Origin of the sequence: Gloeothece verrucosa PCC 7822 (genome assembly GCF_000147335.1) — a bacterium.
Classification (GTDB): Bacteria; Cyanobacteriota; Cyanobacteriia; order Cyanobacteriales; family Microcystaceae; genus Gloeothece; species Gloeothece verrucosa.
In genome coordinates, this window is sequence record NC_014533.1 from 1 (window position 1) to 57671 (window position 57671).

Consider the following 57671-nt stretch of genomic DNA (forward strand, 5'->3'; position numbering starts at 1 on the left):
AAAAATGTTGACTCAGGTTGTAGCAGTTGGCGACAGAGGAGTGCAAAAAAGGAGTTAGGGGTCGCTCAATAATAATTATTAAAAGGAACTCAAAAAAGCTAATATAAATAAGGGTGATAAACAAATACAAGTTAAGATTAATTATTCAAAAAAAATAAAGATGTTGACCAACCTAAGTTAACTAAATAGACAAAGTAATAATAAAAAATAAATCAAAAATATTAAAAAATTAAATAGTGTATTTAAGAGGGAGGATAAAAAATGAATAACTGGGTAACGGAAGAACTAAAAACGGCAGATTTGGGAGATAAAAGATTAAATAAAAGGCTGAGTGTCATTGTAGAAGGCTTGGCTTCAAAACCTGACAAGACCATACCCCAAACTTTTTTTCTTTTAGGTTTTTTCTTTGCCCCATTTTATGACATTTAAAGTGATATTTTCAAGCTGTAATTTACGTCATTTATTTTGAGACAATTTTGGGGGGCTTTTTTTCCTGTACTACTTTGGCTTGTGATCCTTATCTGACATTCATTGTAGCCTTTTTACAACGCGACAAATAATTTGAGACTCGCGTCATTTAATTTGAGATTCGACACCTGGAAACTCTCGGTGAACCCTTTTATGAACGTCGGCTACTGGTTGATATTAATACTGAACAAACTTGGGAAAAAAAAGGACGTAGTCGCAGTAAAAATGCACAATTTAATGACTCAACCGAATTACGTCGAGCTTTTGAAGATGCTTTAATTAAACATGGAGTACGGGCTGTCATTTTAGATGAAGCACAACATTTGATGAAAGTTGGTAATGGTCAGAGTGCCAGCAAATTATTAGACCAATTAGACTGGATAAAATCCATAACTAATGTCACTGGTGTCCTTCATGTTCTTATTGGAACTTATGAACTGTTAAGTTTTCAAAATCTAAATGGTCAAGCCGCACGACGTGGACTCGACTTACATTTTAAACGCTATCAATTTTCGGTTGAACAAGATCGTCGAAATTTTCAAGCCGCTTTATTGGCTCTGCTTAAACAAGTTCCTCTTAATACTGATATCGAGTCATTGATGCAGCAATGGTTTTATTTTTATGAACGCTCGATTGGGTGCGTTGGCGTTTTAAAGGACTGGCTTATTCGGGCAAGTGGAGCGTGTCTTCGTCGAGGTGAAGATACTTTGACGATAGAACGAATACAGGAGTATGCTTTTAACCTCGCGAGCGTGCGAACGTATGGCTATAGATGCAGTTGAAGGAGAGCAACAATTAATTTACTCCGCCAGTCGCCAAGACCATTTATCTCGATTATTAAACATGGAAGGGATTCTTACAAACTCTACTCAAGAAAAAGAATCTTCAGATGATAGTAGCACTTTTACAAGTCCTTCACTCCTCTCGACAAAAGCAACTTCAATAGATGACACAATAACTCCGACCTCCAATACTCATTCTCCTAGGCGAAAACGTACTTCAACCGCTTCTAAGACTTCCGATGCCTCTACTGTTAAAAAAGGAAGAAAAAAAACGACTTCAGTCAAAAACGATGAAATTGTCTCTCTACCCCATAATAATGAAACTTTATCAGAAGAGAGCGTAAAAGTAGAAGAAGCTGATTCCATTGATGCTACATCAACACAGAAAAAGACAAAGCGAAGAGTAGGAGCGCGTAAACCCAAACGCGACCAAGTTGGGTCCGAACCCGAAAAAGCCTGAACCTGTTTGACTTATCTGTACAAGTTTTAACAAGCAGGATGAGCGCGTAGCGGTCGGAAGGAGTGAGCGTGTAGACCATTTCGGTCTCTTAGCTTTAAATAAACATCAGCCACCGAATCCGAAAATCCTGCCACGGGGGGTCTGGGGGGAAACCCCCCAGGACTTAAAGCGTAGTGAAAAGAGACAGCGAAGCGAGCGCTTATTCATAAATTTATCAAATGGCTTTCTCTTATAGTAGTCCTTTTTTTCAAGCATATTTTGTCGTTCGCGCCAAAATATGGTTTAAGTCTCAGTTATGGTCAGTAATCTCGGACGATTAAATATTCCTGTACAGTATGGCCATCTTCGACTTGAAGCGATGTATGGTCCATCTATAATTTCTCATTTTAAAAATAATCACTTGGTTGGGGTTATAACTTTGGGCGATCAACTGTTTTTTAATTTTGTTTACTCTAAATTAGAAATTAAAAAGGCACAAGCTGAACAGGTACAAAAAGAGGCGATGAAACTTTTGTTAGCAACGAATAAAGTTAAAACTTTAGCTAAGTACCTAGAAATAAATAAAGCCTAGCTCCGCACCAGTCCTTGTACATGATGCTAAGAAATGTAAAAGCATTGAAAGCCTTTCCTGTTACCTGTTCCCTGTTCACTTTGATAAAGACTTTTCAAAGAATGTTAATGTAATACCTAAAAATTTTTTTTCAGAGTTAAAAAGAGGTACGCTCTCAACATCAAAATGTCTTGTGCTGCTCGAAGTGCGCCACTCAATATTTTTCAACGTCGCTCGACGACGCTTGTGGTAGAGGCTTTTCCCCGAAGCGTGAGAGTCGAGTAACTTTCCTGGTTCAAGTTCAAGAAAAGAACGATTCAGATCGTCGAGCGTTAATCCAAATAAAATATTCGCCCTCTCATTAGCAGCAATTAAGTAACCCTTGAAATCTACGCATAACTGGGCAACCGGGCTGGTTTCAAATATCGTTTTCCAGAAGGATTGGTCGGTTGTGAACCGAGCTAGAGTTGGTTTTTTAGAAGATTTGGGGTTGAGAGATAAAACATGCTCTACTTCTAGATTTAACCCTTTAGCATAAATTCGTAGCTTTAAATTGATAGGTGTAAAAATTTCTCTGTGCTGAGTTAGTATATCTGTTTGACCTAATAAGAGGAAGCCCGTGTTTTTTAGCGCAAAGTGAAAGCGAACTAAGATAGAACTTTGAGTTTCTGAGTAGAAATACATAAGCACATTGCGGCAAACCAATAGATCAATTTTTGAGATAGGAGCATTTTTAGCTAGGTCATGCTTACCAAAGATAATTTTATGACGAAGGGTTCGGTCAAAGACGTAATTTCCTTCAATGGGTTTAAAGTATTTTTCAATCAGATTCGCAGAGAGGCCTATCATTTGTTGCTCACTGTAAATGCCCTCTCGTGCCTGTGTTAGTGCGACTTCATCTATATCAGTTGCATAAACCTGTACTCGTTTTAGGCACTCATCGGTACCTAATACTTCTGCCAGTAAAATCGTAAGGCTGTAAATTTCCTGCCCGGCTGCACAACCTGCGCTCCAGACGCGAATAGGTTCATCTGTGTGCTTACTTTTCAGGATTTTTGGAATGATGGCTTTGGCGAGATAATCCCAAGCTTCGGGATCGCGGAAAAAACTGGTGAAGTTAATTAGAACATCATCTAAAAGAGCAGAGTATTCTTGGGGATGCTGTTGCAAATACTGTAAATAATTTTGATAGTTATCAATATTGATACTTTGCATCCGGTACTGAAATCGCCGTATTAAAGTCGAGCGTTTATAAGCGGTCAAGTCACAACCTCGGCTGTCTTTAAGGTAGTTTAATAACGCTTCAAATTCCAAATTGACTTCGGGCGGATTCATCTTTATAATTAATCATGGAGTTTAATTATTTTTGATTGATAGGTAACTCTATCACAAAAGTTGCTCCTTTTCCTATTCCTTGACTTTGAACATAAATAGAACCTTGATGAAGTTGAATTAAATGACGGGAGATCGCCAAACCCAGTCCCAATCCTTTCACGCCATTTGTACCCTCTCCTTGACGAAAGCGCTCAAAAACATAGGGAAGGAACTCAGCAGCAATGCCTATGCCAGTATCAATAACAGAAATTTTAGCATAACCCCCGTCGGCAAAATTGTCATCCCGCATCACTGAGAGTTCAACGCTCACCCGCCCTGATGGGGGGGTAAATTTAATAGCATTGGTTAATAAATTGCCCATGACTTGCACTAGGCGCTCTGGATCGCCCTTTACGACTACAGAACTAGCGTCTCCATCCTCATTAGTTTTGTGCCAGATGAGATCAATTCCCTTGGTGCTGGCCAAAGGAGCGACTGTGGAGATCGCAATATCAATAAGTGATCCTATTTCAACAGGCTCAAGACTCAAAAGCAGTTTATCTGCATTAATTCGGGAAATATCGAGCAAGTCTTGAATTAGTTTCGCTTGTAGTGCGGCATTGCGTTCGATCGTCTCTAATGCTTTTGTCAACATGGGTTGACTTGGGGGTGTGCCGCGTAACAACCGAGTCCAACCAAGAATAGCAACTAGGGGAGTATTTAATTCATGAGAAACCGTTGATAACAACTCGTCTTTTCTACGGCTGATCATTCTTTCATGATCGAGTGCTTCCCCTCGAAGTTTGGCCATCTGAAGATGAGCATTGACACGAGATACTAATTCCTGAGCGGAAAAAGGTTTTATTAAGTAGTCATCGGCTCCGGCTTCTAATCCTTTGATAATCGATTCCTCGCCGGCACGAGCAGAAAGCAGTATAAAGGGCACTTCTTTTGTGCGCGGGTCAGAACGCAAGGCTTGAAGTAACTCTACTCCATCGAGTCTTGGCATCATCACGTCACTTAGGATAAGATCGGGGACTTGTTCAATAGCTACTGCTAGAGCCGTTTTCCCATCTGCGACTGCCTCTACTTGAAAGTGTTCACTTAAGATACGAGTCAAATACTTTCGCATATCAGCATTGTCATCGACTAAAAGCACAAGGAAAGAAGAGGGTGTAAGTGAAACTTCTTGACTACATTCAAGATCTTGTTCCTCATTCGTATCTTTGGGTAGCCATCGCTCGGCTTCTAGCCTATAGGCAACACTATCTATTGTAGTAGATGCTAAGGGGCGAACGGGTTGGTCATCGCTTTCATCTAAAAGGCGATCACTGGGTAAGTGTTCTGTTCCGAACGGTAGAGAGATTGTAAAACAAGTCCCCTCTCCAAGAGTGCTATTCACTTCAATGCTGCCGCTATGCAGTCGAACCAGTTCATACACAAGAGCAAGGCCGATTCCCGATCCTTCATGAGTTCGCGCTTGAATGCCTCGAACTTGATAGAACCGCTCAAACAGATGGGGCAGGTGTTCGGGAGCAATACCAGTCCCTGTATCCTGGATTTGGAGGATAGCGCAATTATCATTATTGTTAGCTAAACTAACCCGTATTTCGCCTTTAAAGGTGAACTTAAAAGCATTAGAAAGCAGGTTGAGAACAATTTTTTCCCACATCTGTCGGTCGACAAAGACGGGTTCTGGTAGGGGAGGGCAATCAACAATCAACTGTAAGTCTGCCCGTTCGATAGCAGAGCGAAATACACTCGTGAGTTCTGTTGTGAACATTGCTAAATCAGTAGGTTCATAAACCGCTTCTATTCGCCCGGCTTCAATGCGGGAGAAATCGAGCAGGGTGTTAACCAGTTTCAATAAGCGGAGGTTGTTGCGGTGAACGAGTTCTAGCCGTTCTCCCTGAACAGGATCGAGGGGATGAGTGGGATCGCTTAAGATATCTTGCAGAGGAGCCAGTGATAGTGTTAAGGGTGTACGGAATTCGTGGCTAACGTTGCTGAAGAAGAGGGTTTTGACGCGATCAAGTTCTGCCAGAGTCTCGGCACGTTGGCGTTCTTGTTCACGGGCGGCTTGCTCTTGAATGAGTTGCAGTCGTTCGGCTTCAGCTTGTTTGTGTTCGTTGATGTTCTGGAAAACGATCGTCACTTTTCGATCTTGCGGATTGCCGTAGGGAAACACATCTACTTCAAACCAAGTCTTGAGATAGTCCTGCCACATTTCAAAGTGAACCAGTGCGTTAGTGACAAGAGCTTGGTGGTAGTGTTCAAACCAACCTGACTCAACAGACGGGATGAGTTCTCTCAAGGTTTTGCCTTGGACTTGGGTCAATCCGGTTTGGGTTTCAAATGAGGGACTGACTTCTAGGAAGCGACAATCGAGTGGTTTATCGTCATCGTCATACAGCACTTCGAGCAGCGCAAAACCATCGTTGATCGACTCAAACAGCGATCGATATTTTTCTTCGGATTCCCGCAGAGCCGCTTCGGTGCGGGCGCGTTCCAATGCAGACCACGTCCGTTCAGCAATTTCTTCCATTAAGTTTACTTCGTTGCCTGTCCAAGAACGTCTCACAGTGTCCTGAACATAAAACGATGCGACCCAATTACCTTGCTTTATCAGTTGAACGGAGATGCTGGAGCGAATATTTCCGGCTGATTCAAGGTCCGCTTCCTTTCCCTTACTCCGAGCGTCTTCAAAGGCATCTTCAACGACAACTGTTTGTCCCGAGCGGTACTGTCTGATCAAGTCATCGCCAAAGCTGACAAGCGGCCATGCCCCCTGTAAATTTTGCATAATACCGTTGGTGCAATCGCGTGCAACAACAAGATGATCGTAAGGCGGTGACACTTCGCTATAACCACAGCGTGCAACCTTATAATAGTGTCTAACAGTCTCGCTAACCGTAGCCATGATTTCAACCGGATCGGTTAACGGCCTGATAGCATCGCTGAGTTGCAACAGAAACGCCTGTCGCTCCTTACTCTCGCGTAAGGTTTCTTCGGCACGCTTGCGATCGCTAATGTCAATGACAAATTCGACGCATTCGGCATTGCGCCCGCTACCCTTGAGTCGCGTCGGTGAAAATAGCCCCCACCAGCGAGAACCATCTTTGCGAATATGCTGCTTCTCGTAAGGTGCAGTTTTTCCCAGGGTTGCCAGTTCCTCAGCCGCAGCACTCGTCACGTCCCAAAATTCAGGAGGGGTCAAATCTTTCCAGTGTGCGATATGGCGAGCTTCATCCCGGTTGTAACCGCTCATTCTTAAGAAGGTATCGTTTGCATCGGTGATCTGCCCATCGAGCATGAAAAACAGAACCCCGACGGTTTCGATAGAAAGTGCTTTTTGTAGTCGCTCTTGGCTCTCGCGTAACGCGGCTTCGGAGCGCTTCTCATCCGTGACATCGCTAAAAAGTGCCGCGAGTTGGTTTTTGTTATTGCTTGTAGGAAAGACAAAGACATCGAACCAACGATCGAGGTCTTCGTGGAAGTCGATGAACCGCTTCGGCTGTCCGGTGCGTGCAACCTCCGCGTAGTCCTTCAGCCACATATCCTCCGCTTCTGGGAAGAGTTCCTGCATTGTTTGCCCTGGTTGCGGTCTGCGCCCACTCTGCCGCTCAAAGCCTAAATTAGTCTCGATGTAGCGGAAATCGATCGCCTCGCCTGCATCGTTGTAGAGCATTTCAAAGATACAGAAACCTTCGTCGATCGAGTTGAACAGCGAGCGATATTTGGCTTCCGATTCCCGCAGGGCTTGTTCGGCGTAAGCACGTTCGAGACGGGGAAATGTGCGGTTTGTCACCTCGCGGATTAACTCAATTTCATCTTCACGCCAATTGCGGGCAACAGAATCATTCACCGTGAATAAATATTTCCATTCGCCCTCCCGATGAAAGGGAACAGTGACATAGGCATGAATCTTGAGGGCGGCATAGCGATCGCTATCTGTGCGAGGATCAGTCTGTGTATCGCGGATGATAATGGTTTCTCCAGACCGTGCCGCCTGTCGAAATTCTTCGGTGATAAACTCGGAGAGCCGATAAACACCTGTTACGTCTGGTGTATCGGAGGTATGCCAGGTGTATTCGATGCTCGCTTGATTTTGTCTTTCGTTAATTTCTGCGAAGAGACAATTAGAAATGTTGAGGTAAGCGCCTACTTTTGCCCCGACTGCACGCATAATCTCATCGGCGGACGAAAGACGGGAAAAGTCTTGGGCAATTTCGGCTAAGAAAGCAGCATTCGCTTCGCGGCGTTTGTGATCGCTGATATCTGTGAACAGAACGGCCACGCGGCGGCTGCCGTCTGGGCCCAAACGGAAAACATACAGGTCAAAAACGCGATTTAAGGTGGCTTCGCTTTCTTCAAACCGAATCGGTTCACCGGTTTCGGCGACACGCCCATAAACCTGTGCCCATTTGGGATTCGGTGTTCCCAGAAGTTCTGTGGCTTTGCGTCCGACCGGATACTCCATACCGGTCTGCTTCACAAAAGCGGGATTGACTTCCAAAAACAGAAAGTCATTCCACTGGCCATTGTCGTCTGCCAGAACTTCGACAACTGCATAGGCCTCATCCATTGACACAAAGAGCGCTCGATACTTTTCTTCGTTCTCCCGCAGGGTGGCTTCTGTCCGCTTGCGTTCGGTAATGTCGTAAGAAACCGCAAGCGCCCCATAGATTTCCCCATTTTCAGCCCTAATCGGTGTTCCCCGTGATATGTAGGTGCGATCATGGGAAGAATGCTCATACTCAAAGGGTTTACCTGCGAGTGCTTGACGGTACATCGGCTCGTAACTTGCCACTAATTCGGACGACAGCACTTCGAAGATTGTATGTCCGACGAAATCTTCTGGTTTAAATCCGGCAGTCTCCAATGCTTCTCCTTCTGCCAGCATATAGCGCAGATTTTGATCGACCACAAACGCCGCCCCTCCCGGAAGATTCGAAATTAAAGCACGTGATCGCGCTTCTGCCTCCAACGCCGCATTAGCCACCAGCAATTCTCTCTTTTGACGCTGCTGCAATAGCAAAGCAGTAGCTGTAAAGTCTGCTAGACTCGTCATAACCCGCACATCTTCTAAATCAAAGTGTCGTGGCTCATCCTGCGATATGATCCAGATCGTGCCGAAGACGTGGCGATCAGCAACCAAAGGCAACACTAACCTTTCTACAATGGGTATGTTTGCTTCTTGAAAGTAGGTAAAATAGCGTTCTGGGTGGGAAAATAAAACAGGAGAACCCTGTTCAAGACAAACGCCACAAGAGCTATAATTGCGGGGGGTACTGCCCCCAACATGATGTGCTAAGGTTCCGGCTAAAACAGTCCAGCGAAAAATCTCTTCTCCTTCAGATGTGGTTTCCAGCAAGCTTAGTCCGGCTGTCCCCGCCTTACATAACGAAAGAGCAAGATCCACCAAGGTTTGCATCAAATATTCTGAATCCCTCGCCATCTGTTGGGCCAGGAGTTGCATCCCCTCCGCCTGAGCCTGCCAATTGGGGGCACGGGGCGATCTCATCTGAAGCTCCCTTGTAATTATAATATCGTCTAGGGTGACGGTTTGAGCTTGAGGTCGTTGCATAGTGCTTATTCCTTCTCAACTGGGGCATCAGAGTTCAGTTGAGTAGAGTTGATTAAGGGTAATCTGACAGTAAATGTTGCCCCTCGCCCTTCTCCCCCACTTGCTACCTCGATTGTCCCTTGATGTAATTCTACTAGATAACGGGCGATCGCTAGTCCAATGCCCACCCCTCCGGGTGAATGACGGCTAGGTACTTCAGCTTGACTGAAACGCTCAAAAACATGGACAAGAAAATTTGAACTAATGCCGATACCGGTATCAGTAACACGGAGTCGGGCCTCAAAAGCCAAGTCGTCTAACTCAATGTAGACTTTTCCTTTATTAGGAGTGAATTTGATAGCATTGGATAGCAAATGACTCATAATTTGTTTGAGCCGTTCGGGATCTCCTGTAAGTATAACCTGTTTACCTGGATCAGGTAATCTCTCTATGAGTAGAATTTGCTTTGCTTGAGCCGTTTGACGCAGTGTAGTAATAACATCTTGTGTTAGAGGAACCAGATCGACCGGTTGAAGTTGTAGTCGAAGCTTTCCCGAGAGAATGCTAGAAACATCCAGCAAATCTTTGACTAATTTGGCTTCAATCGTGGCATTGCGCTCAATAGAAGCCAGTGCTTGAGCCGTCTTTTTCCCGTCGAAAGATTGACTTTGTAATAAACGTGCCCAACTGAGAATCGCTGCAAGAGGAGCTTGTAATTCATGAGTTACAGTCTGGAGGAATTCATTTTTAAAACGATTAGCCGATTGCTCCTGGCGCAAACGTGACATTTGTAGTTGGGTCTGGACCCGCGCTATTAGTTCGTAGGTACTGAAAGGTTTAATTAAATAATCATCGGCTCCTGCTTCTAATCCTTCAATGGTTGCTTCTTTTCCTGCCCTTGCAGACAGTAGAATAATGGGAATACTTTTAGTGATCGGATCAGCCCGAAGTGTATTGAGCAGACCAAATCCGTCTAGCTCTGGCATCATCACATCTGTCAGCACTAAGTCGGGCAGTTGTTGAGCAATCATTTCTAGAGCGATTGCTCCATTGGCGGCGGTTTCAACTTGCCAGCGTTCGCTCAACAACCGGCTCACGTAATGGCGCATATCTGCGTTGTCATCCACTAGCAATATTCGGCTTTTTGACGGTGAGGGAATGTGAGAGTAACTGGGTGCTAAAATAATCTTTTTATCTTGCTGATTTTTTGACGATTCGATAAATTCCGTCTCTTGGGTAAGCCATTGTAAGGCTTCCTCCACGTAGGGAGACACGCTCATGGCGGTTGAGGTTCGAATAGGAGTTGCCCCAATCCGTTCAGGAGGAAGATGGGCAGAGCCGCTCGGAATAAACACTTTAAAACAACTCCCTTCTCCAAGGGTACTACTGACCCCGACTATTCCGCTATGCAGTTTTATTAATTGTAAAACTAGGGATAAACCAATTCCCGATCCTTCATAAGTACGTCCTTTTGCTCCTTTTACTCGGTGAAACCGCTCAAACAAATGGGGAATTTCTGCGCGGGGAATGCCAATGCCTGTGTCTTGTACAGATAGTTCAATATATGGGAAAATGGGCAATGAAGAAGGAGTAAAGACAAAATTTTCCCTTTTATCTTTTAACTTTTCTTGTTCGCTTGCTACTAATCGCAAACTTACTTTGATCTCACCACTAAAAGTAAACTTGAAAGCGTTTGAGAGCAAATTAAGGACAATCTTTTCCCACATTTCTCGATCAACATAGACAGGTTCAGCGAGCAGAGGACAATCGACCACCAAACGCAGAGCAGCCTTTTCAATGCAAGAGCGAAACACACTAGCTAGTTCAGCCGTAAAGGTGGCTAGGTCAGTTGGCTCATAAACTGCCTGAACCCGCTCGCTTTCAATACGCGAAAAATCGAGCAGAGTGTTAACCAATTTCAGCAGGCGTAACCCGTTACGATGTATGATTTTAATGCGCTCATATTGAAGAGGTGCAAGGGGATTACTGGCATCGCTTAACGCATCTTCAGCAGGCCCGAGCATTAGGGTAAGCGGTGTGCGAAATTCATGGCTGACATTGCTGAAAAAAGCCGTTTTGGCTCGGTCTAACTCGACTAATGCCTCAGCCCGTTTGCGTTCATCCTCATAAGCTAAAGTATTAGCGATTGCCGTCGTCACTTGAGCGGCTACCAAGTCAAAAAAGCCTCGATAATCATCATCAAGCGGTTTATAGGGGCTAATGCCAGCAATAAGAACGCCTAGGGTTTCGTGTCCGGGTCGGGTTAGAGGCAGGGCGATCGCGCTGTTGGGGGATTCATCCCACGCGCCCCCGGGAAGCGAACCAAAGCGATCAATTAATTGATGAATGACTCGGTTTTCTCCAGTGGCTAAAATCGAGTTGAGTGACCAGCAGTCGGATGCTTCATCGGCAAGCTCAATCACACTAGGGCTAACAAGAGTTCCGACTTCTAAATTAGTTGTACTGACAAGTTTAACCTGTTGATGACCGCTATCAAGCAAATAAAACAAGGCGAAGGGAATGTCTTTAAGGTTATTAGCTAATACATTAGCAGAAATTTGGCAGGCTTCATTTACCGTTTTCGCGTGTGCCGTCTCTGCACCTAAATCCCGAAGCGTCCTCAGACGGCGTTCATCCAAAACTCGCAGAGTATCTTCCGTACAGGCACAAAAAATCCCTCCCACGCCATCTTCATATCTCCCAATAGGACTGTAAGAGAAGGTAAAGTAGGCTTCTTCCCGATAGCCATTACGCTCCATAATCTCCAATAATTCTTCGTTCCAAGAGGGATTTCCGTTATTAAGCACCTCATAAGCCAATGGTCCTAACGAGTGCCAAATCTCTGACCAAATATCATTTGCCGATCTACCTAAAGCTTTTGGATGCCGCTTACCCAATATTGGAATATAAGCATCATTATATAAATTGATCAGGTTTTTCCCCCACCAGATAAACATTGGGTAGCGGGAGCCTAAAATAATTCGAATGCCTGTTTTTAAGCTCTGTGGCCAGGTTTCGATAAGACCGAGCTGGCTTTGTGACCAATCATACGCTCTCATCAAAGCTCCCATCTCGCCCCCTCCTGCAAAAAGGCTTTCAAGCAAGGGATTTAGGCTCTCAGATGGGATTATCATACAAAGCTTTCCTCAACAAATGCAATTTTTTCATGTTAATTTAAGCAATTTATGCTATTGACTATAAGTGCGTCGGGCTAATTGAGTTACCATATCAATCAAATCCCTTGGTTGAGCCAGCTTGTGCAAATGGGCTTCAAATCCAGCACTAATAACTTTTTCCCGAGTTTCGTCTAAATAAGCGGTAATGGCGACTGCTGGAATATGTCCTCCGATTTGAGACTCAAGCTCGCGTATTTGGCGAATCAAGCTATAGCCATCTTTATCGGGCATACGAATGTCACTCACCAATACATCGGCCTGAAATTGCTCTAATTCTTTTAGTGCGGCTGCCGCACTTGCTACTGCTCTGACACGAATTCCCGCAGATTCTAAAACGGCACTGATGAATTCCCGAGCATCCGCTTCATCATCAACAACTAGCACCTGCAATCCGTTTAGAGATTGAGACAGAGTAAGTTTAGACACTTTTTCTTTTGTAGAAATTGCTTTCGGGTAGGGGGGTTGAGCGATTAGAAACTCTGCTTGTTGAATTTGAATTAAGTTATGTACCCCTATTCGTAGAGTTTCAATCGAACCTGAGTCATTACGGAGGCTTAGCACTTGCAACAGGGCACTAAATGGTTCTTGGTGTCGTGGACATAATATCGTTTGCCAATGTTGTATTTCCCTTTTTTGAGAAAGCTCATCCAACTTGGTATAAAAAGCTGAGCGTTCACTATGATCTACATACACAACTAAAGGTTTACCGACTAAATAGTGTTGTGGTACGTTTAGCCATTTAGCTATCATCTGGTTGGCTTCTGTGATTAACCCTTTAGCATCGGTCACTAAATAGCCTAAAGGTGAAGTGTGAAATAAGTCGTAGTAATGTTGGTAAGCTGTGACAATTCGTTGATTTTGCTCTATAAGCTTTTGCTCCAGGCAAGAGGCTATTTCCAACTTCGTCTGCATCTCTTCTATATACAGTTGTAAACCGTCAAGTGCGACTACGCTTTCTGAAAAAGCAATCAATTCTTGTTTTTCTTCCTCGGCGGCAATTAGCTGTCGCAACGTTTCGATATATTGTCTCAACTTTTCGTCACTCATAAATACAGTCGAATAATGTGGGTAATGCGCTTTTAATCTTGGATATAAGACGAATATTATTTTATTAAATTTTTTGAGATTTACATACATATATCCTAACGTCCAAGCCAGGCAAACGAATCATAAAAGTTTGACGGGGTGACAAGAAACTTGTAATTAAGGTAGGGTGTGGGGTGTAGGGTGTGGGGTGTGGGGTGTAGGGTGTAGGGAAAAATGAATTAATAAGTACCTGGACATAAATAAAGCACTTTATGTTAAGAAATGTAAAAACATTGAAAGCCTTTCCTGTTCCCTGTTCCCTGTTCCCTGTTCCCTAATCACACAGTTAACTTTAATTGTGTCCAGGTACTTACAAGTAGAAGTACAGCACGAAAATGGCTTTTAAGCAGTATAAATACTTGCAATTTGGGCGACAACAAAAATTCTTGAGGCACAATTCCGTAAATTATTGGATGAGCTTTGTAGCCAATAATTACAAACATCACCAATATTTTAACAGTAGATAATTGTATGGTAACTTCAATCAATCGTTCTCGCTCTGAATTTCATGACTTAGTCATTACTCGCATGGATGCACCAGGTAATCCTAATTATGCCATCCCAAAACGAGTGATGTTAATACGCCCAAATCCATTAGACGAAAGTAATGATCTCCTATTCATCGATCAAGTGCCAGTACCGCGCGATGCTTGGACTTACGATGCCCATGACAAAACTTTACGTTGGCAAGGATTATTTGGTGGAGGTCAGTTACATCTTTATGCTAGTGGTCGTGGTGCTGTCGGGGTTATTGGTGGTGCAGACAGGGCTATATCGGTAAGGGCTGGCGCACGGGCACAATTCATTTGCTCTGTTGCTTTAAATTCTGGCGCTACTTATGAAAGCCAAAATAATGCAATTGTCGGTTTTACTTGGGATACATCTTCTCCGGCGTGGAAGTCAGCAACTTGGGTTCAAGACAGATTATTGTTAACTTATACAGTAACTCAAGGCAGTTCAATCGAACCACCAACTTTTACATGGGAATTTGAAGATAAACAGACAGAATCTATCCCTTGGGAACCTAGTTTAGGCTCTTTTGAAGCCAGTCTTAGTTTAGGTCAACAGCAGGGGCTAATGGTATGGAATTTGGTATTTAAGTCCAATGTGCCTCCAGATCAAGATATCGGTTTATCTAGCCCTGAACCAGATACTGTTTATCCCTATTGGATGCAGGCAAGAGAAGACGCGGCGGCTTCTACCATCAACGGTGTATTACAAATTGATGATCTTGCCCCCAAAGGCACGCTAGTCGGGATGCAAGGTAAACGGGTTGCTTCAATGGTAGCTGGTTATTACCACGTATCACCTGATAAAGCACCCTTTGCTGTCTTTGACGGACGTTTGCATCTCAATGGTAAGCCTGTGGCCGATTCCTATATGTTAGGCAATACCCTATATTGGAGAGGGCTTGATCGCAAACATCAAAAACGATTAGGATTACCCGCAGAAGGTAAGCTTCTATTCAGTAAAAACGGATCTCTTGCTAATGACCCCCATAACACATTGACTGTGCGGCGCTTATCAGCTAATTCGACTCATAACCAAATTGCTAAACACTGCGATCTTCACCCAAAAATTCATGACATCCTCCTCTCACAGGTAGCCTCTTTAGCCGATACCTCGCCGAATATATACGGTTTGCTGGCTATGACCCCGTTTGCACAAAATACTCAGGGAGAATGGGGTGATGTTGTTCAATCTGCTGTGAGACAGAACTTAAGTGAAATAATGAATTCTTATATCTCAGAAGATATTTGGAAACTGTTATTTCCTAATGTGAACCAACCTATTTTAAGCGGAGAATTAGCAGAAATTGCCAACTCGCCGGTATCAGGTATAGGAGATCCCACAGCCTGGTATAAAACTTTGGGGACTGCCGTAATGACTCAAGGATTGGCTAATGGTTCGGATTCAAACACCAAAAATCTCAACGGTCCGCGTGCCGCCGCTTGGTTAAAACAAGAAGTAGCCAATTCTAAAGTGTACCAAGTTCATGGGCAAAAGTTATTTCAGTACCAATGGGGTCAACGCTTCCCACAGACGGCTGATTATATCTCAGATCAAATTACCAACGCCGCTACCTATGAAGCAACTATCGACAGTCAAATCAAAAGTTCTATTAATGATATTAATACCAATGTGGTAGCAGATGGGTCATCTCCGGACCTCAAACAAAACTTAATTAAAGAAGTACAAGCCGTTGGTGAGTATGCGAAAACCAATAAACTTTTTTGGGCTTTTGCTTACTATACTTATAATACCGCCCCTGCCATTCTTGCCAATATTGCGATTCAGATCGGCATCAATACCGGATCGAGTGATGGAACTACACTAACGCGACTATTTCAGCAAAATATTACGGTACTGACTGCTTTAGATCCGTCGGGATATTTTGCTCAACAGTACAATAAAACGATCAATATCTTTTTGGCTACTAATATTTTGCCTAGTATGTACGGATTTACAGGAGATGCAGAAAGCTTTGAGCTAATTAAAGAATACCTACAAACTTTTGTTCAACAAAATATTGCCAACGAAGATCAACAAATTGCCGATGCCGCCACTCAAATTAAAAATATTTTAGATGAAAAAGATGCAGATGAAATTCTTAAAGCGTCGATCGAAACCTTGCGTACATTTGCCGAAGCCATTCAAGATACTTTAGCACTTCCCTACATAGCTAACCGATGGGTCAATTGGTTTTCAAGTACCTTTCCTAGGTTCTCAAAAATCGCTAACATCTTTGGCAGTGTATTCATTGGCGGAATTACCGGTTTAGCTATTTTTAATCTTTTCTCGACCTATAAAAGTTGGGACAAACTCACTGCCGGAGAAAAAGCAGAAGTCATCCTTGATACGGTGCAATTGGGTCTACAGATATTAGCCGCAGTTGTTAAACGCGGAGTCAGGCTTTACGCCATTTTTCAAGTAGATGGGATGTCTTTTTGGCAACGCAGTGCAGCAGTTAATCGTATTTTGGTTGAGGGAGAAGCCAGCCGGCTTGATGAAGGTTTAGTGAATATATCTAACAGAACTGCTCGTTGGCTGGGAGATACGGCTGGTTCAATAGAAATGCGAGACGAAATAACATTGCTGCTTAATATAGGCGACAATGATCTAGAAGAAGTATCCTGGACAATCAGAATATTTGGTCGCAACCTAGATGAGTTTATTGCCACCCGTGTCGGTCCGATTTTAATTCTTGCTGGTATCGGTTTGAGCATCTACTTTATTACTACTGGAGAGACGGGGGTAGCCCTTGGGGCAGATATTGTTAATATTGTTGGTGGTGTGCTAACTTTATTTGCTCTAGTCGGCACTTGGGCTGTTGAAGGAGGATTAATTGTCGCCGATGGCGTTTTGGCAGGAATAATTGCTTTTGCCGGACCTTTAGCTATTATCGCTGCATTAGTAGGGGTTGCTTTGGTGCTGTACGAACTATTCCAAAAACCACCCGATCCCGTTAAAGAATTTGTTGATCAATATGCTAAACCTGCGGGATTTTATGTCGACTCTAAAGCCAGTAGTATTGACTATGTGATTCCCTATGCCGCCAAAGAGCAAAATAACCTGTTGATGCTCGGATTCACTTTATCGCCTGACATCTTCATTGATGGGATAATATTTATCCCTTCTGGCAAAATTATGATCGCTAATGCTGATGGTTCTTTATCTCTAGGTTCTGCTACTTCCTTGCCGGATACTGTTTGGCAATCTCAAACTGATGGCTTAGGGATGAGTCAGATTTTTACTCTGATTGAAAAAGACAAAACCGAAGGCCCCATAGGCGTTTTACTCAGCCTGATGAGCGACTATACTGTTTCCTTCCAACCGAGAATGAGTTCTAGTCAAACCAAATCGCAAGCCGCAAGTGGCAAACCTACGATACTGACGCAAACTTGGTTGAGTCATCCTCAAACTCATGCAGTGACAACTAACGATGATACAGATCTAGTTTCCTTAGATTTAAAATTTCAGCCTGTAATGCCCGATCAAAACGGCAATTACCATCCATCACAAGCTGGCGGTTGGTTAATCACAACCACTTCAGGAGTGGGTTATAGTGCAAATCAGGGTAGTCTATTTAACTTAAAAATGTCTGGTCTAGCTCCGAATTTTATGACCATGAGCGATATAAGTTTTATCCTCAATAGTACCCCATCCCAACAGCAAAAATTTGGACCACGCTTTGGTATTAATCCCAGTACGCCGTTTACCTATTCTTTAACAGGAGGCTTGCCCAGTTTCTTAAGTTTTAGTAAAGAAACAGGCACTTTTAGCCCTAATGGCCAAACTGCTAATCAAGCAATTAAATCGAATAATTCTTTGACAATTAGTAACGCTCTAGGTAATGAATCTGTTAATTTCACCATTACTGTAGCTTGACCTTCTTCTAAGTCCCTGAACATAAATAAAGCTTTCTGTATTAAGAAATGTTTTACTCTCCTAACTCTTACCCATTGCCCTTTTCCCGCAACCCCATTGCCCAATCTCACAGTTAACTTTAATTTTGTCCACCTACTTAGCAAGTTTAATTCGGCATAAAGCAATAAATTTCTATGCCGATTTTTCCCCTTATTAATCAGAAAATAACCATGACAACTTATTCCGAATATCAAGAAAAATTTGCTCAAATCCTGAAAAACTCTGTTTTAAGATCACTCCAAACATTTACTTGTTCTAGCAGTGTTAACCTAAATCCTCTGATCAACGCATTAATCGATTCCTTACCCTATTATGGGGATCATGACTGGAATACTGCCCATAAAACTGCTTTAGCTAACCTACTGGCAATTAATTTGCCTAACAATAGCATTGCTCCCCACCCCGATGAGCAAGGCCCTTTTTACGCCTATTATCGTTCAACTTATTATTACAATGGGTCTTATTCAGGTTATAGAGATGCTTTCTTTCATGGTATTAGTCAATCTGGTAGCGGAGAAAAAGTCGCTGCCCTGGTTGAACAAGTAAACCGTAGCTTAAACGGAGCATGGTGGGGTAATTATGCTGTAGCTGTTTTGACTGATGCTATTAAACAAAAAGTTTCTGTCAGTTTAGATACGAGCAAACTCTCACAAGATTTAACAAACTATAACAACAGCTTTAAATCAGCACTGTCGGCCAGTTTTTTGGCTGTTTTTGAAACTGGATACCCACCCACAAGCATCGCTTTTCGTGCTATAGAAGCTACAGGAGAAATGAAACAAGCGAGTTTAGTGCTATATAGCGCTATTGCTGACGGACAATTTACGGCCAATATTAACCAAGGGATTTCTACAGGAGGCGATAGTACCAATGCGGCTACCTGGTTTTTGTTTAATTTGTGGATAGCCTTAAAAGCGTTGGGATATGATAATGTCGATGCGGCAATCACTCAGTATAAAAATCATGGACTTAAAGTGCCGATTGAAGTCGATTCCCGTAGTTGGTGGACTGGGGGCTATATTAGTTGGTATAGTCCGTTATCAGGTGCTGATTTGATTGCGGAGGCTTCTGCTACAATTACGGCGGCAATGCCAGAAGAAGAACTAACCGTTTTTAGCGGCAGCCCTTACCCGGCGACGACGAACGTAAACACCCCTAATGGTTATAGTTATAGTTTTTCTAATTGGGGTTCTTTGAATCGATATCTACCCCATAGCAGTAGCTGTTTCGGTAAAGGAACTTTAGTGTTAATGGCCGATGGTAGTGCCAAACCCATAGAGTCTATTCAAATTGGCGACAAAGTGTTATCTAATTTAGGCCCTCGTCAAGTAGTCTTAATTGAAAAACCATTACGAGCTAATAGAACACTTTACAGTATCAATAATTTGAATTTATTTGCCTCGTCGGCTCATCCTTTCCGAGGTGCAGATCAATGTGGACCTATGCGTTATGCAATTGATCCTTGGGCTTTGATTGATGGTATTCCAACTATGACGGCTAAAGGTGTTGGTAAATTAGAAAAAAATATCCAACTTTTGGGGATTAGAAATAACCAGCCGACAGCCATTGAAGTTGAACAAATCAACTCACATCCAACAACTGATGAAAACGAAATAGTTTATGATTTGTTATTAGAAAATTGGGAAAAAGGCTATGCTACTTATTATGTAGGGGGTTTAGAAACTTATTTTGCTGTGGATGCAGAAACAGCAGATCCTTTGCACGATTTGGGTGTGACTATGGCAATTGTGACTGCAATGGAAATGCTCAGGCCAGCCTGTTGGGAACATATCAGTGAGCCGCACCTAGAAATTCCTCGAATTTTATCGGCTGTAAATATTTCCGATTTACCTCAATTAATTCGTAAAGCATTTCGTCCCTTTTTTGGCGGTAAAAAAAAGCAACGTCTATCAATACCCAAACAGGACTTTTATATGCGTAATAGTGAGTGGGATGCTCATACGTCATTATTAGAATATTATCTGGTTCGAGAATATGGGCGTTGGATACGCTCAGAGTTAGCAACAGGATGGCGCACCGATAACGCTTTGCCGTCCATGACAAATCATCTAGCAATTGGCTTATTTGATCTCGAATTGATCGGTGATCCAATTATGGCAAATTCTGAGGTTTTAATTGAGCTAGAAGTAAATGGTGTACAGTTTATGGGTAGCAATATGCCCCATATAATTACGTTACCTCTTCAGACAAAACCAGTCTGGAATATAAGGTTCGATAGAATAGTAAATATGGGTCGAGTATTAACGACTTCACCATCGCCAATGTTAATAGGAAGAATAAAGCTAAACCAAAAAACTTTTAGTCATTTTCGCTCTGCTATCCCTAAAAATCTACAGTCTACTACAAGAGCCGATCATTTTATCTTTAATCAAGATGGCAATATTATTGGCAGAATTTGCCTTGATTATCGTCAATTATCAGCCAAAGATTTACATAACCAAACAGTTGCGGCAGAGCAATGGACACAAAAGCATATTATGTTAATGGCAATTAGCTTAGGGCGACAGCTTGGCTATAAAATATTAGCTCAAATTGAAGCTCATTCCGTAAAGTAAGTAGGGTTTGCTGAAAAAGGATCTCAAAAATTTAGGCTCAATAGATCACTTTCATCAAGGCTGTAAATTAATAGGACTTACGCACGGTAACCAAATTATAAGGGTTTCAGGTTCCTCGCGATTCTGTGTTTTCGCTCAGGACATAGAATCGTTGTTTTTAAGTCCCTGGACATAAATAAAGTTCATTATGTTAAGAAATGTAAAAGCATTGAAAGCCTTTCCTGTTCCCAGATCCGGTGTTCCCTTACCAAACAGTTAACTTTAATTTTGTCCAGGTACTTACTTTCTACTAAATGAAAATGAATCCTGGTAACGGGATTGAAACACAGGATGCGGCAATGGCGGCAAAACCGATTACTGACTTTCTACTAAATGAATCCAGCGACTTTTTGGTGAATATGATGATGTGAATAATAATCCTAGGTTGAAGGGTTTGGCGGTTTTGTATCATCGGTTTGCGACTGAGAAAAAAAATTGCTGAAATACCTATTGTTTCGTTGTGTCGGTCGACATTAAGCCCGGTAAGGGTTTGAGGTTTGTTGGTGGGGTGTTTTTGCTCGATCTGTGGTACAATTTAAGATGAGGTTCGCAAACCGCATCTAGACGCTAGATGATATAAAGGTTCTGTGGGCAGCCCCCTACCTATTGGGTTAAATAGGAATAGTTGGAAACAAGGATTTGGTATCGATTTCTCATGTCCTCAATAGGCCCTACCTATTGGGTTAAATAGGAATAGTTGGAAACTCAATTATTTACTTACATTCACTTGTATCTATATTATGACTGAACCCTACCTATTGGGTTAAATAGGAATAGTTGGAAACTATATTTTCAGCACCTGGCAATACCTTTAAGTTAGCAGCCCTACCTATTGGGTTAAATAGGAATAGTTGGAAACAAATCTACTCTAATTTCTGTGGGGATTGGAGTCACTATCCCTACCTATTGGGTTAAATAGGAATAGTTGGAAACCGATCACCTCGCTGTTCGGGGACTCCGCCAAAGACCTCCCCTACCTATTGGGTTAAATAGGAATAGTTGGAAACAGGTTCGAGAAGCCCTTCTCCTCCATCCAGAGGGCGTAGCCTACCTATTGGGTTAAATAGGAATAGTTGGAAACAGGAACTCGGTCGCCCCCAGCTCGTCCCTGATCTCGAACCACCCCTACCTATTGGGTTAAATAGGAATAGTTGGAAACCCGATGGCGGCATCGTGATGCGGGAGGTCGGCGGGTCGAACCCTACCTATTGGGTTAAATAGGAATAGTTGGAAACGCTTAATTATAAGCTTTCGAGTCAGGTTAACTTGATATAGACCCCTACCTATTGGGTTAAATAGGAATAGTTGGAAACGCAGTTTGAACTCCAGTCACCCCAACTACCTGGAATACCCTACCTATTGGGTTAAATAGGAATAGTTGGAAACGTTGCGCACGGTGACCGGGACCAGCTCGGCGGCCCGTTGCCCCCCTACCTATTGGGTTAAATAGGAATAGTTGGAAACGAGTACCTCTGTTACTATGGCAATTCTTCCTTTTCTCCCTACCTATTGGGTTAAATAGGAATAGTTGGAAACAAGCATTTTTTCCCTCTACCACCTTAAGAACACCACTTGTGTACCCTACCTATTGGGTTAAATAGGAATAGTTGGAAACTATGTCACCCATGCCAATTCACCCTATTATTACTTGTGCCCTACCTATTGGGTTAAATAGGAATAGTTGGAAACAGGTTCTCCTAGGAATTCATTCTTTTTAAAATTATTTACCCTACCTATTGGGTTAAATAGGAATAGTTGGAAACCTTTCTGCCTTGCCAGAGTAAAAGTGTGTACTCTTTTTCTCCCTACCTATTGGGTTAAATAGAAATAGTTGGAAACTTTCTGTAATCCTTTCCCCGCCGCCTGTCCAACATCCCCTACCTATTGGGTTAAATAGGAATAGTTGGAAACCGCCGCCGACGTGAACGAACGCGCGATCTTCACGGAGCCCTACCTATTGGGTTAAATAGGAATAGTTGGAAACCGATCTTTACATTCGCGGTTGAATGACGGCAGAAAAACTCACCCTACCTATTGGGTTAAATAGGAATAGTTGGAAACTGGAGGAAATAGACAGCGATGGAAGGCGGTATAAAATTCCCTACCTATTGGGTTAAATAGGAATAGTTGGAAACATTGAATCGCTAGAACGCCCTTCCTGTCTCCATTCTCCCCTACCTATTGGGTTAAATAGGAATAGTTGGAAACGTCCTTAAACGACTTAAGGACTTTAGCCAGTTCTTACCCCTACCTATTGGGTTAAATAGGAATAGTTGGAAACTTTCGTTTTACTTATTCATACGATATTTGCAACAATATCCCCCTACCTATTGGGTTAAATAGGAATAGTTGGAAACAATAATTAAAACATTTTGATGCTCGTTACAAAGAGCTAACCCTACCTATTGGGTTAAATAGGAATAGTTGGAAACAACTCCTTCGCGCGCTTTGCCGTGCCGCCCGTCGCCGCGTTCCCTACCTATTGGGTTAAATAGGAATAGTTGGAAACGCATTCTTAACAAATGCTCTAATTTTCTGCAATCTGATCCCTACCTATTGGGTTAAATAGGAATAGTTGGAAACAAGTAATCATCTGGCTTTTGATTATGGAATCTCCGCCCTACCTATTGGGTTAAATAGGAATAGTTGGAAACCGGGGTTTACAAAAAGGTTGGCATTTACCTTGATCCGCCCCCTACCTATTGGGTTAAATAGGAATAGTTGGAAACGGCGCGAGCGACCGAGGACATCGGCCAGCAGATCCGGGCCCCTACCTATTGGGTTAAATAGGAATAGTTGGAAACTATTTGTATTTTTGTATTACTGTTGTATTACCTAAATTGTATTACTTAAACGGAGGGGAAAAAAATGTTTCACAACGTCCCATCGTCAAAACTTTAGCTAAAGTCTGGATTTATTTGACGAAATGTTAAGCAAAAAAACAATTTTGGAAGAAAAACTTAATTTAAGTCTCTTTCTTCCCAAAGCGCGGTAAATTTAGTAATTATTCTCTAAAAATACTGATGGCTAATCTCTTAACCCTAGTACCTGGACATAAATAAAGTTCATTATGTTAAGAAATGTAAAAGTCTTAAAAGCCTTTCCTGTTCTTTGTTCCCTGATAACACAGTTAACTTTACTTATGTCCGACTACTTAAACTGATAATTATTATTATAATGATATCCCTTATTATGGTAAAAAGAGAAATAGTTATAGAAGCAAAAAAATCTCCTATCTATGTCCATTATTTTTTGTCAATTTCCATCATTATCACTATTGCAATTTTGTTGTCCAAAAAATAGATTAAAAAACTTAATCAAAATAAATGAAATAAACCAGAATTTTTAACTTATTTATGAGTCAAACTATGTACACTATTGTAACCTTTGCGCCCATACAACCTTTTATAGAAAACTCTCGAAAACTTCGGGACTTATATGGAAGTTCTTACATACTTTCCTTATTATCCTGGGCAATTTGTCAAGAAGCAGAAAAAAACAATTGTAGCGTTATTTCTCCCGCGACTATCAACATCATCCAGGGAATGCCAAATCAAATTATAATTAAGGGAGATTTTCCCGAAAAAAAAGCCGAAACAGTCTTTAACAAAACCTGGGAATCTGTAGTCGAAAGTTGCCGGCAATGGATAGAAGAAAATGTTTATCAACCTGGATGGTATTTGTATTGGGAACGAGATTGGAAAAATTGGATTAATCACTGTTGGGAGTTTTTTGGGTGCAGGGAAAACCCGGAGAAAGTATTACTCAAGTGCGTCAACAAATCAATCAGGTAAAATGTAAAAGGAATTGGACAGGAATTAATTGGCATGGGGAAAGTTCTACCCTATCAGGAATTGATGCTATCGCCTATCCTTACTTAGGTTCTAAACCCTATTCAAATACCTATCAACAAGAAAAAGATGTCATCGATGACTTTTATCAGCGACTTAGAAATAAATTAGGGGAATCATTTATAAATGCTACTCGAGATTTAATAATTCCCAACGAGCAAAAAGCCGAACGTGCCAAAGAATATGGAGAATCCTTTATTGATGTACGGGAAGAGTTAAGTATTCCCGAACTGGTTAAGCGGCTAATTACTCATAAAGTCATTGTAACCAACTTACACAATCGTCTACAACAGCAAAATATTTTAAGCTCAGAAGAAAATATCACTCAAATAGCCGAAAATCTTAACCCAGAATCATTCAAAGATTTAAACCGACGTAAAAAAAAGAAAAAATCTGAAAAAAAAGAAGATCAAGAATTATATTGGACAGGATGGTTTTTAGGAGATGGAGATAATGCCGGTAAATATTTACAAAGCTTAGGTGATTTAGAGTTAAAAATTGAAGAACAAAAAAGTAACGAATTTAGTTTACAAATGCGGGAATGGGGCAAACAATTAAAAGAAAATGAAAATAGCTATTTACCAGAGGGATATTACTTAAAAAATAAATATATTGCCGGTGGTCGAATAATTTATGCAGGAGGAGATGATTTTCTAGGAATTCTTTATTATCCTAATCGTCAAATTTCTGCTAACCGATGCTTTAAATGGTTATCTAATTTTAAATCCCAAATTTGGACTCAAAACGACCCCAAGATTATTACTCCTAGTGTCGGTTATGTTTGGGTAGCGCCTAGAGTTCCCCAAAGAGACGTTTTACAACATTGTCGAGAAGCCGAAAAATCCGCAAAACAAGGAGGACGAGATCGCATAGCATTTAGGATAGTATTTAACAGTGGCAATTATCTAGAATGGATATGTCCTTGGTGGTTATTAGATCTCAAAGAGCAAGAAAAAATGCCACTAAAATTTGTTAATAATGGCAAAAACTTAATAGAGAATTATCAAGATAGGAAACAACAGAAAAACTGGGTACATTTTTATCAAGATGTAGCTACATTACAAGCGCGTCATGGCTTTTATGTCAATCCTAAAACAGAAACTATTGAAATTAATATTGCTTTAGGACTAATTGAGATTTACTTTGGCAGTGAATACAAAGACATTATAGCTGATTCTTCATTTTGGTGGAATCAAACTAATCAGGACGGCTTACAAATTTTCTCAGGCATCTTGGGCAACGGAGATCTAAAAAAATATCAAAAAAATGACCAAGAAACTAAGGAATCAAAAATAAGTAACGCCGTTAACCAATGGGTAATCAATTTAGCAAAAGTTGGGTTTTATTTAACAGATGAAACAGACAAATTTTAACCATAAACACTTGACAAATGATGAAAAATATGTTTAGTTATTTAATAATGATAGAACCGTTAGGCTTTCTTTATGGAAGTTCAGGAAGATTTTTATCACCAGAAAACTTAGTCGGGAGATCGGGAACTAACTTTCCTCCAAGTGCGGCTACATTTTCAGGATTATTTGCGGCGGAATATGGCAATGATGCTATACAAAACTTATTAGTAGCTGGACCTTTTTGGGGTAACACAGAAAAGGTTGGAAGTGAACAAAATTTTTATGTTCCTACTCCTCTAACTTATTTAGTCAGCGATGGAAAAATAGGACCTAAATTAACTTGGGATAGTAAAAAAGAAGGTTGGTTTTACGACGGAAAAGCACCTAACGATAAATTTGATCAAGGAACATGGATAGCAATCACCGACTGGCAAAATCCCACTAATGTGATCAATCCTTATAACGATAACAAAAAAGCCTGGAAATTCTGCCCCCATCTTCATCCTAAACTAGAAAAAGATCAGCGAATAGTGATACAACAATCAGACGAAGATGAACAAAGAGAAGGGAGTTTATTTTTGGAAAACGCAGTACAGTTAAATCCTGATAACTGTTTAGTTTACTTAGCTAATAGAGAACTCGAATCTGGCTGGTATCGTTTTGGAGGAGAAGGACATATTGTTGAGGTAAAATGTTTTGAATTAAATGAAAAAATTAAAGAATTATTTCAACAAAAAATAGAAACAAAATTTGCTATTATTACCCCGGCTGTTTGGGGTTCAAATAGACTTTCATACCGAGAACCCATTTATTTACAAAAAGGGGATAAAGAAAAATATAAAAAATCTGACCCTGACAGCGCTAACCAAACAGTCTGGGAGTTAGAAACCCTTTATACTAGCCGCCCTATACCTTTTCGCTATCGTCTAGGAGATCATGAACATCAACAAAAAGACGGCCCTAAATGCTTATCAAGAGGACGTTATGCTGTACCTGCGGGAACAGTTTATGTATTAAAAAAAGCCCTAAATAAAACTTGGTATGAATGGGATGAGGAATGGTTTCCTAAAGAGGGGCCATCTTTCAAGCGCTGGGGATGTGGGTTAGCATTACCAATTTAAGGGAAAGTACCTTAAATGGGTATAATTGAGGAAATTTTCCTCAAACTAAAAGTAAAAACGTCAATCATTAACTTTAGAAGCAATGACTAACGTTTTTGAGATAGTGCTTACATTTATACCCATTGAAGACAAAAAAGTCTCTAAGGTATATGAACTACATTACATGGGTATTGTCTCCAACTATTCCGATTTGACCTAATCGGTAAGGGATTAAAGCTTTTTCAAGCTGTCTTATCCTAGTATACAAAGTTACAGAACGAACTGTGACAATATCATACAAGTATTGTAGTTCATGGTTATTATGTGCTATAATTATTAAAATCCAAAAGAAAAAGTTTAGAGGAAAAAATAATGATAAATTATTTGAGGCATATTTTAAATGATAGGGTAGCATTACATTTTTGTAAAATTACTACTCAAATTAAGCTAATTGCAAGAGATTCACACTATCTTCAAATAGCTAACGTACCCAAATGGGATTTTTCCTATTTGAAGTCTCTTAGGTAGATAAAGTACATCACATGATGTAAACCTATAGTTGGGATTTAGTCATGAGTGTAAAAGAACTTCTGAATCTGAAAAAACCGCAAGATTATCCATCAAAAGAAGCTTACAAGCAAGATGTTTTAAAAGCGGTTGAATTACTTATTCGTCTGGGAATCAATGAATCTGGGTCAGCCGACTTAAAAAGTTCGATAGAATCTGTAACTCAAAAATTACAAGAAGACGAGGAACAAATTCATGGCAAAAAGCGCAGCAAACAAGAAATTCTTGAAGACTTAAAGCAAGTTAACAGTGAAATAACTGAACTCGATCTAGAAATTGCTGACCTTGAACGTCAAATAGCCATTAAAAAAGCAAAAAAGGCAATCGAATAAGCATTAGCCAAGGTCAAAATTTCAATTGACTTTGGCTAACTAATTTTTACTCTCTTATTCAGTCTCCGCAATAATCATCAAGCCTCAGCCTTAAAAACTTAATAATAATTAATGCACCAAGTAGCACAGGTATGTTAGAAGCGAATGCTATCTCTACAACTAATTCACCAATATCAGAAATAGTTCCTGTGATTCGCTGATTGTACAAGCGACAAAATCGTTCCTTAAAGCTTGGAGTTTGAACTGTAGTATCTGCAAGTTCAGCTAGTTCATCCAATTGCTCTGGGGTATCATAGCTAATACGCTCATAGTCTAGTTGTCGTCTCAGTTCTTCTAATTCACGGCGACGACGAATAGCTTCTTCTCTTCTAATTACCAGTGCTTCTAAGTTTTGTAATTCATCAGGTTGTGATTCATCAGGTTGTGATTCATCAGGTTGTAATTGATCAGGTTGTAATTCATCACGCATAGTTAGATGTCTCTATCTATTGGATTAAACCGAAATAGGACGAAACTTAATTTGACTAAATGTTATCCTTTATAATATCATAATAGCAGGCTCTTACTCAACTATGCTTACTTATCCGTAGAATATTGTAACTTTACTTTTACTCAGATAAAGGAAAAGACTATTTCCAACAACCAATTAAAATGAACTTGAAAAATCTAAAATCAATCAATAGTTTGGAGACAGATTAGTGTATCACAAAGCTTACGGAATTATCGAAACCCTAGCGCCGCTTCATGTAGGTGCAACAGCCGGAGAAGAAAGCGGCAATTTAAACCTAATTTTCCGCGATCAATTTACCCAAACGGGGATTATACCAGGAAGTTCAATAAGAGGGCGCTTTCGGTCAGAAACTTATTTAGAACAAGGAGAAGAAGCCGCTAACGACTGGTATGGGAACGAATCAGAAACTACCGAATCAAAAGTAAAATTTGAATACGCATCTATAGTTTGGCTGCCCGTATTTTGTCCCGGTCAACCCGTCGTCTGGGTGAGTTGTCCCCGTTTACTCAAGCGCTATCAAAGAATCACAGGAGTTAACGCAACCATCCCGGAACTTTACACCGGTTCGCAAACTCTACAAGCTTTAACCGTTGAAGGGAAATCAATGCTATTTTTTAACTTTGGCTTTCTTAGCGTTGAAAAAACCGAAGATTTTACCCCTTGGTTTCCGGACGGAGAACAATTAGCGGCTGTCGTCGTAGGGGATGATGAAATAGCCATGATACATGACATGGCCTTGTATCGTCAGAGTCGAGTTCGCTTAGAAAAAGACCAAAAAAAAGTCGATACAGGCGGATTTTTCAATACAGAAGCTTTACCCGAAGGAACAATTTTAATCTTTGCCATTGCCTTCAAAAACCAAGAAGATGCCGAAAAATGGCAACCTTTCAACGCAAAAAACAGCAATGAAATGTATTTAGGTGGCTTAGAATCTATTGGTTTTGGTCACTGTAAAATTAGTTTAAATCTATAAAAGGAGTCTAAAATAAAATGGCTTGGGAACCTTACAACATCGATCGAAAAGCCCATGATTTAGTTTTAAACTATCGTGACAAAGGCAATGTTATTAAAGAATCTCACAAAATGCGGGTCACCGTAGCTTATGGATTAGAAAGATTTTGGGGAGAACAGTTTCGCTTGCGGAAAATTGATGAAAATAAAGCCGCATACTGGCAAGCCACATGGCAAACATTAGCGGAAATTATGCAACAAGCCGGGGTAAATCTTCCTAACGATAAACTCTCTCCTGAAGACACCACCGCTATCAAAACAATGACCGAAAAACTGTGGAACTTTAACCCCCAACAGCGCAAAGTAGTCTTAGCAATATTGACCAATTTATGTGACAGTTTAGTCTGGTGGACACAACGTTATAAATAAGCCAAAAAAACTATGGTTAACATCAATCAAATTCCTCTCATGTTTCGCGCCCAAATTGAAGGCAGATGCCAAATACAGCGCCTAATTCCTAAACAAGAAACCCAAGAAGCTTATCATTGGGTAGACCAATGGGTTGAAGGAGTAGAAGAAGAAATCCCCGATTTTTCATCGAACATACAGACCAAAGAATACCAAATGACCTGGCGCTTTGTCAGTAACGGTGGACAAGATGAAGGGGTTATTCGTCCGGTCATTGGTGCAAAGGGTTTTCCTTTTTATCCCGGTTCGAGTATGAAAGGGGCATTTTTAAGGGCTTGTACAGAAGAAGAAGCCTTAAAATATTGTGGAGGAAAAAAAGGCAATGAAATTAATCCGGGAATATTACGTTTTCATGGAGGATACCCAAACTCGTTAGAATGGATTGAAGAAGAATTAGTAGATATTGTTCATCCACAGCAAGATTGGCAGGTAAAAACTAATGCTAATCATAGTGCTTTTATACAAATTTCTCTGCATCAACCGACCTTAGTTTTTGGCATTTCTAGCACCCGAACATTAGAGGTACAAGAGTGGGAAAAAATTTGGAAAATTTGGGAAGCGGCATTAGGAAAAGGCATAGGTTGCCGAGTCAGTGCCGGCTATGGCCAACCGAAAAACCATACAGCTAATAGTTTATTGAGTATTCATTTACAAGGAAAAGGATTAGCTTCTCAATCAATAAAAAAAGGTAACAATGAAGTTAAAGGAGAATTTCGGGCTAACCTATTTAAAGCCGCCTTACGGGGTCATACCTTGCGATTATTGGGTGGGGTAACAGATGAAAAAACGGCCGAAAGATTAACTCAGGAATTATGGGGAGGAATTGGGGGAACATCAGGCGCAACCATTGGTCAACTGGGAATTTCTTTTGAAGTTAAGCAACTTTCCCTTGACAAGTTTACTTATACGCCGAGTCGCTATCCGGTTTCTTTCCCAACTTATAAAGTCAAAGGGAGATTAGACTTATTGTGTTTGCAAAATTTATCCGAGAAAAAACAGGAAAACTTAACCCGATTTGTGACCGACTTAATACAATTTAGTTTATTATTAGGAGGATTTGGTAAATCTTGGCGTAGAGTGGACCATGAACTTTTTTTCCCCGAGTATTTAAAAAATGGAAATAAACCGATGATTGGCTGTCATTGGCAATTTATTGAACAGTCTCGCAAGCTGTATATTCCTGTTAATCAGTTAGAAGATATTAAAAGATTTTTAGAGGGAATATATCAATCGATGCAAGGTTGGGTCAAGTATAAAAAAGCCAATTTAAACTTATTGGGATGCAATTGGCGAGAAGCATTTCACCCTAATCGCGTTCAAGTTTGGGGTAGAATAGCTAATAGCCAAGACGATTCTGAAGCCATTTATTGGTTTCATCAAGCTTATAGAAGTAATCAAACCATTAAACAAACAGAATTAACCGGAAAATTAAATAAAATAGGACGAATTTGGCATCGAATGTATCCCCGTTCTATTCTTGTTGAACGAGGCAGAAAATATACATCTGAATATGTAGAATTATTAACAATTTTTCCTGATGATTCTCAAAATACCCGAGATTTTATCCTTTTTTTACAGGAATCATCCTCTTTTGAAAAGCTTTGGGGAAATTAAATTTATTTACTCTTTGAAAACTTACTCTATAAATAAAGGGGTTATTTGGGGGGAAATGAATGGTTGTCAATAAAAATTTAAAGTCCCAAACAGAACAAAAAAAGCATTAAGTGTAAGCTACTTATATCTCACTCAGGTTACGATAAGTTACGTTTAAAAACTGTACCAAATAAAGCGGCTGTAAGTAGGTGGACAAAATTAAAGTTAACTGTGAGATTGGGCAATCGGGTTGCGGGGAAAGGGCAATTGGTAAGAGTTAGGAGAGTTTTACATTTCTTAATACAGAAAGCTTTATTTATGTCCAGGTACTTATATAAAGTGGCTATTGTCAGTAAATAAAAATATAGCGTTTTTCAGTCTAGTGAGGTACAAAGTTCTTGGTTTTAGGGAACAGGGAACACCGGATCTGGGAACAGGGAACAATGAATTAAATTAAAGGTGTACCTCATTAATGTGAGAAAGGCTATAAATAGCTAAATGATAGCTAAGTTGCTTAACTCACCGGTGTAACCTGTAATCTCAATAATTGCATCAGTGCTGGCACTAAAGCCGGCTGTACTATCATTAAGAGCCAGGAAAGTGCGCGTAGTGCTTCCTTCGACAAAAGTAAAAATAGCGGCTCCGTTTTTAACGAAGTTAGTGGAATTAAATACCGATGCGATGGCGACTTCACTTAATTGGGTGACTTCTCCTAACTTCATCACTGATACGGCTCCTACAGCACTAGAACCATCAATAAAGTCTACACCAATCTTAAGATCGCCGATACGGTCAAAATTAGCTAATAAGGAATCAGTTAAAGGATTAATCACGAATGTATTAACGCCGCCGCCGCCTGTGAACGAATCAGAACCCGCGCCACCGGTTAGCCGATCATCACCGTTTCCCCCCTCGAAAACATCATTACCTGCACCACCGACTAAAGTATTATTACCTTCCCCTCCGTAGAGGGTGTCGTCACCATTACCGCCATTAACACTATCATTACCGCCTCCTGCCGATAAAATATTAGCTCCTGTGTTACCAGTCAAAGTATTATTACTACTGTTGCCGGTTCCTGTGAGATTACTACTACCCGTGAGGGTAAGATTTTCTAAATTATCCCCAAGGGTAAAGCTAACCGAAGCGTTAACGCTATCAGTTCCTTCGGCCAGATTTTCAGTAATGACATCATTGATATGATCGACGGTGTAAACATCATTTCCGCTTCCGCCAACAAGAGTATCGCTACCCGCTTTCCCATCAAGGCTATCATTGCCTTCATTTCCCTTTAAAGTATTATTACCACTATTGCCGGTGAGAGTATTATCAAGACTATTTCCTATACCTTCAAGGTTGCCGGTACCGGTTAAAGTTAATTTTTCGAGATTAGCACTTAAGGTATAACTAACCGAAGCGTTAACACTGTCAGTCCCTTCGGCCGAGTTTTCGGTAATGACATCATCGATACTATCAACGATGTAAACATCATTCTCTAAGCCGCCGATTAACGTATCATTGCCCCCCTTCCCATCAAGGCTATCATTACCTTCATAACCTATTAGAGTGTTATTACCACTATTGCCCGTGAGAGTATTATTAAGATTATTACCTACCCCGTTAATGTTGCCGGTACCGGTTAAAGTTAATTTTTCGAGATTAGCACTTAAGGTATAGCTAACCGAAGCGTTAACGCTGTCAATCCCTTCATCGGTGTTTTCAATAATGACATCATGGATGCTATCAACGACGTAAACATCATTCCCAACACCACCGATTAAGGTATCGTCTCCCCCTTTTCCATCGAGAGTATCGTTTCCTTGAGAATCCGTCAGAATATTATTACCATTATTGCCAGTCAAGCTGTTATTAAGATTGTTACCCGTTGCGTTAAGGTTGCTTATGCCAAGTAAGGTTAAATTTTCAAGATTTTCTCCTAAAATATAGCTAAGGTAAGTTTTAACGGTATCGGTGCCGGCGTTAGGATTTTCAACAATCAAATCGCCGCTACTATCGACGGTATAAGTATCATTACCATCGCCACCAATCATCGTATCATTTCCCAATTGGCCGTCAAGATTGTCGGCCCCGGGCCCGCCGATAAGTTCGTTATTGTTATTGTCTCCATCATCATTGTTAATGGTAGCGATAACCGCCGCCGTTGTACCTTTAATATAGGCTGTGTTATCTAAAAGAGTAATGCTAACCGTTTCATGGGATTCAACAGTAGTATCACCTGTGGGATTAAGAGTTAGGGATGCTTGATTATTATTAGCCGCAAAGGTAATACTTCCTGTCGTAGCTGAAAAACTCGCCGCACCGGAGGAAGTATAATCATTGTTAAAGGTAGCACTACCTCCCACACCAAAGTTAACGCTTAAAGCGCCTTCGGTTGAACCTGTACGGGTAAAGGTATAAATTAAGTTAGTAGTTCCGTCTTCATTGACTGAGGTAGGACTAACGGCAAGGGTAATAGTGGGAAGAACATCATCATTAATAATTGTTCCTGTTACTGCGCTTGTTGTTCCTACAGTATAATTAGCTGAACTACTGAGGGTTAAAGCAACGGTTTCATTGGTTTCAATGGTTGTATCAGAGGTGGGATCTATGGTTAGCGTAGCTGTAGATGAATTGGCGGCAAAAGTGACTGTTCCGCTAGTAGAGGTAAAACTCGCCGCACCGGAGGAAGTATAATCACTGTTAAAGGTAGCACTACCTCCCACACCAAAGTTAACGCTTAAAGCATTAGCGGTTGAACCTGTACGAGTAAAGGTATAAATTAAAGTAGTAGTTCCGTCTTCATTGACTGAGGTAGGATTAACAGTAAGGGTAATGTTAGGAAGACTAACATCATCATTAATAATTGTTCCTGTTACTGCGCTTGTTGTTCCTACAGTATAATTGGCTGAACTACTGAGAGTTAAGGCAACGGTTTCATTGGTTTCAATGGTTGTATCAGAGGTGGGATCTATGGTTACCGTAGCTGTGGATGAATTGGCGGCAAAAGTGACTGTTCCGCTAGTAGAGGTAAAACTCGCCGCACCGGAGGAAGTATAATCACTGTTAAAGGTAGCACTACCTCCCACACCAAAGTTAACTGTTAAAGCATTGGCGGTTGAACCTGTACGAGTAAAGGTATAAATTAAATTAGTCGTTCCGTCTTCATTGACTGAGGTAGGATTAACAGTAAGGGTAATGTTAGGAAGACTAACATCATCATTGAGAATGGTTCCTGTTACTGCGCTTGTTGTTCCTACAGTATAATTGGCTGAACTACTGAGAGTTAAGGCAACGGTTTCATTGGTTTCAATGGTTGTATCAGAGGTGGGATCTATGGTTACCGTAGCTGTGGATGAATTGGCGGCAAAAGTGACTGTTCCGCTAGTAGAGGTAAAACTCGCCGCACCGGAGGAAGTATAATCACTGTTCCAGGTAGCAGTACCTCCCACACCAAAGTTAACTGTTAAAGCATTGGCGGTTGAACCTGTACGAGTAAAGGTATAAATTAAATTAGTAGTTCCGTCTTCATTGACTGAGGTAGGATTAACAGCAAGGGTTATGCTAGGAAGGGCATTATCATCATTATTAATTGTCCCTATTACTGCTGTGGTTGTCCCAATTAGATAGTTAACTGAACTACTTAGAGTTAAAGCAACTGTTTCGTTAGTTTCAATCGCTTGATCTGGAATTGGGTCTATAATGACTGTAGCCGTAGATGCACCAGGAGCAAACGTAACTGTTCCTAAACCAACCCCAAAACTTGCCGCACCAGAGGAAGTATAATCACTATTAAAGACTGCAATTCCTCCAACTGTATAATTAACCGTAAGGGAATTAGTCATTAAACCTGTGCGGCTGAAAGTATAGACTAGGTTAGTTGTCCCGTCTTCTGTTACAGAGGAAGGATTAACAGCAAGAGTAATAACAGGAAGAGAATCATTGGTCTCGACAACAGTAAAGGAATCTTTGGCCAAGGTTGTTCCATTCAAGCGGAGATCTATTTGCCACTCCCCAAGATCTGGCACATTAGGTAAGTTTATTCCCGCCATTCTCCATCCGAAAGAGTATTTTGTTGCATCCCAATGTATTTGTGAATATAAATTCCCGTTTGGTCGGTAGAAGTAAAAATCGAGATTGTCGCCGGTGTCGGTGCCAAAAAGATTTGACCAAAAGTAGGCTTTTTGCCCTGCACCCTCATTTTGAAAGAAAACTTTGTGATCTATTGGACGATTATAAAATTCCGCTTGAGTGGGAACATAATTTGTAATACCTTGAGCCAGAGAGCCAAAAACGTCATCAGCATAAGGTACTGAAGTAGCCCACCAACGTTCAGGATTTAAATATGTTTCTACAGGCTGGCCATTTTCATAGACGACAAAGTGAAGATGAGGTCCGGTTGAATAACCCGAACTGCCAACCTGCCCCATCGGCTGACCTGCCACTACTGTATCGCCGACCTTTACAGTAATAGAGTCTTTCTTAAGGTGTCCATAGGCAGTTCTGATATTATTACCATGATCAATGACAATGCTATTAGATTTATCCAATGGCCCTGTATTATCTCCAAAATAGCGATCATACTCCCCATCATGTACAAAAATCACTGTGCCGGCTGCTGCTGCATTAACGGAAATGCCTTTATCCATACCTGCAAAGCTACCAGCTATTCCGTAATCTATTCCATTATGTCCATCACCCGTATATTTTCCGCCACGATAATCGATAATTCCTGAACTTGAATCGAGGTCAACGTAATTGACAATCGTCCAATCAACATAGGGAATTCCACCGATGGGGGAAACCAATAATCCTCCTGTTTTAGATGAATCATTATCATTATTAATAATCCCAATTCCTTGACTATCACTAATAGTTGCGTTAGTAGGATTAGTTAAGTTAATAAAAAAGGTTTCATTTTCTTCAGTAAGTTTATCCCCATAAACGTATGCAGTTATAGTTTGACTAGATACCCCTGGATTAAAAGTTAAGGTTCCAGGTTTAGCAACATAATCTAAGCCGGCAAGTGCTGTCCCATCGGCCATATTATAATCAACTGTAACTAAAGAGGTGCTAGGACTTGATAAACTAACGGTAAATATGGCTTTAGTAATGCCATTATTTCCTTCTACAACGGTGACATCGTTAATAGATAAGCTTGGCTTAGGTAAGGTGTTTAGGAGAAGATTAATAGGATTACCTTGATAATAATTTTTAACGGTAATTGTTCCATTTTGAGCTAATTTTAGAAGTAAATCGTTTCCGTTTTTGGTTTGAGTCACGTCAGAGCTATAATAAGCTGATAAATCTAAGGTGTCATTACTATCAGTATTCCAGTAGATATCATTTCCGGTTTGACGAGTGGGACTATAACCTTTAAATGTATTGGCGGCACTATTGGCAAAAATTTCATCATTGCTGCTAGAGTTAATGACATTTTCGATTAAAACATTGTAAGCAATAACTGTCCCATAATTTGAGGTATAATAGGTGACTCCATTAACCGTATAAGTGCCAGCATTATAGTCGCTTTGAGGAGTTAATATTCCCCCTGGAGTTAAGTCTAAATGATAGCCTGAAGTATTAGGAGTTAAGTTAGAAAAATCAAATGTATCTAAGCCGCCGCTATCCCAAAGTAGTTGTTTAAGTTGATAGGGACTTTCTAAAAAGGTTTGTCCATTAACTGAGAATTTATCAGTTCTAGCCGAAAATTGATAGGTAGTGTTGGTTTCGTTGTATTGTTTAGCTCCATAGAGATATTGTAGCGCTTTGAGATCATAGCTCATGAAAGTTCCAGGGGCTACGCCTCCTCCATAACCACCCATAAGTGTATGATCATAATGAAGTTCTTCAGGAGGTATAAGAACATCTTTTGCATTAGGATGATTTATTCCTAAAGCGTGTCCAAGTTCATGAATTAAAGCAGCATAGCCATGATAACCAGCAGATTCTTGGAATCCATTACCATCTCCTAAGCGATCAAAAGTCTGGTTAAGATAAATATCACTTGCCACAGTGTATAATTCATCTTCAGTAGGGCCAAAAGCACTAGCATAACCGCTACTAGAAGGCACTATGCGTATTCGCCCATAATTATTGGGGCTTTCTGTAACTTCTACAAAATCAATATTAATGACATTCTCTAGCCAATTAAAAATTTTTCGGTAATTATTTTTTACTCCTTCACTAACTTCTTCAACTCCTGTTTGACCACCAGAATAATCTCCATTAAATACACTATGAGAGTAAAAGCTATAGGTTAATTTCCTATTGCCCCAAGAAAAATTCCATTTCTCTTTCTCCCCTCTTAAAATCCCATCAATTTGATAGTCACCAGAGGGTGTTGTAGCTGCTACCGTAACTTCAGACGTTGTGGTGGAATTTGGAGTTAGAGTAAAAGTATTATTAGACGAATTAATTGTATTAGAGCTAAAAATTATGGCATCATTTGAATTAACGTTAATTTGATTAATGCCGCTAGTAGTGGCAACAGATTGATTGGTTGTTACTGAATTATTACCAACAACAGTTTTGAGTTGAGAAGAATTAATAACCGAACTAACATCGATAATTTGTAATCCTGACCAAGCATCAGCCACATAAGCATTTGAACCTACCACTGATACTGATTGAGCCGTATAAGGCGTATCATAAGTAGCCTTAAGAGTGGGTGCAGTTTTATTAGAAATATCAATAACTTGTAACCCTGACCAATCATCAGCAATAAAGGCTAAATTTCCCACTACTTGTATGCCGTTTGCATAACCTGGAGTATCATAACTTCCAACTAATACCGGAGAAGCTGGATTAGTAACATCAATAATTTGTAAGCCAAAAATTTGGTCTACAACATAAGCGTAGTTACCGACAACTTGCAGTCCTTTAGCATAACTCGGAGCGTTATAAGTTCCTTTCAAAACGGGAGAAGTCGGATTAGTGATATCAACAATGTGTAACCCTAACCCATCATTAACCAGGTAAGCCAAATTATTAACTACTGTTACAGCTTTAGTGTTAGAAACCGTGTAAGTTCCTACTTTAACCGGAGCAGTTTTATTGCTAATATCAAGAATTTCTAGCCCTGACGAATGAGAACCAACATAAGCGATCTGACCGACTACGGTGATTGCCAAAGCTGCCCCGGGAGTTTTATAAGTTCCTTTGAGAGTGGGAGCAGCAGGATTAGTGATATCAATAATTTGTAAGCCTGAATCCCAATCGGCAACATAAGCATAATTATCTGAGATCGCGATTTCGTTAGCTAAATGAGGAGTATCATAAGTTCCTTTGAGAGTGGGAGAAGCCGGATTAGTGATATCAAGAATTTGTAATCCAGAAGTATGATCAGCAATATAAGCCAAATTGCCCACCACTTTGACATCCCAAGCATGACCCGGAGTATCATAACTTCCTTTAAGGGAAAGGTCGGATAAATTAGTTAAATTAATCGTAAATTGTTCTTCATAAGATAACCCTCCTTGTCTAGTAGTTCTAACTCGAATGCTGTAACTTGTTTTGCTCTCATAATCTAAGATTTTATTCGTTTTAAGTTGATTTCCATCAAGAGTAAAGCTGGCATTGTCAGTATCTCCGACACCTGGAACTAAGCTATAACCAAAGGTATAATTAAGGTCAGTATCAGTGGTATTAAATGTGCCGATAATCGTACCAGGCGCTTGATTTTCTGGGATGCTATTATTGCTGAGAGTTATATCTGTTGGGGTTTGATTACTCCATTCATTGGGGTTAAGTTCTAATATTTGTAAACCCGATTGATTATCAGTAACGTAAATCTGATTATTGATGACACTTACCCCAATAGCCTCCCCAGGTGTATCATAAATTGCCTTAAGAACGGGAGTAGAAGGATTAGAAATATCAAAAATTTGTATTCCGGTTAATCCATCGGCAAGATAAAGATATTTACCTTCTATTGCTATGTCATAAATCGTGCCAGGAGTATAATAAGTTCCTTTAACAACAGGAGAAAAAGGGTTGGTGATATCAAGAATTTGTAAACCCGCTTGCCAATGAGAAACATAAGCGTAATTATCAACAGTTACTATGCTTCTCACATTGTTAGAGGTACTAACGGTTTTCTTTAAGATGGGAGAGATAGGATTAGTAATATCGAAGATTTGTAGCCCTGCATACCAATCAGCCACATAAGCCACGTTCCCTACGATGTTTACTCCAACACTAAAACCGGAAGTGTTATAACTTCCCACCAAAAAGGGAGAATTAGGATTAGAAATATCGATGATTTGCAATCCCGAATCATGGGCAGCAACATAAGCCAAATTTCCAACAACTTTGACATCCCAAGCATGACCAGAAGTTTTATAATTTCCTAACTGAATGGGAGAAAGAGGATTACTAATATCCATAATTTGTAATCCCGATGAACCATCGGCTACATAAACCAAATTCCCAACGACTGCTAATCCTCTTGACTCTCCAGAAGTATCAAGGTTTGCTTTAAGAATAGGATTGTTAGGGTTACTGATATCGATAACTTGTAAGCCGCATTGCCAATCACTAACATAAGCATAATTCCCCTTGATTTTTAGTTTCCAAGCCGCCCCAGGAGTATTATAAGTTCCCTTAAAAGTAATTCCACCAATATCATCAATTTTGATAGTCAGTTGTTTTTCATAAGATAGCCCTTTACTGTCGGTACTTTTAACCCGAATGCTATAACTATTTTTCTGTTCATAATCAAAGATGCTATTTGTTTTAAGTTGATTCCCTTGAATAGTAAATAGGGCATTATCTTCGGCTCCTGTGCCTGTAACAAGGCTATAGGTAAAGACATTATCCCCATCAGGATTAAATGAACCAACTACCGTTCCTATCGGCTGATTTTCAGCTATAGCATTATTACTTAAAATAATATCTGTTGGCCCAGAGGTTATAAATTCTTTTACATCAAAAATTTGTAATCCTTGACCATCATTAGCAATATAAACTAAATTTCCTACTACTTTTATAGAGTTAGAAGAGTTAGGAGTTTTGTAATTTGCTTCTAATATTGGGGCTGTTGGGTTAAAAATATTAATAATTTGTAATCCCAATTTTCCATCCGCTAAAAAAGCATAGTCTCCTACGACTGCTATTTCTTGAGTATCTCCCGATGTATCGTAACTTCCCACAAGGGTTGGGGCAGTTTTATTAGAAATATCAATAATTTGTAGTCCTGCTGTTTCATCAGCAATATAAGCCAAGTTACCGACAATTTCTAAATCAAAAGCACTACCAGGAGTATTATAAGTTCCTACTAGACGGGGAGTGGTTTTATTAGAAATATCAATAATTGCTAATCCTGCATTTTCATCAGCAACATAAGCATAATTTCCTACAATTTTTACTTCTCGCGCACTGCCAAACGTATCAATAGTTCCCTTGAGAAATGGTGCATTAGGGTTGCTGATATCGATAATTTGTAATCCGGCTCCCGAATCAGCCACATAAACATAATTATCAACGACGGTTAGCCCATGAGCAAAACCTGAAGTATCATAACTTCCCGATAGAGTTGGTGCGAGAGGATTAGAAATATCAATAATTTGAAGACCTAAAGAACCATCGGCTACATAAGCGTAGTTTCCAATTCCTGTTACTCTTCTGGCGCTACCAGGAGTATTAAAAGTCGATATAACAGAAGGGGCAGAGGGGTTAGAAATATCAATAATTTGTAATCCCACATCCCAGGCGGCTACATAGGCCAAATTCCCTACGGCTTTTACAGATAAATCTAAACCTGGAGTATTGTAAGTGGCTCGATGAATAATCTCTTTTTGATTAGTTACATTAATGGTAAATTGTTCTGTATAAGATAACCCTTTTCCTGTACTTGTTCTTATACGAATGCTGCAACTCTTTTGGTTTTCGTAATCGAAGATTTTATTAGTTAACAGTTGATTTCCTTGGATAGTAAATAAATTATTATCATTATCTCCTTCTCCATTCACTAAACTATAACTAAAGGTTTCACTACTAACAGGATTAACACTCGCCAAAGTTCCAACCAGAGAACCCACTTTAAGATTTTCGGCTACGGAATTATTGCTCAGAGTTATATCTGTCGGCGCGGGTTGACTCCAATCATTCGGGTTAACGTTTAATATTTGTAACCCTGATTGCCAATCGGCCACATAAACCGAGTTACCAACTACACTAACTCCCACTGCCTTTCCGGTTGTATCATAACTTCCCTTAAGGATGGGTGTAACAGGATTAGAAATATCAAGAACTTGTACCCCTGCGTTATTGGCGGCAATATAAGCCAAGTTATTAACGATTGTAATTCCATAAGCGGAATCAGCCATTTTATAACTTCCCACTTTGGTGAGAGAATTGGGGTTAGAAATGTTGATAATATCTAAGTTCCCATTATGTTGAGCGACATAAGCATAGTTCCCTTTGACTGCTACTTCCCAAGGTGAACCTGAAGTTTTATAAGTGCTTTTCAGGATAGGTGCAATAGATTTAGTAATCTCGATAACCTGTAGTTCTGATGATTCCCAATCGGCTACATAAGCGTAATTTCCGGCTACGGTTACGCTATAAGCGGCTCCGGTTGTATCATAAGTTCCCTTGCTTACTGGAGCGGCAGGGTTAGTAATATCAATAATTTGTAGCCCGGATAATTCATCAGCAACATAAGCCAAATTGCCCACTACTGTTACTGAATGAGCATAACTCGGAGTATCATAACGTCCCTTCAAAACCGGAGAAGCAGGATTAGTAATATCAATAATTTGTAGTCCATTATATCCATCAGCAATGTAAGCGTAATTGCCCACAATTTTTACATCATGAGTCGAACCTGAAGCATCATAAAATGCTATACCTCCCGCACCTGAAGTATTATAAGTTCCTTTAAGAATGGGACTATTCGGATTTGAGATATCAATAATCTGTAGCCCTTGATATAAATCAGCTACATAAGCCAAGTTACCGACTACAACAACTTTATTGGCTTTTCCCGGCGTATCATAAGTTCCCATATTGTTTCCTCGATTTTTCAAAAATATCAGTTTAAACAGTTAGTTCTAAGGATTGAGCCTCAGTGATGCCGAGTAAATAATCGCAAAATCCCCAAAATTTTCCGCTCTGCTGTTAAAGTACCCAATTTGACTTTTTTGAGTCACTTTTATTTATTAATAAATATGAAGTTTTGTAACCATTCGTGGCAACTTAAAACTTTATGTTAATTTTTAAGGGGTACTATTTAACTGAACATCCTTATGAGAGATTGAAACAAATCAAAAACTAATAATCCTTAATGCCGAATTAAGTTACATATTAAAAATCAACTATAGTTATTAATTTATATTTATTACAATAAATATTAAATAGTAGATAATTATACTTTTTAAACCTAGTAAATTGCAAATTTTTTTATCAATTTTTACCAACAAACTGCTTAAATAGTTGACAAGCCGCTCTTTTCAATTGGATAATAAATCTTGGGGGATTTGCTCAGGAACAATCCAATAGTAAATTTTACTTCCACCCGTTACTGTAACCACTTGTTCCGGCTTCCACGTTCCCATATTAAACGCATGGGAAACAATGCGAGTGCCGGGTTTAAGTTCTTGCAGTAATTTCGGCCTTAATTTTAAATTTGCATCAGATAGTAAATAAAGCGTAACAACCGTAGCTTCACTGAGATCTGCTTTGAAAAAATCTTGCTCAATAAACTTAACCCGATCACTAACTCCGGCTTCTCTAGCATTGGCTTTCGCTTCCTGTATTAATTTCGGATCAATGTCTATCCCAACTCCTTTGGCTCCATAATTTTTAGCCGCACTAATCACAATTCTTCCATCTCCACTCCCCAAATCATAAACCACATCAGAGGATGTTACCTGAGCAATACGCAACATTTCTTGTACAACAACATTTGACGAAGGAAGATAAGGCGCATCTTTATAGATAACTTGAGCAAGCGAAGGTTCGACAAAAATAGGTGTTAGGGTTTTCAAAACCCATTGTCCTCTGTCAAGAGCCAGTGCCAAACTTATGAAACTAATGCCTGTAATTAAATATAATTTAACGGGTCTGAAAGGCTTCATGCAATTTCTTCACTCACAGATGGTATACTATATTCTTATTAATTTATCAACCTCCTTTATCATTAGTCATAAGCCATTAGAGGGAATTTTTCTCTAATAAATAGTTCTGTCTCCTTATGAGAGTTTTTTAAACCTCAAGGTTTTCCTGGATTCTTTGATCGCTTACTTAATTTCGGTTTTTTTCCTTAAAAATTTAGCTTTATGATAAGTACCTGGACAAAATTAAAGTTAACAGTGAGATTGGGGAAAGGGGAAGAGGGAAAGGGCAATGGGTAAGAGTTAGGAGAGTTTTACATTTCTTAAAATAGTGTGCTTTATTTATGTCCAGGTACTTAGCTTACCGTTGTTATTCTACTACTAATTTAATCATACCAAGATCCAGAGAACTATTAGCCGCTTTTTCTAATTTATTTAAATAAATTTTAGTTATTTTCGGCAAATTTAACATATTTTTAGCAAAATAGGCTATTGCAGTAATCCCATTCTCACTTAATAAATCTTTTATAAATTTTTTGCCCCTTCCCCTTTCCTTGACTGTGAGCGTATGCCTACGGAGTGCGTGGCGGGCGTGACTACCGATAACCTTTGAACTTGCTAGTGGCTTTCTTTGTTAGCTTCAGGCTATACAACATACAAGGAAAAACAATCTGTGCTTTTAACTACTTTTTGATTAATTTTTATGGTATCTTAACTTTAGTCAAGACCAATTTAGATAATTTAAGAAGCCTGATTATCAAGTCACTTGTGTATGATCAACGATAAAAAATTTCAACTGAAATGGAAAAGTTATTGGTTTAAAACTCTTGGGAGGTGGCGCTCGTGTTCATTGACCTGCCCGATAGACAGACCTCCAAATCGGCATATTTTTTGGAGTTGGATCGGCAGTTTTTTGGCTATTACTGCAACCTCCTATCTTGCCGTCAAAACTAATTCTCCTTTACTAATGGCTCCGTTTGGTGCTACAAGCGTTCTGATCTTTGGTGTCCCTCACAGCCCTTTGGCTCAACCCCGAAATGTGATTGGGGGCAATTGTTTAGCTGCTTTGGCCAGTCTGATCATTTTGCATTTTTTCGGTTCTTCTCCTTGGGCGATGGGGATGGCTGTTTCTGCGGCTATCGCCATTATGCAAATTACCGGAACCTTACACCCGCCTTCGGGAGCAGTTGCCCTAGTCGTGATGATGACCAAACCCGACTGGGAATTTTTGCTAACACCGGCTTTTGAGGGATCGATAATTATGGTCTTGTGCGCTGTGATCTTTAATAATTTAGCGGAAGAAAGAACCTATCCCAATCACTGGTTATAGCATTGTCTTTAATAATTTCATTTTAACGGACGCGCGAGTGGTTTTAATATTGCGGCTCTACAAGCTGAAGTCTGCGTTCATTAACCTTCTGAGCTTTGTAAGTAGTCGGACATAAATAAAGATCTCTGTGTAGAGATCTTTATTTATGAATTTTAATAGAAAGTGAATTCTTGTTGTGTTCTGTTGGAGATATTAAAGAAAGTTTCAATCCCGTTTCCAGGATTCATTTAATAGAAAGTAGAAAGGGCTTTGTTAAGGCTTGAAAAAATAGAAAATTTTTGTTTCAATCCCGTTTCCAGGATTCATTTAATAGAAAGAACGGCAAACTTAAAACTGTTGTTGACAACAATGAGTGTTTCAATCCCGTTTCCAGGATTCATTTAATAGAAAGAGTCGATATTGAAACAAATATCAATCGATTAGCGTTGTTTCAATCCCGTTTCCAGGATTCATTTAATAGAAAGCCTAATTATCCTGGCAAAATGGACGGAAGTCTTAGTTTCAATCCCGTTTCCAGGATTCATTTAATAGAAAGTTTCCATTAACCGTCCTCGATGGGAAGAACTTTATGTTTCAATCCCGTTTCCAGGATTCATTTAATAGAAAGGTATCGTCCTTTGTTTTAACATTTAACTTATAGCGTTTCAATCCCGTTTCCAGGATTCATTTAATAGAAAGTGTTGCATCTTATCTGGTTCCGTTGGTTTGTTTTGTGTTTCAATCCCGTTTCCAGGATTCATTTAATAGAAAGACAATAAGAATTCAGATAATTCAGCGAAATATCTATGTTTCAATCCCGTTTCCAGGATTCATTTAATAGAAAGGAAGGATCAATAGGACTACCAACATTAAATTTAGAAGTTTCAATCCCGTTTCCAGGATTCATTTAATAGAAAGCTATAGGAGGATCAGGTGTTAAAACAAAAATTCTCGGGTTTCAATCCCGTTTCCAGGATTCATTTAATAGAAAGTTTGACTCTTCTTCTTTGTCTTGACAAATATATTTGTTTCAATCCCGTTTCCAGGATTCATTTAATAGAAAGCCGGACATTGACTATAAGGTAACACAATTATTATGTTTCAATCCCGTTTCCAGGATTCATTTAATAGAAAGCGCTCATAGCTCAAAATTCGTAAGAACAGTTTCGTTTCAATCCCGTTTCCAGGATTCATTTAATAGAAAGCATCAATTATAAACAAATGATAGACGATTACTTATGTTTCAATCCCGTTTCCAGGATTCATTTAATAGAAAGTACCTATTTCTAGTTTAGATATCAAGTTGTTAACAGTTTCAATCCCGTTTCCAGGATTCATTTAATAGAAAGATAGATGAATTAATACTACGTGACAGTATTCCGTTAAGTTTCAATCCCGTTTCCAGGATTCATTTAATAGAAAGACAAATCCGCAGCATAACTACACCATTTTGTTAGTTTCAATCCCGTTTCCAGGATTCATTTAATAGAAAGCCCCGCGAAATGGGGCTAAAAAAGCCTCTAAAGGGTCGTTTCAATCCCGTTTCCAGGATTCATTTAATAGAAAGTGGCAATCCAAATTCAGGACCATTTGAAGCTGGAGTTTCAATCCCGTTTCCAGGATTCATTTAATAGAAAGTAAACGATTGTGTTCTAGTTTCAACGGATACAATGTTTCAATCCCGTTTCCAGGATTCATTTAATAGAAAGCCTGATCCTCCTATAGAATGGCTAAGATGTAAATTGTTTCAATCCCGTTTCCAGGATTCATTTAATAGAAAGTAACATCTAGTAATAAAAGTGGCGTTAATTTATTAGGTTTCAATCCCGTTTCCAGGATTCATTTAATAGAAAGTTGCAAGTTTGTGTTGTAAACGATTGCACAGTAACATCGTTTCAATCCCGTTTCCAGGATTCATTTAATAGAAAGGCTGCCAGGCAAAAGGTTTATGCTCGAAGGATTTGAGAACGGTTTTTCGCGGGGAACATTTTGGCAAGACTCCAAACGCTATTTTCTCCTCAAAACCGAGCCAATTAAAATCCCTGTACATATTGAATTGTCAAGGTTCTAGAGTTTTTTACCGGGGACTGGGGATTATGCCCCCGCTACCCTCCGGCGAAAAACCATCTAAATTGTATGATAACCGATTCAAAGTCAAGAAGAAACAAATATTACAAAATAATAACCTCTTCTTGTCTTGGTTTTTGCGAACCATAAGTAATTGTTTTCTGTACAGCACCAGCATCTAAAATATAGATTCTCACCGAATCTTCATCGGGCTTAATTAAATCTTCTATCTGGTGTTGCAGCTTAACAAACTGCATTTTCGTCAAAAAACACTCAAAGACGCTATACTGAGTCCATTTGCCAAAACCGCAAAGCAAACTATGTAACCGTTTACGACGTTTATTAGCCGCCTTAGAATCCGCTAAATCGTAAATAATTAAATAAAATAACTGACTCATTTGATGCACAAAGGTTGATAAGGAACTTCTTCTTGAAGATGGCGGCTTAACAGACGTGCTTGTAATTCCACCGCCCGACGATAAGTACATTGATAACCAAAAACAGGGTGTTTAAACTCAGAAGTCATCTTGCGTTCAAACGCCTGTAAAAAAGTTTTACGCCCACTATCAGAAAGATTATAAGCACCTAAACTTTCTTGAAAATCAGCCGGTTTAATTTCCTTATGACTAATAACCGATAAAACCAACCTATCAGCAATTAAAGGGCGAAATTCCTCCATTAAATCTAGAACCATTGCCGGCTGTCCTCTAGTCGTCTCATGAAGATAACCAATATAGGGATCTAAACCCGCCAAATGAACAGCCGCCATCACTTGCACGCGCAATAAACCATAAGCAAAGCTTAACAAAGCATTCACAGGATCTCTAGGAGGGCGGCGATTTCTGCCTGTAAACTGCCATTCTTCATCAAGAATTATTGATAACCCTTGAAAATATTCTCTTGCCGCTATGCCTTCAACCCCTCGAACTTGATCTAAAGTTTCTTGATTTTTAACAGATTGTTTTCGTAATTTAAGCAGGTTTTCTCTCTGTCCATATCGATACAGAATTAAATATTGATTCTGAATTTTACCGCTTACAATTGTTTTAACTAAAGCCAATCTTTTCTCAGGATTATTATGAACAGCATACTGAGCTAATCTTAACTGTCCATTACGAGAATATCCCGGTAAAGCCGAACCTAAATATTTACCAAAAATAGAAAGATAATGAACGGATATACCTAACTCTAGAGCATAGCTTAAAGCCTCTCCCGTAATACTCTGTTGACCCATTAATACAATTTGTTCGACAGTTTGAGCCGCAACAGATTCTTTTTGCCATGAGCCATCCTCTTGCTTAAGAGCCACATTAAAAGCCTCTAGTTTTTTACTTAAAATTCCTTCGGGTTGAGTCAGATATAAAATAGACATATTTTTCTCCTTAATTTGATAATTTTGAAATGAACTAAATTCTTAATCATCTTCAAAAGTATTTACTCTGCTTTCATTAAGCCGCTTAATCTCTTTCTGTAAACAAATCCCTTTAAGACTACAATCTCGACATTTTTGAGAATGAGCAATGGGAAGCGGCATTTTATCATTAACAGCTTGATGAGCTTGATAAATAGCTTCCTCGGTTACTTGCCGTAATTGGTCAGTAAAATTTACTCGTTGACGGCGACGATTTGCATGGTAAAAAATATCGCCATAATTAATAGAAATATTTCTTTGTTCTTCTAAACAAATAGCACCCGCACAAAGTTGAAAATGATCATTTAAATGTCTGGACATTCGACCCTTTTTATATTCAACGGGAATCAACGCTGCTTCGCGTTCTTCAACCAGATCAATAATGCCCTTAATTTGTAAGCGATCACTCCATACCCACTGCTGTCGATGTAATAAAATATCCCCTTCTTTACTGACACCTTCTTGATTAATATTTCGATGGAGATGACGACCAATAATAATATGTTCATTATCAGCCATTTCTCCTAGAACATATTCCCAATAAAAGCGGCGGGGGCAATATTCCCAAGCATTCAAATAAGATAAAGGTAAATAATTGTCATTCATGATCAATTAATGGTTATATCATTGTTAACTGTTAACTGAACTTGTCCCATTCCCATCGTTGTTTTTCTGCCCACACCAGCAAAAAAAGCAAACTGAGATAGAACCGAAGCATATTTAGCTTGCTCTGATGAATTAAACTCATAAGAAATCCAACCTTGTGAGCCAATTTCCGCACCGCTTTCTAACTTTAAGGCATAAGTTTTAAGCTCATAAGCAGTTACTAAAGCATCCCAAGTCAAAGCGGGTATTTGTAAGTTTTCAGGAGCAAACTCATTCCATCGACGCTGCAAACTGCCAAAAACTAAATCCGATAAAGGAAATAATTGAATACTTTTTTGTTGTTTAAAACTGGTGGGAGAAAGGAACTTTAAAGTAATTTTTCTTTGTTCCTGAACTGTTTGCGTTAATACATAATAATTTGTAGCACCAGCTAACCGATGAGTGCCCGGTAAGGTATAATAATTGCGTAACACAAAAGGAAAATTAGCAAAAATTAACGGTTGTGTTCCCCAGATTTCAATCCCTTTAAGTAAAGGTTCTATCAAATTTCCATTTAACAAACCTATACGGAAATAAAAATTATCTCCGGCTTCAGTTCCTTTAGGACGACGATTACCTAATAAGCCGGATAAGCTTAAAGGTGCAATTTGACTTTCATGAACTTGGTTAGCGAGTTCAGAATTACCCAAATTAATCCACTCTAAAACTTGAGCATGAATCGCTCGTCCGAGGGTAGCAGGTGGCTTTCCTTTCGCTGCTGCTCCCAGTTCAATTACCATAGATTGTAAGGTATAAGAATGATTAGACATTTGCCATATATCTTGCACCATAAAATGCTCCTTTAGGTAAATAAATTTGCTCAGGTAAACTCGGAAAATTTTGTTTAAATTCTTTCCAATTATCACCCAATACTGAGTAATAATTACCCTGTAATTGAGCTTGACTGACTAAACTCACTGGCGGCATAACAATGCGATTATACAATTGTAATTGAGTAGTATCGGATAAATCTAATGGATTTAAAGGATGATCACAGAGATATTCTCCTGACTTATTTTGGATTAATGATTCAGGAATAGGAATAATGCTAACTTCGATTTTTGCTGACCATTTTCCCAAGCGAATCCAATGAGGAATTTCTTCTGATATTTCATTTTTAGCCATGATATAAGTTCGATATTGACTGCCAACAGCTAACTCTTTGGCTCGACCATAATTAAAAGGATAATTTTTTACTGCTTCATCCTCTCCAAATTTTTTAAATCGTCCATAATAGGCAGATTGAGCGGCTTTAAAAGTATTCACTTGATAAGACCAATAGAGCGGCTTTGCCGGAAAAACATAAACACCTGCTCGATTTAAATGATTTAGATTTTGCTCGTTATTATCATTTAGGTAATTAGGCTTTTGAGCCGCTTCACCTTGTAAACGATAAGGATGAGGAATATAAGTCACTTTAAAAAAAGCATAGCTTAGTGCCCAATTATGTAAATATTTTTCAGTTTCATAAAGAATCCCCATTTCTCGACTAGCAAAAAAAACATTATCGTGTAGCGTTAAAAGGCAATGGTAAAGCTTCATATTTCCTCCGTTGTATTTGCGATTTTGATCCCCCCTAACCCCCCTTTATAAGGGGGGAATATTAAAATTATTTCTTTTTACTTTTTCCTTTACCGCCCGATAAAGCACCAAAGGTTTGAGAATAGGTTTGGGTTTGTTGATAAAGTGTGGTTAGAGTTGCTTGTAATTGAATTTCATCTTGATAAATAGCAGTAACTTCATTCAGTAGTTCTTCAAGTTGGGTATCAAAAATGACTTGACTTTGACGAACCGGTTCTTTATCTAATAATTGACGTGCCACATTACTCGCCTCAATACAAACATCCGCAATAGGAGTATCTCTCTTTTCTTTTAAAGCATCATAGAGAGCTTGGGTAAAATAAAGATTGCTGAAAATTTCTCCATCACAAAAGATAATTCCCAGCAAATAATTAGACATAGTTCCTGTGCGGGTTTCTTGCGCTCCATAGCGGCGAGTTCGCAATAAATTACCTAAGACATAAATAAAACTTTCATAGGTAGGGTCTCGCAAAGTTTCAACAGTAGGAAATGTAATTTCTGGAAGGATATGATCTTGTTCATTTATAGAACTTCGCATTTGTCCGCCTTCGCTCATGGTTCCCGCTTCAGAGGGAGCATTAAAGGTAAAACTACGATGAGACTGTTCATAAGCACCCAGAGAAAAAGCAGAGTCAGAATATACTTTTGAACGCTCTGAACCACTATCGCCGATGGCGAATCCATAAATAATACAATCAGGGCATTGTTTACAAGATTTTTCGCCGTTATATTGACAATAGTTAGAGTTGTTTTCTTCGGAACTGGTAAAGTTAAAAGACCTTAAAATTTCGCGCCCAATTAAGCGCTCTGGGGTGGTTTGTTTGCGTTTAAATAACACTAAGCGACTTATATTTTCTGGGGTATTTATACCGGCTTGGGTGCGGGCTGTATTGAGAATTCCGTCGGTTTGAAAGATGGGAAAAGATTGACTATGACGGAGTAGGATAAAGTGTACATATTTACCAGAAGCAAGACGAGGGAAGGCGGTTTGAAATTGAGGTTTTAAGGTTTCAAGTTTCATGGTGTTTTCCTTGATAAAGTAATTTTTTTTCGCGCATAGGCGAAACGGCGCAAAGAAGGTTAAGAGTTTGTTTCCTCTTTATGGGTTTTTTCTTGCAGACAGAGGCGACGGTAGGCAAATTCTGCACCGGCTTTGATACGGTTGCGGCTTTCTTGTAAGAGAGCGCGATCGCCTTTACACATTTGACCGAAGAGTTCTTTTACACAGGTAGTCATAAAGGTTTGAATGGCTTCTAATTCTTGGATTTGGCGGGTTGTATAGTCAATGGTTTTGTCTTTAATTAGGGGGCGTTTGTAGACATCTTGGCGTTCTAATGCGGCTTGAATTAAGCCCGATCCTTGATCGATTAATTCTTGATCATCCCAGTTTTCAGGAGTGCTAAGAATTACTTCTAACGCTTTGGTAAGAGGCAGTAAAATGGCATGACTCGAATCATTAACGCCGACTTGATAGAATTGGCGATATTCATTGACTAATTTTTGAGTAACTTTTAATTTATCTTCCATAGTTTTATTTCCTTGGGCTAATAGTTCGGCAAATTGCCAATATTGGTAAACTTCTTCCAATGAGGCATGATCTCGTTTGTCTTTACGTAGTCCTTGATTAGCTAACGCAAATACATTTAAAATATCGGTTATGGTCTGACGAACTGTTTTGATCAAGTCCTGCCAACGAGGATCACCTTTTACTCCACGACTGCTGAGATGTAAACTATAGGTGGTTAATAGTCGTTTTAAAGCAAAAGAAAAGTCTTGAATTCGTAAAGATGAGGGTAAATGAAGAAGATGCCAAAAATTAGCAACCCCATCTAAAAGAACTGATTGTAAGAATTCTTCATCACTGTTGTATAGAGGGATAAAGCTACTTGTCGCTACAACTTTCACACCCAAAAGAAAAGGTAAGGTAACAGCTAAAAAAGCTGGTTCTATCCAAGCTTCTGTTACTGTATTACCTCGCGTTGTTGTGTAAACTGTTGCCATAAAAGGTAAATCTGCACTGTGATATTTTTTATCAGCAAATTGTGCTGCTTCATCTTCTTGTATTTCCAACCAAGGAAAAGAACGTAAACTATTTAAGTCCATTCCTTCTTGTAACCAATGTTGGCAGATTTTCTTTAGATAAACTCCTTTTATCTCGTCGGTAAATGTGCGAATAGCTGCTGCCATTTGTGGGGAATAAATATAAGCGGGAAAAATATAGAGAAAAATCGGGTTTTGTTCTTCTAGTTTACCGGCAACTGCTGACCAGCAAGCCTGACGCAGTAACATTTCTAATGACAAAATTTTAGAAATTCCTCGTTTAATTTTTCTGCCTCCTAAAGGATTTTTATTGCTGTATTGTTGAGGTTTAAATAGCACAACTGAATCCATTTGATCCTCACTAAGATATTCTCCTGAGCGTAAAGAACAAATAGGTTGTTTAGCGGCTTTAGTTTTAGCAAGGGTATAAGCTGTTAATTCATCAGTAAAACTCGGCTGTTGACTGGTTAAACTTTTAATTTCTAAATATTGGCTGAGATAACTATAGAAAACTTCACGGGTAGGACTTTGATGTTGAGGGAAAAGATGATTTTCCTCTGCCCAGGTACTTAAATTTTCTGCTATTTGTATCAGTTTATTATGAATGGAATCAAGAGTAGCATGACTAGCAACATAATAAGCGGCTACCCGATACCAACCATAGTTTACCCCGCCTGACTGTTCTTGAGTTTGTTCAGGGGTTATTTTTGAAGATAGTTCTAAAGCTTCTAACATCCAAGAGATATACTCTGGTACATTATTAAAAAACTCTCTCTGTGCCAAAATAATAAATTCAGCAAGATGATCAGCCCTTAAATCAGAATACTTTTTCAGAAATTTATGTTCATCATCTGTTAAAGGTAATTTTTCTAATCGTTTAGGTGTGGCTGGATTTTTCGCATTGGCAACATTAGCAATGATAACATCTGGTAAATATTTAATTAATTGAGCATAACTAAATAGTTCTAAAGTTTGAGGGGCAACTTTTAACCCTTTACCATCCCGTTTAAATCCTATTCTACCAGTTGACATTTCTCCGCCTAATCGCTCACTAATAAGTTGCCAAATAAATTCTTGTAATTGTGAAATATCTGGGAATTGATAATTAGGAGGAGCCAGATAAACAACACCTTGAGCAAAGAATAAAATAGGTTTCCATTCTAATTCTTGGGTAAACAACATAGTAGCGTTATGAATGACATTTGTAAGAATCCCCAAAGTGTCTCTGAGGCGATGATAAACAAGTTGTTTACGAATATGTAAAGCTCGTAAATGTTCTCGTAGGCGATCGCCTGATGTTTCTGTTTCTATTTGAGCCGGATCTTGTAAATGTACTGCTAAATCTCCAAAAGCTAACAAATGACGCAAAGGCGACTGCAAGCGTCGATGATCAGGAATTTTAAAGGGAGGATAATTAGCAGAAATCATATTTGTTCCTGCCTTAAACTGGGTATTTTGAGCTAGATAAGCAATTTCAGAAAGGTATTTTTTCCAGTCTGGCCAAAAAGATTGAAAATTTAGCTTTTCTCCTAACTCTTGACAGATAATTAAAATAGCTTCTACATCAGAAGCATGGGGTGATTCTTCTCCCCCACCGATACAATATTTGTTATAGTCGTGGAGAGTTAACCCCAAACATAAAAGATATTTTTCCAAATCTGATAACGGTTGATGAAGGTAAGGCAGTAAATTCCAAGCTGTTAGTAAAGCATTCAAAACATGAACCAATAAACTCTGATCCGCTCGATTTGACCAACGTTGAGCCTTTTCTTTAGCATGACGATCTCCCAACTGTGTCAAATTTTTAAAATGGAGATCTTCAGACCCCCCTAAAGCCGAAATCAAAGCAAATTCTTTCTCCATCGCTGGCACAACAATTTCGACATAAGACCGTAAAATTGGCTCAGTATCTTCTGGCAAAGTTTCCAACAACAAATTTTTTAATAAACTAAGCATAAAATAATCCCCATTTATTTCTGTTCATTTGTGGGCAAAAACTTAAAAAATTAACGGTTGAGATTGACTCCTAAAAAAGTTATTTAACCGCCATTTCAGGGCCTCCAAAAGCAAAGCATCCTGATTAAACCCACAAGCATAAGCTTGTCCCGCAGCATCTGTTAAGCGATACAATCCAAAAAAAGGATTTAATTTAAGCTGACGACTCACATCCCAATGACTAGCACGTTGGTTTCGGTTTACCGGAATCAAAAAAGCTAATAACTTTTGACCCTTCAAACAATTAATAATTTCAGACTGTAGATGTTGTCCCTTTAAACTCAACTTACTTAATAAAAAAAGTTCCCCTGTTTTGAGTTGATCACAATTGCGGCTACAATGAAAACTAATTTCTTCACGTTTATCTATCCATTCTCGAACCCGTAAATAAACCTGAATATAACGCTCAGGAAATGCTTCCTCTGTGTATCCTTTATGAGTCGCGGCTTTAAGAAAACTATTCCGCTCTAAAATTTCAACTGTTGTATAAGGTAACAATCTTAGTAAATCATAAGTGTAAAAGCGCTCGTTATCCCAAACCGCAGCTTGTAACGATGTACCGCCTCTAAACCGCAATAATTCTTTTTGTATCGCTTTGCCTACAGGGTCATGATTCAGAGCATACCACCTTCTTTGCGCTGACTCCAGTTTATCCCCATATACCCTCCGTAAATCCTCACTCATCCGTTGACGAACAGGCTGCATTACTTTAGAATTCTCTAAACTCATACAGGCAAACATTCCTTGTGCTTGCAGTGCCCCCCAACGGTTCCGATATTCTTGGAACTCTTTAGGTGGGTTAAAAGCGTTGGTAATAACCTCTATTAACTGTTCTCGTTCCATAGGTTCAATAGAAGCATCAGGCGGCAATTTTTCTTCAATTCTAGACATTATCCAAGGTGTCTGACCTGAAACTAAAATAAAAGCTTTATAGGATAAAAACCCTGGATGTCTTCCCAATCGTCCTAAGCGTTGAATAACAGTTGCTGAGTCACTACTTTCACAAATTAATAAATGAATTTTGAAATCTACTCCAACATCTACTGCTGAAGTTGCTACAATTAAGACAGGTTTATCAGAATTTTGTAGATTGTTTTGAATTTCTGAGCGTGTTTTTCGGTCAATTCGTCCGCTAATCTCTTTCACTAAAACATTGGGCAATAGTTTCTCAAGTTCACGAGTAATCTTGACAGCTAAAGCAATGGAATTGACGATGATTAATCCTCTTCCTTTAGATTCAGCTTTGAGAATATTATTAATTTTATTGGCTTTTTCTTTCAACCATTCCAGAGTCTTAGTCTCTTTTAAATCAATAAATTCTAATTCCACTGCTTGAAGAATTTGCCGATAACCTGGAGTTTCTTGATTAGCATAAACTCCTTTTACGAGTTCGACTTTAAAATTAGCTTGGTCTAACTGTTTAATAAAATCCGTTTTTGGAGTGGCAGAGGTAAATAAAAACCGTCTTGGATGTTGTTGAGTTTGACGAATGAGGGTCAAGCTATTTAACATAGCGGCTTCTTGATGAGGGCCAAAAATATGAAATTCATCAATTACCCATAAATCGGGAAACCCTGCTAAACTCATGGGAAGTAATTCATTGCCATAAGCAGGATTGCGATATTGAAAATGAGTAATTAGATGAAAAATATCAGGGTTAGTTAATATGATTGGCTGAGATTCAATAGGATATAATAATTCCAGAAATCGATTACTATTTAAGTCTTGAACTCGACGGCTTAATTCTTCTCCAAATAAATAGTCTATTCGATTAGAGGCATCTAACCCAAATAACTTATGATAATGACGTTGTTGTCGGATTTGATCTTCTACTAATTCAATGGTGGGATATAATCCCATCAATCGAAAGTTAGGATCGAGTAAGCTAGGTAAAGAAGCGGCTAATGATTTTCCGTCTCCTGTGGCGGCAAGATTAAATATAATATCTGCATCACCTGCCCTAGCGTGAGCATAAGTTTCTGCTTGATGAGACGATAAAGGACAAGTGTAACCAGTTGGAGGTTTAAGTTCAAGTGCATTAGGTGCGGCTTGATGAACTTTACAGACTCCCTCACATTTTAGTGGACAATTCCCCACCCCCCCGTTAAGCTTGGAGTAAAGGGGTTTTAATTGAATTTTCATTGGTGTTTCTTGATTTAAGTTGATATTTCCAGGCTATTACACTTATTCGGAAAGTTGTAGTCAAAAAATGATAATAACTAAAAAATTTTGACTGACACCCGCATATGGTGCAGCTATACGGGCAAAGCCTGCCTACGCAGGCTAATGGGTTTGATTAACTCGTTTATCGTAGGGACATTGTATGCAACGTCTCTACAGGAATTGGATAATGATCCCAAATCCGGCTTAGATTTAGCCCGCGCCCCGATTGCTCTGTTCGTACAGCCAGCCCCTTCAGGGTGAGGACATTTTTCAGGTAACTATCTGGTAGACTTTCCAGAGATCGCGGCCAGAATGCACAAACAAAATCTCCTCATCATTCCAAGGTATAGTTTGAAAAGAGAGACTTAGATTGTTATACTTATAAGCCCAATGAATACCGGTAACGGGATTGAAACCTGATATATTTTTATGGCCAAACTGAGTCTCTCCTTTAAAATAGCTCCCCTCTACTCGTAGGAGAGGGGTTGGGGGAGAGGTCAAAAACTACTCTTAAAATCCCCATCTTGCATGACTTACAATCAAATCGCCTTCGCCTTAGAAATACTGAAACTTATAGCCGCAAAACCCCGAAAACGAGAAGAACTATCCGAATTACTGGCAGAATTTTTAGATAAAAACGATAAAAACGCCGATGACATCCCCCAGAAACTAACCCGCACCATCCGCAAACTCAGAGACTGTGGGTTTAATATCAAAAGCGCTCCCCATCATCCCTATGAACTGCTAGAATCAAACTTCCCGGTTATCCTCTCGCCGCAACAACGCCAAGCATTATATATGGCGGCTCATTTTCTTGCAAATATGGGGTTTTCAGCACCAGCAAGTCAAATTATTCGCATTGGAAAACTATCCGAAGCGGATCAACCCCCTAATTTTAAAGTTGATTTTAGCCCACCCATTGATTATAGTGAAAATCAAATTACTACAATTGTTCAAAAACTACAAGAACAATTTGAAAGAAAATGCCGCTATTCTATCTATTATGAAAATAGTAATGGAGAAGCCAAGTTTTGGGACTTAGATTTATCTGGACTTCGCTTACACAATGGCGTATTATATCTTTTTGCTTTCGTGCCAGATGCTGATTCTCGAAATATTCAAAAAAGACCAAATGTAGAACAAAACTTTATTTTTAGAGTCGATAGAATTAAAACTTTTGGAGGAACGACCAATATTCCTTGGTTTTGGCAAGAGTTCCCCACTTTAACGATACGTT

General features: G+C 39.5%; 30 protein-coding genes and 2 CRISPR repeat arrays (1 of these 32 running past the window's edge). Of the genes, 15 read left to right on the forward strand and 15 right to left on the reverse strand.

Translation table 11 applies throughout. The annotated features are described in order from the left end of the window. The first annotated feature begins 261 nt into the window (after positions 1-261). From CYAN7822_RS36095 to CYAN7822_RS27395, 4 genes are all read left to right on the forward strand, one after another. Complete coding sequence (locus tag CYAN7822_RS36095) at positions 262-429, forward strand: IS4/Tn5 family transposase DNA-binding protein (protein ID WP_245602803.1); 168 nt, start codon at positions 262-264, stop codon at positions 427-429. Positions 430-746: 317 nt separating this feature from the next. After that, positions 747-1250 (forward strand): hypothetical protein, encoded by a 504-nt coding sequence (locus tag CYAN7822_RS39690; protein WP_245602828.1) that lies wholly within the window; start codon positions 747-749, stop codon positions 1248-1250. Next, positions 1231-1710, forward strand: coding sequence for a hypothetical protein (locus tag CYAN7822_RS39695; protein WP_049802735.1), 480 nt, complete (start codon positions 1231-1233; stop codon positions 1708-1710). The genes CYAN7822_RS39690 and CYAN7822_RS39695 overlap by 20 nt, the downstream gene beginning before the upstream one ends. Before the next feature lie 295 nt (positions 1711-2005). Next, on the forward strand, positions 2006-2281 hold the full coding sequence (locus CYAN7822_RS27395) for a hypothetical protein (RefSeq protein WP_041934059.1): 276 nt from the start codon (positions 2006-2008) through the stop codon (positions 2279-2281). A gap of 75 nt (positions 2282-2356) precedes the next feature. Here the strand turns inward: CYAN7822_RS27395 and CYAN7822_RS27400 are convergent, their stop codons facing one another. The 4 genes from CYAN7822_RS27400 to CYAN7822_RS27415 are packed head-to-tail and all read right to left on the reverse strand — an operon-like array spanning position 2357 to position 13363. Beyond that, positions 2357-3595, reverse strand: a complete 1239-nt coding sequence (locus tag CYAN7822_RS27400) for a CheR family methyltransferase (protein ID WP_013334227.1) — start codon at positions 3593-3595, stop codon at positions 2357-2359. Positions 3596-3620: 25 nt separating this feature from the next. Next, the gene (locus CYAN7822_RS39190; protein ID WP_013334228.1) at positions 3621-9161 is read right to left on the reverse strand and encodes an ATP-binding protein; all 5541 of its coding nucleotides are present in this window, start codon (positions 9159-9161) and stop codon (positions 3621-3623) included. 5 nt (positions 9162-9166) lie between these two features. Then, complete coding sequence (locus CYAN7822_RS27410) at positions 9167-12274, reverse strand: ATP-binding response regulator (protein WP_013334229.1); 3108 nt, start codon at positions 12272-12274, stop codon at positions 9167-9169. A gap of 54 nt (positions 12275-12328) precedes the next feature. Then, positions 12329-13363: a response regulator gene (locus CYAN7822_RS27415; RefSeq protein WP_013334230.1), complete on the reverse strand. Its 1035-nt coding sequence runs from the start codon at positions 13361-13363 to the stop codon at positions 12329-12331. Positions 13364-13873: 510 nt separating this feature from the next. Between CYAN7822_RS27415 and CYAN7822_RS27425 the strand changes: the two genes are divergently transcribed. The 6 genes from CYAN7822_RS27425 (at position 13874) to CYAN7822_RS27445 (ending at position 27647) form a co-directional block, all read left to right on the forward strand. Beyond that, complete coding sequence (locus CYAN7822_RS27425) at positions 13874-17791, forward strand: putative Ig domain-containing protein (protein WP_013334231.1); 3918 nt, start codon at positions 13874-13876, stop codon at positions 17789-17791. Between the two features lie 209 nt (positions 17792-18000). Then, positions 18001-20406 (forward strand): Hint domain-containing protein, encoded by a 2406-nt coding sequence (locus CYAN7822_RS27430; RefSeq protein WP_157871968.1) that lies wholly within the window; start codon positions 18001-18003, stop codon positions 20404-20406. A gap of 636 nt (positions 20407-21042) precedes the next feature. Next, a CRISPR array of direct repeats spans positions 21043-23249; the repeat unit is 36 nt; unit sequence CCCTACCTATTGGGTTAAATAGGAATAGTTGGAAAC. Between the two features lie 564 nt (positions 23250-23813). After that, positions 23814-24239, forward strand: a complete 426-nt coding sequence (locus tag CYAN7822_RS39700; protein ID WP_245602805.1) for a type III-B CRISPR-associated protein Cas10/Cmr2 — start codon at positions 23814-23816, stop codon at positions 24237-24239. After that, positions 24167-25669 carry a Cas10/Cmr2 second palm domain-containing protein gene (locus tag CYAN7822_RS27435; RefSeq protein ID WP_245602806.1) on the forward strand — a complete coding sequence of 501 codons (1503 nt, stop codon included), beginning with the start codon at positions 24167-24169 and terminating at the stop codon, positions 25667-25669. Before CYAN7822_RS39700 ends, CYAN7822_RS27435 begins: the two co-directional genes overlap by 73 nt. A 29-nt stretch (positions 25670-25698) precedes the next feature. Further along, entirely contained in the window at positions 25699-26769 is a 1071-nt protein-coding gene (locus CYAN7822_RS27440; RefSeq protein WP_041934061.1) for a type III-B CRISPR module-associated Cmr3 family protein, read from the forward strand. Positions 26770-27320: 551 nt separating this feature from the next. Then, positions 27321-27647, forward strand: coding sequence for a hypothetical protein (locus CYAN7822_RS27445; protein WP_013334235.1), 327 nt, complete (start codon positions 27321-27323; stop codon positions 27645-27647). 58 nt (positions 27648-27705) lie between these two features. Here CYAN7822_RS27445 and CYAN7822_RS27450 read toward each other — a convergent pair whose 3' ends face one another. Continuing rightward, on the reverse strand, positions 27706-28116 hold the full coding sequence (locus CYAN7822_RS27450) for a hypothetical protein (RefSeq protein WP_013334236.1): 411 nt from the start codon (positions 28114-28116) through the stop codon (positions 27706-27708). Between the two features lie 229 nt (positions 28117-28345). On the opposite strand from CYAN7822_RS27450, the gene cmr4 reads away from it, so the two are divergent. From cmr4 to CYAN7822_RS27465, 3 genes are read left to right on the forward strand one after another with little or no spacing between them, the layout of a single operon-like run. Beyond that, positions 28346-29131 (forward strand): type III-B CRISPR module RAMP protein Cmr4, encoded by a 786-nt coding sequence (gene cmr4, locus CYAN7822_RS27455; RefSeq protein WP_013334237.1) that lies wholly within the window; start codon positions 28346-28348, stop codon positions 29129-29131. Positions 29132-29148: 17 nt separating this feature from the next. Then, positions 29149-29538, forward strand: a complete 390-nt coding sequence (locus CYAN7822_RS27460) for a hypothetical protein (RefSeq protein WP_013334238.1) — start codon at positions 29149-29151, stop codon at positions 29536-29538. Positions 29539-29550: 12 nt separating this feature from the next. Then, positions 29551-31191, forward strand: coding sequence for a hypothetical protein (locus CYAN7822_RS27465; RefSeq protein WP_013334239.1), 1641 nt, complete (start codon positions 29551-29553; stop codon positions 31189-31191). A gap of 473 nt (positions 31192-31664) precedes the next feature. Here CYAN7822_RS27465 and CYAN7822_RS40250 read toward each other — a convergent pair whose 3' ends face one another. Beyond that, on the reverse strand, positions 31665-42176 hold the full coding sequence (locus CYAN7822_RS40250) for a Calx-beta domain-containing protein (RefSeq protein ID WP_013334240.1): 10512 nt from the start codon (positions 42174-42176) through the stop codon (positions 31665-31667). Between the two features lie 444 nt (positions 42177-42620). After that, positions 42621-43247, reverse strand: coding sequence for an SAM-dependent methyltransferase (locus CYAN7822_RS27485; RefSeq protein WP_013334241.1), 627 nt, complete (start codon positions 43245-43247; stop codon positions 42621-42623). Between the two features lie 748 nt (positions 43248-43995). On the opposite strand from CYAN7822_RS27485, the gene CYAN7822_RS27490 reads away from it, so the two are divergent. Next, the gene (locus CYAN7822_RS27490; RefSeq protein ID WP_013334242.1) at positions 43996-44553 is read left to right on the forward strand and encodes an HPP family protein; all 558 of its coding nucleotides are present in this window, start codon (positions 43996-43998) and stop codon (positions 44551-44553) included. A gap of 201 nt (positions 44554-44754) precedes the next feature. After that, positions 44755-46461: a CRISPR direct-repeat array (repeat unit 37 nt; unit sequence GTTTCAATCCCGTTTCCAGGATTCATTTAATAGAAAG). Between the two features lie 242 nt (positions 46462-46703). Here the strand turns inward: CYAN7822_RS27490 and cas2 are convergent. From cas2 to cas3, 8 genes are all read right to left on the reverse strand, one after another. Further along, positions 46704-46997 (reverse strand): CRISPR-associated endonuclease Cas2, encoded by a 294-nt coding sequence (gene cas2 / locus CYAN7822_RS27495; protein WP_013334243.1) that lies wholly within the window; start codon positions 46995-46997, stop codon positions 46704-46706. After that, entirely contained in the window at positions 46994-47971 is a 978-nt protein-coding gene (gene cas1d / locus CYAN7822_RS27500) for a type I-D CRISPR-associated endonuclease Cas1d (RefSeq protein WP_013334244.1), read from the reverse strand. The genes cas2 and cas1d overlap by 4 nt, the downstream gene beginning before the upstream one ends. Positions 47972-48013: 42 nt before the next feature. Then, positions 48014-48616 carry a CRISPR-associated protein Cas4 gene (cas4, locus tag CYAN7822_RS27505; protein WP_013334245.1) on the reverse strand — a complete coding sequence of 201 codons (603 nt, stop codon included), beginning with the start codon at positions 48614-48616 and terminating at the stop codon, positions 48014-48016. Between the two features lie 2 nt (positions 48617-48618). After that, positions 48619-49446: a CRISPR system precrRNA processing endoribonuclease RAMP protein Cas6 gene (gene cas6 / locus CYAN7822_RS27510; RefSeq protein WP_013334246.1), complete on the reverse strand. Its 828-nt coding sequence runs from the start codon at positions 49444-49446 to the stop codon at positions 48619-48621. Then, positions 49418-50197 (reverse strand): type I-D CRISPR-associated protein Cas5/Csc1, encoded by a 780-nt coding sequence (gene cas5d / locus CYAN7822_RS27515; protein ID WP_013334247.1) that lies wholly within the window; start codon positions 50195-50197, stop codon positions 49418-49420. The genes cas6 and cas5d overlap by 29 nt, the downstream gene beginning before the upstream one ends. Before the next feature lie 67 nt (positions 50198-50264). Then, positions 50265-51257 (reverse strand): type I-D CRISPR-associated protein Cas7/Csc2, encoded by a 993-nt coding sequence (gene cas7d, locus CYAN7822_RS27520; protein ID WP_013334248.1) that lies wholly within the window; start codon positions 51255-51257, stop codon positions 50265-50267. 59 nt (positions 51258-51316) lie between these two features. Continuing rightward, a complete protein-coding gene (gene cas10d, locus CYAN7822_RS27525) occupies positions 51317-54232 on the reverse strand; it encodes a type I-D CRISPR-associated protein Cas10d/Csc3 (RefSeq protein WP_013334249.1) in 2916 nt (971 codons plus the stop codon). Between the two features lie 42 nt (positions 54233-54274). Continuing rightward, entirely contained in the window at positions 54275-56413 is a 2139-nt protein-coding gene (cas3, locus tag CYAN7822_RS27530; RefSeq protein ID WP_013334250.1) for a type I-D CRISPR-associated helicase Cas3', read from the reverse strand. Between the two features lie 549 nt (positions 56414-56962). On the opposite strand from cas3, the gene CYAN7822_RS27540 reads away from it, so the two are divergent. Beyond that, a protein-coding gene (locus tag CYAN7822_RS27540; RefSeq protein ID WP_013334251.1) for a helix-turn-helix transcriptional regulator crosses the window boundary here: on the forward strand, positions 56963-57671 show its 5' portion. The gene runs 239 nt beyond the window's last position; 709 of the gene's 948 nt are visible here — the first part of the coding sequence; it begins with the start codon at positions 56963-56965; its stop codon lies off the right edge, out of view.

Coding starts and splice junctions, on each gene's coding strand:
- CYAN7822_RS27465 (WP_013334239.1), top strand. CDS start 29,551: ATGGTTAACATCAATCAAATTCCTCTCATGTTTCGCGCCCAAATTGAA.
- cas5d (WP_013334247.1), bottom strand. CDS start 50,197: ATGAAGCTTTACCATTGCCTTTTAACGCTACACGATAATGTTTTTTTT.
- CYAN7822_RS36095 (WP_245602803.1), top strand. CDS start 262: ATGAATAACTGGGTAACGGAAGAACTAAAAACGGCAGATTTGGGAGAT.
- CYAN7822_RS27395 (WP_041934059.1), top strand. CDS start 2,006: ATGGTCAGTAATCTCGGACGATTAAATATTCCTGTACAGTATGGCCAT.
- cas6 (WP_013334246.1), bottom strand. CDS start 49,446: ATGGTGCAAGATATATGGCAAATGTCTAATCATTCTTATACCTTACAA.
- cas2 (WP_013334243.1), bottom strand. CDS start 46,997: ATGAGTCAGTTATTTTATTTAATTATTTACGATTTAGCGGATTCTAAG.
- CYAN7822_RS27485 (WP_013334241.1), bottom strand. CDS start 43,247: ATGAAGCCTTTCAGACCCGTTAAATTATATTTAATTACAGGCATTAGT.
- CYAN7822_RS27450 (WP_013334236.1), bottom strand. CDS start 28,116: ATGCGTGATGAATTACAACCTGATCAATTACAACCTGATGAATCACAA.
- cas7d (WP_013334248.1), bottom strand. CDS start 51,257: ATGAAACTTGAAACCTTAAAACCTCAATTTCAAACCGCCTTCCCTCGT.
- CYAN7822_RS27415 (WP_013334230.1), bottom strand. CDS start 13,363: ATGAGTGACGAAAAGTTGAGACAATATATCGAAACGTTGCGACAGCTA.
- cas1d (WP_013334244.1), bottom strand. CDS start 47,971: ATGTCTATTTTATATCTGACTCAACCCGAAGGAATTTTAAGTAAAAAA.
- CYAN7822_RS27400 (WP_013334227.1), bottom strand. CDS start 3,595: ATGAATCCGCCCGAAGTCAATTTGGAATTTGAAGCGTTATTAAACTAC.
- CYAN7822_RS27440 (WP_041934061.1), top strand. CDS start 25,699: ATGTTTAGTTATTTAATAATGATAGAACCGTTAGGCTTTCTTTATGGA.
- CYAN7822_RS27410 (WP_013334229.1), bottom strand. CDS start 12,274: ATGATAATCCCATCTGAGAGCCTAAATCCCTTGCTTGAAAGCCTTTTT.
- cas4 (WP_013334245.1), bottom strand. CDS start 48,616: ATGAATGACAATTATTTACCTTTATCTTATTTGAATGCTTGGGAATAT.
- CYAN7822_RS27430 (WP_157871968.1), top strand. CDS start 18,001: ATGACAACTTATTCCGAATATCAAGAAAAATTTGCTCAAATCCTGAAA.
- CYAN7822_RS27425 (WP_013334231.1), top strand. CDS start 13,874: ATGGTAACTTCAATCAATCGTTCTCGCTCTGAATTTCATGACTTAGTC.
- CYAN7822_RS39190 (WP_013334228.1), bottom strand. CDS start 9,161: ATGCAACGACCTCAAGCTCAAACCGTCACCCTAGACGATATTATAATT.
- CYAN7822_RS40250 (WP_013334240.1), bottom strand. CDS start 42,176: ATGGGAACTTATGATACGCCGGGAAAAGCCAATAAAGTTGTTGTAGTC.
- CYAN7822_RS39700 (WP_245602805.1), top strand. CDS start 23,814: ATGTACACTATTGTAACCTTTGCGCCCATACAACCTTTTATAGAAAAC.
- CYAN7822_RS27490 (WP_013334242.1), top strand. CDS start 43,996: ATGATCAACGATAAAAAATTTCAACTGAAATGGAAAAGTTATTGGTTT.
- CYAN7822_RS39695 (WP_049802735.1), top strand. CDS start 1,231: ATGGCTATAGATGCAGTTGAAGGAGAGCAACAATTAATTTACTCCGCC.
- cas3 (WP_013334250.1), bottom strand. CDS start 56,413: ATGAAAATTCAATTAAAACCCCTTTACTCCAAGCTTAACGGGGGGGTG.
- cas10d (WP_013334249.1), bottom strand. CDS start 54,232: ATGCTTAGTTTATTAAAAAATTTGTTGTTGGAAACTTTGCCAGAAGAT.
- CYAN7822_RS27460 (WP_013334238.1), top strand. CDS start 29,149: ATGGCTTGGGAACCTTACAACATCGATCGAAAAGCCCATGATTTAGTT.
- CYAN7822_RS27445 (WP_013334235.1), top strand. CDS start 27,321: ATGAGTGTAAAAGAACTTCTGAATCTGAAAAAACCGCAAGATTATCCA.